The organism is Altererythrobacter sp. C41 (genome assembly GCF_016803135.1).
GTDB lineage: Bacteria > Pseudomonadota > Alphaproteobacteria > Sphingomonadales > Sphingomonadaceae > Pelagerythrobacter.
In genome coordinates, this window is record NZ_JAEVFE010000003.1 from 1 (window position 1) to 56888 (window position 56888).

At 65.8% G+C, this 56888-nt stretch carries 52 protein-coding genes (1 of these 52 running past the window's edge); 32 read left to right on the forward strand and 20 right to left on the reverse strand.

Annotation, left to right across the window (positions count from 1 at the left end; translation table 11 throughout):
- Window positions 1-2 precede the first annotated feature (2 nt).
- On the forward strand, window positions 3-4517 hold the full coding sequence (locus JNO53_RS06960) for a beta strand repeat-containing protein (protein ID WP_338015317.1): 4515 nt from the start codon (window positions 3-5) through the stop codon (window positions 4515-4517).
- 86 nt (window positions 4518-4603) lie between these two features.
- Entirely contained in the window at window positions 4604-4894 is a 291-nt protein-coding gene (locus tag JNO53_RS06965; protein ID WP_203109083.1) for a DUF6916 family protein, read from the forward strand.
- Here the strand turns inward: JNO53_RS06965 and JNO53_RS06970 are convergent.
- Window positions 4891-5394 (reverse strand): GNAT family N-acetyltransferase, encoded by a 504-nt coding sequence (locus tag JNO53_RS06970; RefSeq protein ID WP_203109085.1) that lies wholly within the window; start codon window positions 5392-5394, stop codon window positions 4891-4893. The two genes, JNO53_RS06965 and JNO53_RS06970, sit on opposite strands and share 4 nt — an antisense overlap.
- A gap of 4 nt (window positions 5395-5398) precedes the next feature.
- On the reverse strand, window positions 5399-5830 hold the full coding sequence (locus JNO53_RS06975; protein WP_203109087.1) for a DUF6916 family protein: 432 nt from the start codon (window positions 5828-5830) through the stop codon (window positions 5399-5401).
- A 206-nt stretch (window positions 5831-6036) separates the two neighbouring features.
- Between JNO53_RS06975 and JNO53_RS06980 the strand changes: the two genes are divergently transcribed.
- From JNO53_RS06980 to JNO53_RS06995, 4 genes are all read left to right on the forward strand, one after another.
- Window positions 6037-6534, forward strand: coding sequence for a phage tail protein (locus JNO53_RS06980; RefSeq protein ID WP_203109089.1), 498 nt, complete (start codon window positions 6037-6039; stop codon window positions 6532-6534).
- A gap of 10 nt (window positions 6535-6544) precedes the next feature.
- Window positions 6545-7060, forward strand: a complete 516-nt coding sequence (locus tag JNO53_RS06985; protein ID WP_203109091.1) for a phage tail protein — start codon at window positions 6545-6547, stop codon at window positions 7058-7060.
- A gap of 13 nt (window positions 7061-7073) precedes the next feature.
- A complete protein-coding gene (locus JNO53_RS06990; protein WP_203109092.1) occupies window positions 7074-7601 on the forward strand; it encodes a phage tail protein in 528 nt (175 codons plus the stop codon).
- A gap of 89 nt (window positions 7602-7690) precedes the next feature.
- Entirely contained in the window at window positions 7691-8053 is a 363-nt protein-coding gene (locus JNO53_RS06995) for a hypothetical protein (protein ID WP_203109094.1), read from the forward strand.
- An 18-nt stretch (window positions 8054-8071) separates the two neighbouring features.
- Here JNO53_RS06995 and JNO53_RS07000 read toward each other — a convergent pair whose 3' ends face one another.
- The 9 genes from JNO53_RS07000 to JNO53_RS07040 are packed head-to-tail and all read right to left on the reverse strand — an operon-like array spanning window position 8072 to window position 16999.
- Window positions 8072-9322: an FG-GAP repeat domain-containing protein gene (locus tag JNO53_RS07000; protein ID WP_203109096.1), complete on the reverse strand. Its 1251-nt coding sequence runs from the start codon at window positions 9320-9322 to the stop codon at window positions 8072-8074.
- A 13-nt stretch (window positions 9323-9335) separates the two neighbouring features.
- The gene (locus tag JNO53_RS07005) at window positions 9336-11018 is read right to left on the reverse strand and encodes a GMC family oxidoreductase (protein WP_203109098.1); all 1683 of its coding nucleotides are present in this window, start codon (window positions 11016-11018) and stop codon (window positions 9336-9338) included.
- A 25-nt stretch (window positions 11019-11043) separates the two neighbouring features.
- Entirely contained in the window at window positions 11044-11865 is an 822-nt protein-coding gene (locus JNO53_RS07010; protein WP_238401731.1) for a sugar phosphate isomerase/epimerase family protein, read from the reverse strand.
- Between the two features lie 17 nt (window positions 11866-11882).
- The gene (locus tag JNO53_RS07015; protein WP_203109102.1) at window positions 11883-12440 is read right to left on the reverse strand and encodes a gluconate 2-dehydrogenase subunit 3 family protein; all 558 of its coding nucleotides are present in this window, start codon (window positions 12438-12440) and stop codon (window positions 11883-11885) included.
- Window positions 12437-13264: a 3-keto-disaccharide hydrolase gene (locus JNO53_RS07020; RefSeq protein WP_338015318.1), complete on the reverse strand. Its 828-nt coding sequence runs from the start codon at window positions 13262-13264 to the stop codon at window positions 12437-12439. Before JNO53_RS07020 ends, JNO53_RS07015 begins: the two co-directional genes overlap by 4 nt.
- Before the next feature lie 11 nt (window positions 13265-13275).
- Window positions 13276-14190 carry a TIM barrel protein gene (locus JNO53_RS07025; RefSeq protein ID WP_203109106.1) on the reverse strand — a complete coding sequence of 305 codons (915 nt, stop codon included), beginning with the start codon at window positions 14188-14190 and terminating at the stop codon, window positions 13276-13278.
- Window positions 14187-15488: an MFS transporter gene (locus JNO53_RS07030; RefSeq protein WP_203109108.1), complete on the reverse strand. Its 1302-nt coding sequence runs from the start codon at window positions 15486-15488 to the stop codon at window positions 14187-14189. Before JNO53_RS07030 ends, JNO53_RS07025 begins: the two co-directional genes overlap by 4 nt.
- 54 nt (window positions 15489-15542) lie before the next feature.
- Window positions 15543-16586 carry a sugar phosphate isomerase/epimerase family protein gene (locus JNO53_RS07035; protein ID WP_203109110.1) on the reverse strand — a complete coding sequence of 348 codons (1044 nt, stop codon included), beginning with the start codon at window positions 16584-16586 and terminating at the stop codon, window positions 15543-15545.
- A gap of 20 nt (window positions 16587-16606) precedes the next feature.
- The gene (locus JNO53_RS07040) at window positions 16607-16999 is read right to left on the reverse strand and encodes a c-type cytochrome (protein WP_203109112.1); all 393 of its coding nucleotides are present in this window, start codon (window positions 16997-16999) and stop codon (window positions 16607-16609) included.
- Between the two features lie 97 nt (window positions 17000-17096).
- Between JNO53_RS07040 and JNO53_RS07045 the strand changes: the two genes are divergently transcribed.
- From JNO53_RS07045 to JNO53_RS07065, 5 genes are all read left to right on the forward strand, one after another.
- Window positions 17097-18269: a Gfo/Idh/MocA family protein gene (locus JNO53_RS07045; RefSeq protein WP_203109114.1), complete on the forward strand. Its 1173-nt coding sequence runs from the start codon at window positions 17097-17099 to the stop codon at window positions 18267-18269.
- 277 nt (window positions 18270-18546) lie between these two features.
- Window positions 18547-19539 (forward strand): TRAP transporter substrate-binding protein, encoded by a 993-nt coding sequence (locus JNO53_RS07050; RefSeq protein WP_238401732.1) that lies wholly within the window; start codon window positions 18547-18549, stop codon window positions 19537-19539.
- Entirely contained in the window at window positions 19532-20041 is a 510-nt protein-coding gene (locus JNO53_RS07055; protein ID WP_203109116.1) for a TRAP transporter small permease, read from the forward strand. The genes JNO53_RS07050 and JNO53_RS07055 overlap by 8 nt, the downstream gene beginning before the upstream one ends.
- A complete protein-coding gene (locus JNO53_RS07060) occupies window positions 20032-21312 on the forward strand; it encodes a TRAP transporter large permease subunit (protein WP_203109118.1) in 1281 nt (426 codons plus the stop codon). Before JNO53_RS07055 ends, JNO53_RS07060 begins: the two co-directional genes overlap by 10 nt.
- A 10-nt stretch (window positions 21313-21322) precedes the next feature.
- Window positions 21323-21850 (forward strand): hypothetical protein, encoded by a 528-nt coding sequence (locus JNO53_RS07065; RefSeq protein ID WP_203109120.1) that lies wholly within the window; start codon window positions 21323-21325, stop codon window positions 21848-21850.
- 42 nt (window positions 21851-21892) lie between these two features.
- Here JNO53_RS07065 and JNO53_RS07070 read toward each other — a convergent pair whose 3' ends face one another.
- A complete protein-coding gene (locus tag JNO53_RS07070) occupies window positions 21893-22708 on the reverse strand; it encodes a 2-keto-4-pentenoate hydratase (protein WP_203109706.1) in 816 nt (271 codons plus the stop codon).
- Window positions 22709-22802: 94 nt separating this feature from the next.
- The gene (locus tag JNO53_RS07075; RefSeq protein WP_203109122.1) at window positions 22803-24281 is read right to left on the reverse strand and encodes a UxaA family hydrolase; all 1479 of its coding nucleotides are present in this window, start codon (window positions 24279-24281) and stop codon (window positions 22803-22805) included.
- A gap of 132 nt (window positions 24282-24413) precedes the next feature.
- Between JNO53_RS07075 and JNO53_RS07080 the strand changes: the two genes are divergently transcribed.
- The 9 genes from JNO53_RS07080 to JNO53_RS07120 all read left to right on the forward strand — a co-directional run bounded on the left by JNO53_RS07080 (window position 24414) and on the right by JNO53_RS07120 (window position 35457).
- A complete protein-coding gene (locus tag JNO53_RS07080; RefSeq protein ID WP_203109708.1) occupies window positions 24414-25478 on the forward strand; it encodes a LacI family DNA-binding transcriptional regulator in 1065 nt (354 codons plus the stop codon).
- 101 nt (window positions 25479-25579) lie between these two features.
- Window positions 25580-27016: a glucuronate isomerase gene (gene uxaC / locus JNO53_RS07085; protein ID WP_203109124.1), complete on the forward strand. Its 1437-nt coding sequence runs from the start codon at window positions 25580-25582 to the stop codon at window positions 27014-27016.
- 13 nt (window positions 27017-27029) lie between these two features.
- Window positions 27030-27872 carry a 5-dehydro-4-deoxy-D-glucuronate isomerase gene (kduI, locus tag JNO53_RS07090; protein ID WP_203109126.1) on the forward strand — a complete coding sequence of 281 codons (843 nt, stop codon included), beginning with the start codon at window positions 27030-27032 and terminating at the stop codon, window positions 27870-27872.
- Entirely contained in the window at window positions 27869-28624 is a 756-nt protein-coding gene (kduD, locus tag JNO53_RS07095) for a 2-dehydro-3-deoxy-D-gluconate 5-dehydrogenase KduD (RefSeq protein ID WP_203109128.1), read from the forward strand. The genes kduI and kduD overlap by 4 nt, the downstream gene beginning before the upstream one ends.
- A gap of 5 nt (window positions 28625-28629) precedes the next feature.
- On the forward strand, window positions 28630-29637 hold the full coding sequence (locus JNO53_RS07100) for a sugar kinase (RefSeq protein WP_203109710.1): 1008 nt from the start codon (window positions 28630-28632) through the stop codon (window positions 29635-29637).
- Window positions 29638-29685: 48 nt separating this feature from the next.
- Window positions 29686-31110 (forward strand): D-xylose transporter XylE, encoded by a 1425-nt coding sequence (gene xylE, locus JNO53_RS07105; RefSeq protein WP_203109130.1) that lies wholly within the window; start codon window positions 29686-29688, stop codon window positions 31108-31110.
- Window positions 31110-32564: a xylulokinase gene (gene xylB, locus JNO53_RS07110; protein WP_203109132.1), complete on the forward strand. Its 1455-nt coding sequence runs from the start codon at window positions 31110-31112 to the stop codon at window positions 32562-32564. Before xylE ends, xylB begins: the two co-directional genes overlap by 1 nt.
- Window positions 32561-33877 carry a xylose isomerase gene (gene xylA / locus JNO53_RS07115; protein WP_203109134.1) on the forward strand — a complete coding sequence of 439 codons (1317 nt, stop codon included), beginning with the start codon at window positions 32561-32563 and terminating at the stop codon, window positions 33875-33877. The genes xylB and xylA overlap by 4 nt, the downstream gene beginning before the upstream one ends.
- Window positions 33877-35457 (forward strand): carboxylesterase/lipase family protein, encoded by a 1581-nt coding sequence (locus JNO53_RS07120; RefSeq protein ID WP_203109136.1) that lies wholly within the window; start codon window positions 33877-33879, stop codon window positions 35455-35457. The genes xylA and JNO53_RS07120 overlap by 1 nt, the downstream gene beginning before the upstream one ends.
- Here the strand turns inward: JNO53_RS07120 and JNO53_RS15350 are convergent.
- Together JNO53_RS15350 and JNO53_RS07130 are read right to left on the reverse strand one after the other, a co-directional pair.
- Window positions 35454-36578 carry a ThuA domain-containing protein gene (locus JNO53_RS15350; RefSeq protein ID WP_443111166.1) on the reverse strand — a complete coding sequence of 375 codons (1125 nt, stop codon included), beginning with the start codon at window positions 36576-36578 and terminating at the stop codon, window positions 35454-35456. The genes JNO53_RS07120 and JNO53_RS15350 overlap by 4 nt on opposite strands.
- A complete protein-coding gene (locus JNO53_RS07130; RefSeq protein ID WP_238401733.1) occupies window positions 36575-37927 on the reverse strand; it encodes a pectate lyase family protein in 1353 nt (450 codons plus the stop codon). Before JNO53_RS07130 ends, JNO53_RS15350 begins: the two co-directional genes overlap by 4 nt.
- 253 nt (window positions 37928-38180) lie before the next feature.
- On the opposite strand from JNO53_RS07130, the gene JNO53_RS07135 reads away from it, so the two are divergent.
- From JNO53_RS07135 to JNO53_RS07155, 5 genes are all read left to right on the forward strand, one after another.
- Window positions 38181-40982 (forward strand): TonB-dependent receptor, encoded by a 2802-nt coding sequence (locus JNO53_RS07135; protein WP_238401734.1) that lies wholly within the window; start codon window positions 38181-38183, stop codon window positions 40980-40982.
- 86 nt (window positions 40983-41068) lie between these two features.
- Window positions 41069-42709 carry a family 43 glycosylhydrolase gene (locus JNO53_RS07140; protein ID WP_203109140.1) on the forward strand — a complete coding sequence of 547 codons (1641 nt, stop codon included), beginning with the start codon at window positions 41069-41071 and terminating at the stop codon, window positions 42707-42709.
- Window positions 42706-43704: an alpha/beta hydrolase gene (locus tag JNO53_RS07145; protein WP_203109142.1), complete on the forward strand. Its 999-nt coding sequence runs from the start codon at window positions 42706-42708 to the stop codon at window positions 43702-43704. Before JNO53_RS07140 ends, JNO53_RS07145 begins: the two co-directional genes overlap by 4 nt.
- The gene (locus JNO53_RS07150) at window positions 43701-45260 is read left to right on the forward strand and encodes a pectate lyase (RefSeq protein WP_203109144.1); all 1560 of its coding nucleotides are present in this window, start codon (window positions 43701-43703) and stop codon (window positions 45258-45260) included. The genes JNO53_RS07145 and JNO53_RS07150 overlap by 4 nt, the downstream gene beginning before the upstream one ends.
- A gap of 7 nt (window positions 45261-45267) precedes the next feature.
- Complete coding sequence (locus tag JNO53_RS07155) at window positions 45268-46749, forward strand: mannitol dehydrogenase family protein (protein ID WP_203109146.1); 1482 nt, start codon at window positions 45268-45270, stop codon at window positions 46747-46749.
- Here JNO53_RS07155 and JNO53_RS07160 read toward each other — a convergent pair.
- Both JNO53_RS07160 and alr read right to left on the reverse strand, forming a co-directional pair.
- Window positions 46737-47996: a D-amino acid dehydrogenase gene (locus JNO53_RS07160; protein ID WP_203109148.1), complete on the reverse strand. Its 1260-nt coding sequence runs from the start codon at window positions 47994-47996 to the stop codon at window positions 46737-46739. The genes JNO53_RS07155 and JNO53_RS07160 overlap by 13 nt on opposite strands.
- Window positions 47993-49138 carry an alanine racemase gene (alr, locus tag JNO53_RS07165; RefSeq protein WP_203109150.1) on the reverse strand — a complete coding sequence of 382 codons (1146 nt, stop codon included), beginning with the start codon at window positions 49136-49138 and terminating at the stop codon, window positions 47993-47995. Before alr ends, JNO53_RS07160 begins: the two co-directional genes overlap by 4 nt.
- A 119-nt stretch (window positions 49139-49257) precedes the next feature.
- Between alr and JNO53_RS07170 the strand changes: the two genes are divergently transcribed.
- Window positions 49258-49704 (forward strand): Lrp/AsnC family transcriptional regulator, encoded by a 447-nt coding sequence (locus tag JNO53_RS07170; RefSeq protein WP_203109152.1) that lies wholly within the window; start codon window positions 49258-49260, stop codon window positions 49702-49704.
- A 20-nt stretch (window positions 49705-49724) separates the two neighbouring features.
- On the opposite strand, the gene JNO53_RS07175 is transcribed toward JNO53_RS07170, so the two are convergent.
- Window positions 49725-50207, reverse strand: coding sequence for a DUF2721 domain-containing protein (locus JNO53_RS07175; protein ID WP_203109154.1), 483 nt, complete (start codon window positions 50205-50207; stop codon window positions 49725-49727).
- A 68-nt stretch (window positions 50208-50275) separates the two neighbouring features.
- On the opposite strand from JNO53_RS07175, the gene JNO53_RS07180 reads away from it, so the two are divergent.
- From JNO53_RS07180 to JNO53_RS07190, 3 genes are read left to right on the forward strand one after another with little or no spacing between them, the layout of a single operon-like run.
- A complete protein-coding gene (locus JNO53_RS07180) occupies window positions 50276-50683 on the forward strand; it encodes a sensory rhodopsin transducer (protein WP_203109156.1) in 408 nt (135 codons plus the stop codon).
- Window positions 50676-51947: a D-arabinono-1,4-lactone oxidase gene (locus JNO53_RS07185; RefSeq protein ID WP_203109158.1), complete on the forward strand. Its 1272-nt coding sequence runs from the start codon at window positions 50676-50678 to the stop codon at window positions 51945-51947. Before JNO53_RS07180 ends, JNO53_RS07185 begins: the two co-directional genes overlap by 8 nt.
- Window positions 51944-52318: a sensory rhodopsin transducer gene (locus JNO53_RS07190; RefSeq protein ID WP_203109160.1), complete on the forward strand. Its 375-nt coding sequence runs from the start codon at window positions 51944-51946 to the stop codon at window positions 52316-52318. The genes JNO53_RS07185 and JNO53_RS07190 overlap by 4 nt, the downstream gene beginning before the upstream one ends.
- Before the next feature lie 6 nt (window positions 52319-52324).
- Here JNO53_RS07190 and JNO53_RS07195 read toward each other — a convergent pair whose 3' ends face one another.
- Together JNO53_RS07195 and JNO53_RS07200 are read right to left on the reverse strand one after the other, a co-directional pair.
- A complete protein-coding gene (locus JNO53_RS07195; protein ID WP_203109162.1) occupies window positions 52325-53482 on the reverse strand; it encodes a helix-turn-helix transcriptional regulator in 1158 nt (385 codons plus the stop codon).
- On the reverse strand, window positions 53479-54234 hold the full coding sequence (locus JNO53_RS07200; RefSeq protein ID WP_203109164.1) for an SDR family oxidoreductase: 756 nt from the start codon (window positions 54232-54234) through the stop codon (window positions 53479-53481). The genes JNO53_RS07195 and JNO53_RS07200 overlap by 4 nt, the downstream gene beginning before the upstream one ends.
- Before the next feature lie 137 nt (window positions 54235-54371).
- On the opposite strand from JNO53_RS07200, the gene JNO53_RS07205 reads away from it, so the two are divergent.
- The 3 genes in view from JNO53_RS07205 to JNO53_RS07215 are tightly spaced (each overlapping or abutting the next) and all read left to right on the forward strand, a layout consistent with a single transcriptional unit that may run on beyond the window.
- The gene (locus JNO53_RS07205) at window positions 54372-55256 is read left to right on the forward strand and encodes a CoA transferase subunit A (RefSeq protein ID WP_203109166.1); all 885 of its coding nucleotides are present in this window, start codon (window positions 54372-54374) and stop codon (window positions 55254-55256) included.
- Entirely contained in the window at window positions 55256-56047 is a 792-nt protein-coding gene (locus JNO53_RS07210; RefSeq protein WP_203109168.1) for a CoA-transferase subunit beta, read from the forward strand. Before JNO53_RS07205 ends, JNO53_RS07210 begins: the two co-directional genes overlap by 1 nt.
- Window positions 56044-56888, forward strand: the 5' portion of a protein-coding gene (locus tag JNO53_RS07215; RefSeq protein WP_203109170.1) for an enoyl-CoA hydratase. The gene runs 67 nt beyond the window's last position; 845 of the gene's 912 nt are visible here — the first part of the coding sequence; it begins with the start codon at window positions 56044-56046; its stop codon lies off the right edge, out of view. Before JNO53_RS07210 ends, JNO53_RS07215 begins: the two co-directional genes overlap by 4 nt.

A 56888-nucleotide genomic window follows, 5' to 3' on the forward strand; every position in this document is an offset into this window, starting at 1 on the left:
CCATCACGGTCACCGGCACGAACGATGCGCCCGCTGCTGTTGCCGATAGTTATACGGTGGATGAGGACAATACGCTGACCATTGCCGCCGCGGCGGGCGTTCTTGCCAATGACAGCGATCCCGATGGTGATGCGCTTAGCGCCCTGCTGGTCACCGGACCAGCGAACGGCACGCTGACGCTCAACCCCGACGGCAGCTTCGTCTATACGCCGGATGCGAACTATAGCGGAACGGACAGTTTCACCTACCGCGCCAACGACGGGACCGACTCCGGTACCCCGGTGACGGTAAACCTCACGGTCAATTCGGTGAACGACGCCCCAGTCGCGAACGACGACAGCGGCACCGCAAGCGAAGATTCAGCCTTGACGGTCAGTGCCGCAACCGGGCTGCTCGCCAATGACACCGATATCGACGGCGGTGCGCTGACCGTCGGTTCGGTCAATGGCTCCGCCGCAGACGTCGGATCACAAGTAACGCTCGCGTCGGGTGCACTGCTGACCGTCAATGCCGACGGATCGTACACCTACGATCCGAACGGACAGTTCGAGGCTTTGCGTCCCGGCCAAACCGGCACCGACAGCTTCTCCTATACGGTGTCGGACGGCGATTTGACCGACACGGCGACGGCTACGATCACGATCGAGGGTGCCAACGAGGCACCCATGGCCGGTGACGACGCATTCACGATGACCGGCAACACGCCGATCACGTTTACCGCCGCGCAGTTGCTCGGCAACGACAGCGATCCCGATGGATTGGCGTCCAGCCTCAGCATCACGGGTGTCAGCGCCGGAACGAATGGTTCGGTGGTCGACAACGGCGACGGGACTTACACGTTTACGCCGACGACCGGCTATCAAGGCGCTGCCTCCTTCTCCTATACCGTGATGGATGCGGACGGCAGTACGGATACCGGAACTGTAGATCTCACGGTCTCTGGCCAGGTCTGGTACGTGAACAGTGGCTACGATGGCTCTAATGGTGCCTCGGACGGCTCATACTTGCGCCCGTATACCCAGCTCACGCAACTGAACGGCGGAAATGGCGACGGCAGCACCAACGACGACGTTGACGGTGCCGGCGATACCATCTTCATCGCCGACGGCGGCGGGACTTATACCAGCGGCATCACGCTGGAGGAGGGCCAGACGCTTTACGGTGATGGACAGGCCTTCACCGTCAATGGAATCGACATCGGTCAGAGCGCGTCGAACAGCACGATCAACGCATCCAGCGGCGTCGTGGTGACACTCGCGAGCGATAACACGATCAGCGGCGTCAATCTTGTTGGCAGCGGCACCGCCACCGGATTGTCAGGCACCAATTTCGGCACGTTGACGATCGGCAACTCCAGCATCGACACGGTTGACCAGGCAATCAGCCTCACCACCGGCACGGTCGCCGGCACCGGCCTCACATCGACCAATTCAGACGGAGGTGGGAGCAATATTTCCCTCAGCGGTGTGGCCGGAAACCTGGACTTGGGTACCGGCACGCTCGCCAATGCGACCGTTGGGGCCAACCTCAATGTCAGCGGCGGCACCGTAAACGTCACCTACGACGGTGCGATCACCCAGGCTCAGGCGGGATCGACGGTACTTGTCATCGGAGGCCATTCCGGCACGCTTGATCTCAACGGCAATATCACGGCAACGAATGGAGCCGGGCTCCAGTTCAACAATGCCGATGGCACTTACAACATCAATGGCTCCGCCAATACGCTCAACGGCGGTAACGCCGGCGTTGATATTCTGAACGGTTCGAACGGCACCTTCAATTTTGCCAACATGACCCTCACGCACAATGCGGCAGGTGATGCGTTCGTGGTGAACGGAACGTCGGCAATCCCGACGAATGCCAACATCACCTTCAACGGCAGCATCACGGATAATGACGGCAACGCAGTCGTGATCAATGAACACGATGCAGGGACCATCACCTTCCAGAACGGATCGATAAGCTCGAGCGGCGTCAATGCATCCGGCATCGACGTGACCAACAGCAGCGGCGGTACGGTCAACTTCAATGGCGCGACGACGCTCAACACGGGCGCTAACGCCGCCGTCACGCTGACGAACAACACGGGCGCCACCGTCAACTTCGCGTCGACCGGCACCGGACTGGATATCACCACCACGACTGGGGCGGGCTTCACCGCGACTGGCGGCGGAACGGTGACTCTGACCGGCGCCGGCAATACGGTGCAAACGGCTTCCGGCCGCGCGGTCGAGATCGACAATGTCACAATAGGAGGCGCCGGCGTCACGTTCCAAAGCGTGGGTGTGACGGACGGCACCGCCAGCACGGGCATCGTCCTGCGCAACGCCGGGTCGGGTGGGTTCACGATCACCGGTACCGGATCTACAGCCGGCTCGGGCGGTACTATCAACAGCATCGATAGTGGCACCGACGGCTCTGCCACGCAGGGCTCGGGCATCTATCTCGACAATACGGGTAACGTTTCGCTGTCCAACATGGCCTTTACCGGCAACTTCGCCAATTTCGGCATCCGCGGCGTCAATGTGAACAATTTTACGCTGCGCGATTCGACCATGAATGGGGCGGACGCTGATGATGGCGGGTTCGGCAACAGCAATGCTGCCGATGAGGGCGCGATCAGCTTCGACAACCTGACCGGAACCGCCTTGTTCGAAGGCAACAACCTGTCCGATGGCCACGAAGACAACATCAGAGTGGTCAACAACAGCGGTACGCTGAACATGACCGTTCGCGACAGTGTCAACAACGTCGCGGTCATTGGACGCAATGGGACCACGAGCGGCAATGACGGCATCCTCGTCACCGGTTCGGGTTCGTCCGATATTACGCTCCTCATCGACGGCGTCGATTTTGCCGGCTCGCGGGGCGACATCGTTCAGGTGGATGCCAGCAATACCGCAACGCAGAACGTTACGATCCGCAACAGCACCATGCACAATCTCCACCAGGACATCGTGTCGGGTGGGGGCGGCATTTCGCTTGGCTTGTCTGCGGGGACGGGCGCTGGGCCGAGCGTTACCTACAATATCGAGAACAACAGCATCCGCGGCGCTGAAGGCAACGCCATTCTGGTGAGCGCGATCGGGCCCGCTGGCCATATGAGCGGCACGATCCTCGGCAACACGATCGGCAACAACGACGGGGTCCACAGCGCAAGCCAGGCGGACACGGGATCGAGCGCCGGCGGCAACGGGATCCTGGCACGGGTGGAAAAGGGACCTGGTGGAGGCACGTTGAGCCATTCCGTCAGGATCGAAAACAATAACATCGGAGATATCGCGTCCGGAGCTGGCGTGTATCTTGTCTCGAACGGCGCTGGCGACAGCAGCGGTACCGCACGCCTTGAAGCGGCTATTCGGGGCAATACCATCGACGAACTCGGCGAATTTGCCCTTGGCGGCATCTACGCGCAGACGGGAGGTACCGGCACCGACGATGGATTGCTCGGCGTCGATATCGAAGACAACACCATCAACCTGACCGGTGCGACTGGTGCGTTGGCGGGCATTGCCTTTGATGACATCTCGCCAGACGCGCAGTTCTACTTCCCCGGCTATGGCGGACCGTATGACGACCCCTCGCTCGAGGCCTTCCATACCGGGCCGGAAGGAAACATCATCGATGTGACTGGCACGTTCGCTGTGCCCGTGGCCACCTTGCAAACAGGCACTTTCGCCAATGGTTCTGCATTCGTGCTCCCGGCCCCGCTTATGGTCGCTGCCGGGCAGGTCCCGGCGGGGCTCGGCGTCACCGCAGCGCAGGCGGACATCGATGCAGTTCGCGAAGCGGCAATCCAGCGGTGGATCGCAGCTGGAGCCACCGAAGAACAGATTGCCGCCATGCAGGCCGTTGCGATCACCGTCGCGGATCTCCCGGGCGGTTACCTCGGCCAATGGACTGCAGAGGGTATTCGAATCGATAGCGATGGCGCGGGCTTTGGCTGGTATGTCGATCCAACGCCTGAAGGGGACGGCGAGTTTGCCATCGCCGAGGGGAGACTGGTCGCGACTGCAGATGGTGGTGCGGCAGGCAAGCTCGATCTCCTCACGGTCCTTACCCATGAACTCGGTCACGTTGCCGGCCTAGACGACGTCTACGATCCGGGTAGCGAGGGTGAACTCATGTTCGGCTTCCTTGCGCCAGGCTCGCGCTATCTGCCTGACGCCCAAGAGGCCTCCGATCCGCGGTTTGCGCCGTCCGGGCAAGATAATGCGCCCGTTGCCGACATCACGCCGCTTATCGCGCAGCTCTTTGACGAGGGCTTCTCCCATTTCCGGGAAATCGACGGCGTTTCATCGATCACGCCTGAAGGCGGTCTTCCGGATCGGCTGGATCGCCTGGGCCTGAACATGGATGATCTGCTTGCGAGCGTGGCTGGCAGCACGCCCCCCGCGAACGAGAACTCGCCCTCGGAAGAAAGTCTTCCTGCTGGCGCTTACGACTGGGCGAGCCCCAGCTACATGCCGGTGCAGGATTTGATGGAGAATTCCTTTGCGGATGCGAGGGTTCTGTAACGCTCCGCCTCAGCGCCAGGAAACCGAAGTCGCGCTCATCCGGCAGGTAACAGGCGCGACATTGAAAAAGGTATGAACTGATTTCGATGTCCAACACCGAATGCATCGGCTGGTCCGATTTTGCCGGCAGGGAAGGGAGGGCTTACACTCTCCAGGCGGGCGGGGATCTGCACGAAGTGACACTGGAACACGCCAAACACCTGGGCGGAGCAATTCGGGCCGGCGGTTCTTTCCGTCTCGCATTTCGGGGGCCCTGCGAACCGGTCCTCCCCCAGGCTGTCTATCGGCTCCAGGGAGAGGATTTCGACGGCGAAATCTTTCTGGTGCCGATCTCCCGCGATGACACCGGGACGCTCTACGAAGCGATCTTTAACTAAGTCGGACGCGGGGTGGCCCGCAAGAGATCATAAAGGCCACGGTCTTCGATGACCTCGAAGCCCAGCCGATCGTAAAGCGTTCGCGCCGGGTTGTTCTTCTCGACATGGATGGTGACCCCTTTGCCGCGCCGGTCGGCGTGCGCGAGAACGTCGGTCAGGATCGCTCCTCCCACCCCGCCACCCCGGAATTCCGGGAGGAGGGTGATGTCCACGATGTGGAGATCGGTCTCCCCTTCGTACCAGTAAAGGCGCCCGATCGCCTGACCGGCTCGCTCGACGATCGACCATTCGGCGTTCGCGAATGCTACCTTGTAGTGGGCGTGCTGCGCCTCGTGCTGCTGTTGCAGAAAGGCCTGCTGAAGCTCTGGCGGCCAGCCCGTTCGCGCAACCTCTTCCTGGCGCGTCGACGCATAAAGTCGGGCAAGAAAGGGCAGATCCTGATCGTCAACGAGCCTGAAGGTCAGCTCGAACCGCGCGGCGGACCGCAACGCGAAAGCCACTGCGCTAGTTCAGCACTGCAATCATTCTGCGCGGCCACTCGGGTGCGGAATGGGTCAGAAGCAGGTCGAAATCGCCGCCTTCGCGATGATTCATTCGGTAAATTCGGGCCGCTGCAAGCGGCTCGCCGCGCTTCACTTCAAAAGTGGTGACAAATGCCGATGGCCGCAAATTCTGCGGCCGCCCGGGATGTTCGGGAAATCGCCGCACATCGACAAGTTCAAGCACCTCGCCGGAATCGACCGTGAAGAAAGACCCTTTCTGCAGCGACCAGTCATCGGCCGTCGCCGATGCCAGCGGGACTCCCCGGCGCCCGTCCCCAGTCGGACGCAACTTCTGCTTGAGCTCATCGACGCTCATGAAAAGAGGTGCAGAGCCTGCGCCGGCGGTCGCCGTGCCGGCCAGCCCAAGGATCATCATCCGCCGCGAAAACGCCATTTCCCCATACCCCCGATTGCGGCCGGGCCCCAACCCCGGCGTGGTCGCATCTTGCCCAACTGCAAACCGCTTACCAGCATTTTCTGCAAATCCGGCTGCAGATGACCTTACAACCTTGCCAAGAACTCACGCGACCCAACATTTTTCTACTGGAAGATGCTGGTGGGCTGTCATATGCATCGACGATTAAAGGGGGGAATTCAGTAATGGCGGAGCCGTTTCTGGGTGAGATTAGGCTCACCAGCTTCAATTTCGCGCCAAAGGGCTGGGCCATGTGCAATGGCCAATTGCTCCCCATCAATCAGAACCAGGCGTTGTTCGCCCTCTTCGGAACGACGTATGGGGGCAATGGACAAACCAATTTTGCGCTGCCGGATCTGCGAGGGCGCGTGCCTATGCATCTCGGCAGTGGCTTTATACAGGGACAGCGGGGCGGCGAGATTGCCCATACCCTGACCAGCCCCGAACTGCCGACGCATACCCATCCCGCCCAGGCGTCGACGACGGACGGCGATGCTCCCATTGCCACGGGAGGGCGTCTGGCATCTTTCAACAACGGCTATGGCGCACCGGCCAATGTGGTTGCCTTGGCGCCGGCCACGATCTCCAGCGTCGGCGGGAGCCAGGCGCATCTCAACATGGCGCCCTACCTGGCCCTGAATTACGTCGTCGCCCTTCAAGGCATCTTCCCTTCGCAGAACTGACGAGGCGCACATGGCTCAACCTTATGTTGGCGAGATCAGGATGTTTGCCGGCAACTTCGCGCCGGCAGGCTGGCTGTTCTGCGAAGGCCAGCTGATCCCGATTTCCGAGAATGAAACACTATTTCAGGTAATCGGGACGACCTACGGAGGGGACGGTGAGTCCACCTTCGCGGTCCCGGACCTGCGCGGCAGGCTTGCGCTCCACTACGGCAGCGGTGGCGGCTCTTCATATATAATCGGCGAGACGGGCGGGGCCGAGCAAGTCACGCTCACGGTCAATCAGATTCCTACCCACACCCACCAGATGCTTGCTTCCACAAGCACCGGCACCCAAGGGTCAGCAGCGGGTGCAATTCCCGCGTCGGGCTCGGGCATTTCCCTGTATCGGCCCGCGCCGGCCAATCAGGCGATGGCAGCCGATGCAGTCCAGCCTATCGGCGGAAGTCAGCCTCACGACAACATGCACCCTTATCTTTGCGTAAGTTACATCATTTCGCTGTTCGGGATTTTCCCGTCGCCAACTTGAGAAGGTTTGCCCGATGGCTGATCCGTTCGTCGCCGAGATCCGTATCGTCGGCTTTAATTTCGCTCCCACGGGCTGGGCGTTCTGCAATGGCCAGCTGATGCCGATTTCCCAGAATACGGCGCTCTTTTCATTGCTCGGAACCATGTATGGCGGCGATGGAAAGAGCACGTTCGCGCTCCCCGACCTGCAAGGTCGGGCCGCAATGATGCACGGCCACGGACCTGGTCTCTCTATTCGTGATCAGGGAGAAATTGGCGGTGCCGAGACGGTAACGCTGCTCCAGTCCGAAATTCCCGCGCACAGCCATACGATGCAGGCAAGCGGCTTTCCCGCCAGCGCGAGTCTCGCAGCCACGGGCCACTCGCTCGCGCGCAGCACGGGCGGCTCTGCCTATGATGCCCCGCCTGCGGGCGCGGCAGTCGGGATGGCGGGACAGGCCTTGTCCACTGCAGGTGGCAGTATGCCGCACAACAACCTGATGCCCTATCTCACGATGAACTTCGTAATCGCGCTGCAAGGCGTGTTCCCACCGCGCTCTTGATCTCCCACCACTGACGCAAAACCCGAAGAGGTTGGCCCATCCGGAACCAGTGGCCGAGCGCACGTGTTCCTGGTGAAACGATGCGAAGGATGGTCGTGGCGCTCGAGGACGATATCTATACGACGGAAGAAGGGTTCTGGCTCGCGGGCGAGGATCACTTTCTCGCGCATGTCGATGAGCAGTGCCTTCTAGTCTTTCCGCAGGCAGGTGAGATGCATGGCGTTCACTCGCGCGAGGATGTGGCGGCGACGGCGACACCTTCGAACAGGTGGCGGGACCTCGAGATATCGCACCGCCAGTTCCTGCAACTGACGCAGGATGCGGTCATCATCAGCTACCGTGCCGATGCGACCCGTGCCGACGGCGAGCCCTACGCGGCTCTGATCGGCTCGACTTATGTACGCCGAGAGCGGGGGTGGAAGCTGGCGGCGCACCAGCACTCGCCTGTTTGATCACACGGCCGCGCGGCCCTATTCCCTCGCCGACGCGGTGCGTCCGAGCAGCAGGCGGGCCTGCGTGCCCCAGCCGCCGATGAAGAGGTCCTCGGCGCCGTCGCCGTTCAAGTCACCTGCGGCCATGCTCCAGCTTCGGCCGACGGTCGTGCTCGGGATGGTGGCGGCGGTGGCGTCGCGGAAGCGGCCCTCGCCGTCGTTGGCATAGGCGCGAACCTGGAGGGGTTCGAAGCCGGGGACGGCAATCGCACCGACGATGAGGTCGGGATGACCGTCGCCGTTGAAGTCCATGACGGCGCCGCCCCAGCTGGAGAAGCGATTGGCCGGCAGGCGGTCGGCAGTTTCGTCGATGAAGCGCCCGGACTCGTCTTGCACCAGCAACCGGGCCTGTGGGTCCTTATCCCATTCTCCGGCATTGCTGGTGAGATTGAGCAGCAGGAGATCCGGCCTTCCGTCCCCGTTGGCACCGAGCACATGGACCTCGCGCGTCTCCAGCGGCGTGGCTTGATCGAGCCGGTCCGACGCCTCGGTGAAGCGGCCCGTGCCGTCGTTGATCAGCAACCGTGTCGGCGGCGTCTCGGTCGCCACCGCCATGTCCAGATCGCCGTCGCCATCGAGGTCGGCGAGCGCGACACCCTGTGCCCGGTTGCCGATCGCCGGCAAGTGCGTGTCGGTGCGATCTTCGAACCAGCCCGGACGCGCCGGGTCGTTCAGCCACAGGAAGTTGCGGCCGCCTTCCTCCTCGCCCGAATTGCCGACGACGATGTCGGGCAGGCCGTCGCCGTTGACGTCGCCCACCGCGAGGCCGTTGCCCTCGCTCTTCGCCGGGAGCCGATCGCTCGCGTCCACGAAGCGCCCGTCGCCGCGGCCGAGGAACAACTGGTGGGTCCGGTCGTCCTCGGCGACGAAGACGACGTCGATATGGCCGTCGCGATCGAAATCGGCCGCGCGTACGTGTTCGGTGTCGTGCGCGCGCTGACCAAAAGCGCCTTCGGCCCAGGTGAAGCGGCCGTGTCCATCGTTGAGGTAGAGGCGGTTGACGTCGCCCTCGACCGCGAGCGCCGCATCGAGATCGCCGTCGCCGTCGAAGTCGGCGAGCGCGATGTCGAGTGCATGCAGGTCGGGCGCCTGCGGCAGATGGGTCGCGGTTACGTCGCGCAAAGCGGTGGGCGGGCGGTCCGCCGGCTCCTGCGCCTGGCACGCTCCGGCGGCCAGGAGCGGGGCGGCCCACAGAAGCGGACGATGGCGGCCGTTTGCCCGTGAGCCCATGACACGCCCGCCGCTAGATCGCGCCGGCCTTCAATTGTTTGACCGCGTAGTCGGCCGCACGCGCGGTCATCGCCATGAAGGTCAGCGAGGGGTTCACGCAAGAGATCGAGGCCATCTGGGCGCCGTCCGTCACGAAAAGGTTGGCCGCGTCGTGCGCCTGGCTCCACTTGTTGAGGACCGACTGACGGGGATCGGCGCCCATACGCGCGCCGCCCATTTCGTGGATCGCATCGCCCGGAACGTGCTCCCGCCGGTTGCTCGTCACATTGGTCAAGCCCGCGGCGCGCAGCATCCTCTCGCCCTCGGTCCGCGCGTCGCTCATCATCTTGAGCTCGTTGTCGCGGAAGGTCACGTTGAAGCGCATCAGGGGTATCCCGAAGCGGTCGACCTTGTCCGGGTGGAGCGCGACGTGGTTGTCCTCGTAGGGCAGGCATTCGCCGAACGCGCCCATGCCGAACCTCCACGGCCCATAACCGCGCATGCCGTGCTTCATCGAAGCACCGAACCCTTCGGGCGGCAGGGGGCTGCGATAGGCGCTGCCCTGGTAGCCATAGCCGCGCAGGAAGCCGATGCCCTCCTCGCCGCCGACGTTGCGGAAGCGGGGGATGTAGACCCCGCCCGGGCGCCGGCCGTATTCGATATATTCGGTCATGCCCGGGATATCGCCCGAGATGTCGACCCGGAAGATGTGGTCCATGACGTAGCGGCCGAGGGTGCCGCTGTTGTCGAAATGACTGCGGCCGGTCCCGGGGATCCGCGAGTTCATCAGGATCTGCGTCGAGGCCATCGCCGAGGCGCAGAGGAAGACCAGCCGCGCGGGGATGATCTCCGCCTGCTTCGTCTTCGCATCGACCACGCGCACGCCGGTGACGCGCTTGGTCGCGGGATCGTATTCGAGATTGCTGACCACCGCGTCGGACCGCAGCGTCAGCAGCCCGGTCGCGCGCGCCGCGGGGAGCGTCACCGCCTGGGTCGAGAAATAGGCCCCGAACGAGCAGCCGCGGCCGCACTGGGCCCGGAACTGGCACTTGCTGCGGCCCTGGTCCGGCTTGTCTTCGGTCATGTTGGAGAGGCGCGTGTGGATCAGCTTGCGGCCCGGCGAGGACGCCTCGAGCCGTTCCTTGACCCACTTTTCCGCGACGTTCATCGGGATCGGCGGCTGGAACTGACTGTCGGGCAGTTGCGGCAGGTTCTCGCGCGAGCCCGAGACGCCGACGTAATTCTCGACATAGTCGTACCAGGGCGCAATGTCGTCGTAGCCGATCGGCCACTCCCCGCCGACGTTCTCGCGCTTGTTCGCCGCGAAATCCTCGGGCGCCCAGCGGAACGACCAGCGACCCCAGATCAGCGACTTGCCGCCGACCGCGCCGGGGCGGATCCAGTAGAACTTCTCGCCCTCGTCATAGGCGTAGGGATTGAGACGGTCGTTGTTGTAGAACTTCTGATTGCTGGGCGAGACATAGCCGTGGGTAGCGATGAAGTAATCGCTCTTGACCAGCGGCCGCGGCATCATGTTGCGCGCCGGAATCTCGTAGGGCGGTGCGCCGTCGTAGGTGTAGTCCGCGCCGTGCTCGACCATCACGCCGCGGTCGAGCATCAGCACGCGCAGCCCCTTTTCGGTGAGCTCCTTCGCGGCCCAGCCCCCGCTGACGCCCGAGCCGATGACGATTGCGTCGAATTGGTCCGTCGCTGCCATGAGAAATGTTCCTTGCGTAATCGGTTCAGGCGCCGAGGCGGCTCAGCGTGGTGAAACTGGTGGTGATGTCTGGCAGGTACGGCGCCGGCGACTGGTCGTTCTCGACGTAGAGATGCCTGACGCCCGCCATATCGTTCAGGGTGAAGATGTCGGCGAAGTCGATCACGCCCTTGCCGACGCTGGTCATCGCGCCTTCGGCGGTCATGTCCTTCACGTGATAGGCGTAGACCCGGCCGGGCAGGCGGCGGATCAGCGCCTTGGCGTCCTGTCCGGCCTTGATCGCCCAGAACAGGTCGAGCTCGATGCCGAGGAGTTCGGGATCGCCCTCCGCAAGGAGAACGTCGAACAGAGTCCGATCGCCGTCCTTGTGCGTGAACTCGAAGTCGTGGTTGTGGTAGGCGAAACCCAGGCCCACCGCCTTGAGCCGCTCGGCAAAGCGGTTGAAGTCGGCGACTGCGCCGCGCCAGGCGGCGGCTTCGAGGAACTTCTCCTCCATCCACGGCACGATGATCGTGTCGGCGCCCAGTGTGCGCGCCATGGCCACCGTTTCATCGAACTTGCCCGCGAGCGCATCGTAGCCGACGTGGATCGAGGGGGCAGTGAGGCCGAGCCGGTCCATCGCCTTGCGCAGCGCCGCGTGGTCCATCGCCTCGTACCCGCCGCCGCCATATTCGACCTCGCGGTAGCCGATCGCGGCCACCTTCTCGAGCGTGCCGATCGGATCGGGCGCGAACAACTCGCGCACGGTGTAGAGCTGGAGGCCGATCTTCCGCGCTGCCGGGGCGGCGCGGGCCGAGAGCGGTCCGGCCGCGAAGGCGGCTGCGAGGGCCACGCCGCCGGCTAGCATCTGCCGTCTGCTCGCCCTCACGACGAAAAGACCTTGGTGACGCTGGCGTAGGGATAAGCGCCGTCGTACTTGCCCGGAACGGGGAGGTATTCGCGTTCCTGCGTGATGCCGATTTCGGAGGTGTAGTAGCCGGTGATGACGAGCTGGCGGAACTTGTCGAAGAAGTCCGCGCCGCCGGGAAGCTGATCGTTCATCGCCAGCGTCAGCAGAGCGTCCTGCTGCTCGGGCGTCGCGTCGGCAGCGGCGACCTTGTAGTCGCGCCGGCTGCGCGCCTCGATCGCGTCGAGCCCGGCGAGGATCGGCTCCTTGTCCTCAGGCCGGGCCCAGTCGGCGAGCAGCTTCTCGATGAACTGCGGCACTTCCGCCGCGATCGCGCCCGGTGTGTCGGTGGTGGGGATCACCCGTTCGCTCAGCGCACTCACCAGCGCACGCTGGCCGGCGGTGAATACCTCGCTGCTCGGCGGGCCGGTGTCGATCACCGCGACCTGGACCGAGGCCGCGCGCGCGATCGGCGCGAACAGCGTGGCTCCGAACATGGCGACGATGCCCGCGAGGGCGTCTCTGCGATCGATCACTGGTGGTCTCCCATCGCGTCGTGGCTCAATGCCGCCTCGGGCAGCGGCCGCACCCAGATATTGCGGAACGATACCGGCGAATCGTGATCCTGAAGCTGGATCGGCGCGGCATCGGCGTGCGCTTCGTACTTCCCGACGTCGCGCCATATGGTCGAGCCGAGGAACGGCTGGCGGTTCTGCACCAGCACGCCGTTCAGGAACACGGTGACGTAGGCGGGCCGCTCGACCGATCCGTCGGCGGCGAAACGCGGCCGTTCGAAGACGATGTCGTAGCTCTGCCATTCGCCCGGCTTGCGCGACGCGTTCACCAGCGGCGGTTTCCATCCGTAGATCGCGCCCACCGTGCCGTCGGCATAAGTCGGGTTGTCATAGCCGTCGAGGATCTGAACCTCGTAGCGCTCCATGAACCACACGCCGCTGTTGCCGCGATCCTGCGAGCTCTTCTGCGGCGGGCTGGGGGAGCGGAACTCGAGGTGGAGCTGCACGTCGCCGAAGCTCTGCTTGCTGACGAGGGTGCTCGCCTCCTCTCCCTCCTCGCGGGCCGGGACGGTCAACACGCCGTTCTCGAGCTGCCAGGGCTGGCCGGTCGGCTCCCACGCATCGAGCGAGGTGCCGTCGAACAGCACCACCGCGTCGGACGGCGGCGCGCCGGGGGTGGCCCCGGGGGTCACGACTTCGGGGTGCGGGCGGTCGGCGTCATGCACTTTCCACTCGCCGCCGGGTAGCGTCGGCGTGTCGCGGAAGCCCGGTTTGTCCTGCGCCATGGCAGCGCCTCCAGCCAAGGTCGCGACCGCAATCACGGCCGCCAGATTGATACGCCTCACTCGTTTTCTCCTCATGCCGCGTCGATCGCGCGATAGGCGGCGACCAGCCGCTCCTCGCCCGCGCGGCCTTCGATTGAATTGCCGTGTTCCATGCCGATTACGCCGGCGAAGTTCTTCGCGCGCAGCCAGCGGACCACGTTGCGATAGTTGATCTCGCCGGTGCCGGGCTCGTTGCGCCCCGGATTGTCGCCGAACTGGATATAGCCGATCTCGTCCCAGCAGGCCGCCATGGTGTTGATCAGGTTCCCCGCCTGAATCTGCTCGTGGTAGAGATCGGCGAGGACCTTCACCGCCGGGCTGTCCGCACCCCTGGCGACCGCGAAGCCCTGCGGGATGGTCCGCAGGAAAACGCCTGGATGGTTCACCAGCGTGTTGAGCGGCTCCATCACCATGACCAGCCCGTGCGGTTCGACGATCTCCGCTGCGCGGCGCATGGTGTCGACGATCCGGCCGGTCTGGATTTCCACGGGCAGCTTGCGGTCGAGGAAACCGGGGACGACCGTCATCCACTTGGCATTGAGCCGCTTCGCAACATCGACCGACGCGCGAATATCGGCGAGGAAGGCTTGTCGGTCGCTATCGTCGTCCGCGCCGAGGACCGGGCGGAACTCGCTCCACCGCGGCATGCTCGCGACGAACACACCCATGGTCATGCCGCGCCGCTGCAGCGCGCGTGCCATCGCCGTCTGTTCGGCGACCGAGCGGCCCGCCGCCTCGTTATCCTCCCAGGCGGTGAAGCCCATGTCGGCGGCATAGGCGATCTGCTCGAGCCGGTTGCCGCGACTCTTGAAGCTGCCCTCGTGCGGCGCGTAGCCGAGCGAGAAGCGGGCGGCGTTCTGCGCCGATGCGCCGCTGCCCGTAGTCGCTGCGGCGGCGGCAGTGACAGCCGCGCCGCCGACCAGCACCGTGCGGCGCGACAGGTTCACGCTGCTCTACCTGCGAGCGCCGCTCGCGACTTGCCGCGCTCGCGCAGCCAGATGAAGCCGAACACCGCCAGCAGGATCACCGGCAGGATCGCCAGGCGCTGGAACGAGACCGATGCGGCCGCGTCCTCGACCGCCAGCTTCGCCGCACCGGTCAGCCGGGCGAATGCTTCGGGGCCGCCGGCGAATTCGATCTTGGCCTCGTCGAACATCGCGCCCAGCCGGGGCAGGACGAAGAAGCTGGCGAGGGCGCCGGCCGACCCGACCAGGCCCAGGGCCCACGATCCGCCGCGCGGATAACGTTCGGCGACCGAGGCGAGCATCGTCGGCCACATCACGCACACGCCGAGCCCCCAGACGGTCGAGGCGAGGATCGCCGCCGCCGGCGATTGCGCCTGGCTCAACATGAACAGCCCGATCGCGGCGAGCAGGCTGGAGACCCAGAGCAGCCCCGGATTGGAGATCTTGTTGGCCAGCCGACCCGCGAAATGGCGGAACACGAACATCAGCGCGTTGACGTAGACCAGCAGCAGGATGCCGCGCATACCGACCCGGTTCGACAGCGCGACGTCGATCCACTGGCCGGGGGCGAGTTCGGACGCGGCGGTCAGGAACATGGCGCCGAACCAGATGAAGAAGCTGGGGCGGCGGAACACCTCGCTCACCATCTCGCCGAACGTCACGCCGCTTTCGCTGCGCAGGGGCGGCGGGAAGGTCGTGGTCGCCGCGATCACGACCGTCGCCAGGGCGGGGATCATCACCAGCGCCATGATGCCTTGCCACGGCAAGGTGGCGGAGAGGAAGAAGCCGGCCAGTCCGCCGACGATGATCCCGCCGGGAAACCAGGCATGCAGCACGTTGAGCCGGTGGGTCGTATCTTCGGGGTAGAGCTGCGCCGTCAGCGGGTTGATCGCCGCCTCTGTCAGCCCCCAGCCGATGCCGCTGAGAAGCATGCCGAGCCAGACCAGCGTATAGACGGTCATACCGGTCGCGATATCGCCCGCAGTGATGATCAGCAGCGGACCGACGAGGAAGCAAAGCCCGGCACCAAGCAGGCACCCCTTCATGCCGATCTGGTCCAGCAGGGCGCTGGCAACGAACAGGGTGATCGCGAAGCTGAGGAACGCCGCGCCCAGCGCGGCGGCAAGCAGTTCGCCGGCCTGCAGGGGGGCGATCGGATCGATCCACTCGGCCTTGAGCCCGCTGGCGATCGCACCGCGGATCGCGAGGCTGGAGGCCGCCGTAAACAGGGCGAGGACGCCCAGCCAGAACAGCCTTCCCTTATTCAACGTCGCGGCCATCTGGCGCGCCCTCCCTTCCCAGTTCTTATCGTTCCGGCCTGTTCGGCCGGATCCTCAATCCAGTCCCAGCAGCGCACGATTGAGCGCGGGGTCGCTGCCCGCGGCGAAATCGTCGAACGCGCGTTCGGGCTGGCGGATCATGTGTGCGGCGATGAACGGCGCGCCTTCGCGGGCCCCGTCCTCGGGGTGCTTCAGGCAGCACTCCCATTCCAGCACCGCCCAGCCGTCGTAGCCATACTGCGTGAGCTTCGAGAAGATGCCCGAGAAATCCACCTGCCCGTCGCCGAGCGAGCGGAAGCGACCCGGCCGGTTCACCCAGTCCTGATATCCGCCGTAGACGCCCGAGCGTCCGTTCGGGTTGAGCTCCGCATCCTTGACGTGAAACATCCGAATGCGCTCGTGATAGATGTCGATGAACTCGAGATAGTCGAGCGCCTGCAGGACGTAGTGGCTGGGATCGTAGAGAATGCTGGCGCGCGGGTGATCGTCGACGGCTGCGAGGAAGCGTTCGAACGTCACGCCGTCGTGCAGATCTTCGCCCGGATGGATCTCGTAGGCGAGATCGACGCCTTCTTCCTCGAACGCATCGAGGATCGGTCGCCACCGCTTGGCGAGCTCGGCAAACGCTTCTTCGACCAGCCCGGCGGGACGCTGCGGCCAGGGATACAGGTAAGGCCAGGCCAGCGCGCCCGAGAACGTGGCATGCGCCTCGAGGCCCAGCCGGCGGCTCGCCTTGGCGGCGAGATGGAGCTGCTCCACGGCCCATGCCTGTCGCTCGGCCGGCTTGCCCCGCACCGCCTCGGGCGCGAAGCCGTCGAATGCCACATCGTAGGCCGGGTGAACCGCGACCAGCTGGCCCTGCAAATGGGTCGACAGCTCGGTGATCTCGACCCCCGCCTCGCGGCAGGTGCCGGCGAGTTCGTCGCAGTAGTCCTGGCTTTCGGCCGCCAGGCGCAAGTCGATGCAGCGGCTGTCGGTGGTGGGAACCTGAATGCCGACATAGCCGGCCTCGGCCATCCAGCGGGCGGCAGAAGGCAGCGTGTCGAACGGCGCGGAGTCGCTCATGAACTGCGCGAGAAAAACTGCCGGGCCCTTCATGCCGCCGCCCCCCTTCCGAATCACTTGGCCGTTTCGGCCTTGAGATAGGCGATCAGTGCAGCACGGCGGGCCGGATCGGCAACCTTGACGAACATCCGCGTGCCGGGGACCTTCTTGGTCGGCGCGGCCAGATACTCGTTGAGGGTCTTCTCGTCCCAGCGGATCTTCGACGCCTTGAGCGCGGGGCTATAGTTGAACCCCGGCACGGAGCCCGCCTGCCGGCCGAACAGGCCGTGCAGATTGGGACCCATGGCGCTCTTTCCGCCCGCGTTCAGAGTATGACAGGCGCGGCAGGCGGCAAAGGCCTGGGCGCCGGCATTGGGGGCAGGGTCCGCCCGCACTTGAGTCGAAGGCGTCAGCGCCAGGGCGATCAAAATCGCGGCCACCGGAGGGAGGCCCATAAGAAACTTCATTTATCCTCTCCCGTCTGGAAACAGCCGGTAGAGGCATGTAACCGTTCACAAACGAATTATGCAATCATTTTTCGGAATTAAGAAAGTGGAGAATGGGATGAGCGCGCAGCCGAAAATTCGCTATGGCATGGCCGGGGGCGGAGAGGGCGCTTTCATCGGCGCGGTTCACCGGATGGCAGCGGCGCTCGACGGCGACTTTGCGTTGGTCTGCGGCGCATTCAGCAGCGACCCGGAACGCAATCGGCGGAGCGCGGACGCGCTCGGCCTCGATCCGGCGCGGGCCTATGCCACCCTCGACGCACTGCTGGCGGCGGAAGCAGCGCTGCCGGAGGACCAGCGGATGGAAGCGCTGGCGATCGTAACGCCGAATCACCTCCACGCCCCGATGGCGATCGCCGCGCTCGACGCCGGTTTTCACGTCATGTCCGAAAAGCCGATGGCGCTGAACCTTGCCGAGGCGCGGGCGATCGCGGAGGCCGTCGCGCGCAGCGGCAAGCTCTACGGTCTCGCCTTTACCTATAGCGGCTATCCTCTGATCGAGGAGGCGCGCGTGCGCGTGGCGCGGGGCGATTTCGGTGCGATCCGCCTGGTGCAGGTGGAATACTCGCAAGGCTGGCTGAGCGAGCCGATCGACCGCGACGGCAACAAGCAGGCGGAATGGCGCACCGATCCCGCGCGGGCAGGCCTGGGCGGCTGCCTGGGCGACATCGGCACGCACGCGTTTCAGCTTGCCGAACACGTTTCAGGACTGAAGGTCGAGCAACTGAGCGCGGACCTGACCGCCCATGTGCCGGGCCGTCGCCTCGACGACGACGTCGCCGCGTTGCTGCGCTTCGGAGGCGGTGCGCGCGGCGTGCTCAAGGCCAGCCAGGTCGCTGCAGGCGACGAGAACGGGCTCCGCCTGCGTATCCATGGCGAAAAGGGCGGCCTCGACTGGTCGCAGATGGAGCCGAACACGCTGACGCTGCGCTGGCTCGACCGGCCGGCAGAGATTGTCCGCGCGGGCGGCGCCGGTCTCGACTCATCGACGATGACGCGCCTTCGCGTCCCTGCCGGCCACCCCGAGGGCTATATCGAAGCCTTCGCCAACCTCTACCGCAGCTTCGGCCGTACATTGCGCGCAGACGCCGCGAGTCCGCCATCGCCCGGCGCGGCCACCTGGTTTCCAGGTATCCATGACGGCCTGCGGACGATGGCTTTCGTCGAAGCCATGATCGAGAACAGCGCGGGGGAGGCCAAGTGGACCTCGCTCGCCGAAAATCCCGGCTGATCCGGGTGATCCGAGCCCAGCGATGGTGACCGGCTGACCGCGGCCGTTTCTTCACGCCCGCCTTCACGTTCTTCATGCCCCGCAATACTTGCGGCCTAACCAGTCGCTCGAGGGTCGGCCTTTTCACGATCGGATTCGGTATACGAAAATTCGTTCTGGTAACCGGTGTCATAATGTGTAAAACCTTGCCCAAGTGGCCGCCACAAGATGCGGCAAAGCTGGGAGAGGTGAGGGTCGTGAGCGCAAGCGCGTGCAAGGTTTCCAGCCGCGAGGCCGAATGTTGAGAGTCAGCCGGCGCATGTTTGTCGGCGGGGCGCTCGCCGCAGGACTCGCGGGGTGCGATAGGGGCGGGCGATCGACGCTGTTCGGTACTGATACCCATCCCGCCGATTATCCGACAGTACGGGCCTTTCGGTACTTCGGCGATCTCGTAGAGCAGCGCAGCGGGGGCCGGCTCCAGATCAAGCTCTTTCCGAGCGGTCAGCTTGGCGCAGAACGCGATACGTTGGAGATTACCAGCTTCGGCGGTCTCGATTTCAACCGCGTCAACCTCGCGCCGCTCAACTCGATCGAACCTCTGACCACGATCTTTTCGCTGCCCTTCCTGTTCGATAGCGAGGCCCATCTGCGACGGGTGCTGGATGCGACGCCGGGGGAGCGCGTGCTCGCCTCGCTCGTGCCGCACGACATGATCGGTCTCTGCTTCTACGATTCCGGTGCACGGTCGTTCTACAACACGCGAGGACCGATCGAACGCCCTGCCGATATGCAAGGCCTGAAGATCCGGGTCCAGAATTCCGATCTCTACGTGGCGATGATCCGCAACCTTGGGGCCGACCCGACCCCGATGGACATCGGTGAGGTTTACCAGGGCCTCGTCCAAGGCGTGATCGACGGGGCGGAGAACAACTGGCCTTCCTACGAGAGCGGGCGGCACTATGAAGTCGCGCCCTACTACAGCCTGACGCGCCACGTCATGGCGCCCGAAGTTCTGCTGATGTCGAAGGTCAGCTGGGACAACCTCGCTGCCGCGGATCGGGAGATCGTGATGGAGAGTGCGCGCGAGTCGGTACCCTACATGCGCGGCCTATGGGATGCACGGGTTGCGGCTGCCGAGGAAATGCTGGTCGCGGACGGCGTCCGGGTGAACGAAGTCGATCCCCGACCCTTCCGGCAGAAGATGCACGCGGTTTGGGAAAGTTTCGTCACGAGCGACGGGCAGAAGGAAATCATGCGCGCGGTGCTGGCGATGGGGGATGGCAATGCTTGATGGATTGAAACGGGTGAACAGGGCGGCCAGCACTGCCCTGCTCCATGCCGGTGCGGTGGGGTTGATCGTAATGACGGCGATCATCGGTTGGCAGGTGTTTGGACGTTTCGTGCTGAACGACAGTCCCTCGTGGGCGGAGCAGTTAGCGCTGGTCCTCATGATCTGGTACGTGTTCTTCGCCGCCGCCGCGGGCGTGCGCGAGGGTTTTCACATCCGCATCCTTGCCGTCCAGTCGGCGCTGAAGCCGTCGGGTCGCCGCATGCTGAGCCTGATCGCGCACATGATCGTGGGGGTGAGTGGGATCGCCCTGTTCATTTGGGGCGGAGAACTCGTCGCGCGGACCTGGAGCCACGTGATCCCTACCCTGGGACTGCCGCGCGGCGTTGCCTACCTGCCGCTCCCCCTGTCGGGCGTGCTGATGGCCCTGTTCGCGGTGGAACTGATCATTGAGGATGGCCGAGGCGAGGAGAGCGCGGATGTGGAGGACGGCCAGTGGAGCTAGCAATCCTCTTCCTCACGCTATTGGCGCTGCTGCTAATTGGCGTGCCGGTTGCTTTCGCTCTCCTCGGCGCGACGATCGCGGCTTTTCTCGCGATCGATCTGCCGCTGGTGGTCGTATTTCAACGGATGGCAGCGGGCATCAGCGTCTTCAGTCTGATGGCCATTCCTTTCTTCATCTTCGCCGGGGACCTCATGTACCGTGCCGGGATAGCGACCCGGCTAGTGCAAGTAGCCGAGGCGACGTTCGGCCGCACGCGAGGCGGGCTGGGGCAGGTGAACGTTGGTGCATCGATGCTGTTCGGTGCGGTGTCCGGCTCGGCCATCGCTTGCGCCTCCGCCATGGGTTCCACGCTCGTCCCGCTGATGAAGGAGAAGGGGTACGACACCGACTATGCGGTGAACGTGACGGCGACGGGCGCGATCGTCGGTCTATTGATCCCGCCCTCGCACAACATGATCATCTATGCCGCGGCCTCTGGTACCGGCGTCTCCATCGGCGATCTGTTCCTTGCCGGCGTCTTTCCGGGCATCCTTACCGGGCTTCTGCTCATGATTGTCACCTATCTGGTGGCGCGACGGAGGGGCTATCCGCGTGGCATCTTCCCCGGTTGGCGACCGTTCCTGCACGCAGCCGTCTACGCTCTGCCAGGCCTGCTCACGGCGATCATCATCATGGGCGGGATCCTGAGCGGCATCTTCACCGCGACGGAAAGTTCTGCGATCGCGGTCATCTACACTATTCTGGTCGGAGCGTTGGTCTATCGGACGCTCGGGCTGGCGGAGTTCATGGCGGCTGCCATCCAGTCGGTGAAGACGACCGCGATGGTGCTCCTCATTATCGCCTCCGCCACGGGCTTCGGGTTCGCACTGGCGATCCTCGAGGTGCCTGCCGAACTGGCGAATCTGATCGGGTTCATAACCGACAATCCGATCCTGATCCTGCTGATCGTCAATGTTATCCTGCTCCTGCTGGGCACGTTCATGGACATGGCGCCACTGATCGTGATCACGACGCCGATCTTCCTCCCCATGCTGATGCCCCTGGGAATCGATCCCGTGCATTTCGGCATCATCCTGATGCTCAACCTCGGTATCGGGTTGGTGACTCCGCCCGTGGGCTCCGTCCTGTTCGTGAGCTCCGCGATCGGCAAAATTCCGGTTGAACGGACGGTGAAGACGATTTGGCCGTTCTACGGCGCACTCGTCCTCGCGCTGATGCTGATCACATACATTCCGGAAATCTCTCTGGCGCTACCCGCCTATTTCGAATGAGGAGAAGGCGATGTCCCGCGCATATTCGATCCTGCTGCTGTCGGCCGCTACGGCCTGTTCCGGCCCGTCGGACACGCCTGCGGATCCGGTCACGGTAGCGACTTCGGGCAAGCGCGACGTGCCCGTGGCAGATGTTCCTGCCGAGGTTCTCGCCGCGGCGAATGCTGCCCGCGACGGGTTCACCATCCGCGAGGCGGAAGCCGAAACGCGGGACGGGCGCTCCTACTACGATATTGGCGGTACACTGTCCGACGGAACCGAAATCGAATTCGATATCATGCAGGAGGGAGAGCGGTGGCGTGTGGTCGAGACCCAGCGCGACATCGCCTTGGCGGAGACGCCGCTGCCGGTCCGCGAGGCACTGGTAGCCTATGACGCCGCATTTGTGTCCACTCGCATCATCGAAAGCGTGCAGACGGACGGCCTGGTGATCTACGAGTTGTATGGGCCGGATGGCAATGATCCGCAGGGACGCAAGATCGAAGTAAAATGGAACGGCGAGAGTGCCGATCTGCTGACCCGCGAATGGAAGCATTAGACGAGCCGCCGACTGGCGCCTCGGTGACTCCTTGCCGGGAAATTACTCTGGCTGTGCTTCGACCAGTCGGCATTCAACGGAATAGTCATTGAATCGCGCTGCGACCGTCTGGCCCGGACGGGCATCGTGAACGCCGGTCACGGCGCCGCTCGAGATCCACTGGCCCGGCATGAGAGCAATCCCACGCTCGGCCATCAGCTCGAACAGGAAGCGAGCGGAGCCTATCGCTCCGTCGGGGAAAGAGGAGGCTTGGCCGGTCCCGACTTCTTCGCCATCGATAAGCGTCCGGACGTCCCATTCCTCGAACCCGCTGTCGCGCCAGTTCGGAATGGCGGCCCCGATCACCAAGCCGTTGTTGTTGCCGAAATCCGATATGACCGCCATTGGCCCGATGTCGTTGATCGCCCCCAGCGGAGAGCTCGCGATCTCGATGCCCACATGTACGACGTCGATGAGATCCGCCGCTTCCTCCAGTGTGAAACTGGTCTTCCCCGCTGGCGGCGTGGTCCCGACGCGCAGCAGGAACTCGGCCTCACCCGCTGCAAACCCCTTGGCGAAGATGGGCATGTCCTGACCATCATCCCGTCTGATGAAGATCGGACCGGTGAGGCGGTCGGCTTGAAAGCGTTCGCTTAGCGGGGGCATGATCCGGCCCACTTTCCAGCCGATGATCGGGTGAGACCACTCGGCAATGGCCTGGTCCTGGATCGCATAGGCCGCGGCCAGCGTATCGGGAAGTGCGCCCGGATAATCACTCAGCCCGTCCGCTGTCCGCCGCGCCGCGAGAAAGCGGCTGGCAATGGCCGCGGCATCGTCATTCACCAACGTCACGTCAAACCCCTGAAGAACTTCTTCCATTTGATATTGGAAACCGGTGTCATAAGCAACCACGCTCTATGTTTTTCTATGCTGACCAAAGTCCGCTCCTTTATGCTTTAGGACGAGCCGGCCGTCAGAGCGTCACGCCGCGCTTCCAGATCGCGATTTCGCGCTCGTCGTTGCGCTCGGACGCGGTCGGTTCGCCCGAAGCGAGCGCGAGGATTCGGTCGAGCAGCGCGGTTGCGGCCAGGTCGAGGCCGTTCGCCAACACACCTCCGGCGTCGAAGTCGATCCACCCTGGCTTGCGGGCCGCCAGGTCCGAGTTCGATGCGATCTTCACCGTCGGTGCCGGAAATCCGAGCGGGGTGCCGCGGCCGGTCGTGAACAGGATCAGGGTCGCACCTGCGGCGGCAAGTGCGGTGGAAGAGACCGCGTCGTTACCGGGCGCTTCCAGTAGGGTCAGCCCTTGGCGCCGCACGCGTTCGCCGTAACGGAGCACGTCGTCGATCAGGGACTGACCGGCCTTCTGCACCGCGCCGAGCGATTTTTCCTCAAGCGTCGTGATCCCGCCGGCGAGATTGCCCGGGGATGGGTTCTCCGAGACCGGCTGCCCGCTTTCAAGGAAGTAGCGCTTGAAGTCGTTCACGAGCGCGGCGATGCGGTCGAACACCTCGGCATCGCGGGCGCGGGCCATCAGCAGGTGTTCGGCCCCGAAGATCTCCGGGATTTCGGTCAGGATCGCCGATCCGCCGGACCCCACGACCATGTCCGCCATGCGACCGACGAGCGGGTTTGCGGTCAGGCCGCTGAACCCGTCGGAACCGCCGCACTTAAGACCGAGAACGAGTTCGCCGATCGGTGTCGGGCGTCGCTCGGCGCGCGAAGCTTCGGCAACGAGTTCGCCGACCAGCGCGAGACCTTCCTCGACTTCGTCCTTCACCCCCTGCGCCCGGAGCGTACGCACGCGGTCACGCAGCGGCTCCGGTATCGCGGCGACGAGATCGTCTAATTGATTCGACTCGCATCCGAGCCCGACCAGCAGCACGCCGCCTGCGTTGGGGTGACAGGCAAGGGCGGCGACGAGCGCGCGGGTGCCCTCGAGATCGCTGCCTAGCTGCGAGCAGCCGTGCGGATGGGAGAAGGCGTGGATGCCGTCGACCGTTCTGTCGTGGCGCGCCGCGGCGATGCTTGCGATCCGCTCCGACGTGCGGCCGACACAGCCGACCGTGGGCAGGATCCAGATCTCGTTGCGGGTGCCCACCCGTCCGTCGGTCCGGCGATAACCGAGGAACTCCGCGCCGGTGGAGGGCAGCGGCTCATGCCGCACCGGATCGTACGTGTAGCCTTCGACGCCCGCGAGCCGGGTTTCGACATTGTGCGTGTGGACGTGCGCGCCGGGCGCGATATCCGCCGTCGTGCGCCCGATCGGCCAGCCGAACTTGTACACGTCCGTGCCCGCCGCGATGCTGGTCAGTGCGATTTTGTGACCAGGCGGCACCGCTTCTGCCGCGACGACGCTCCGCCCGCCCGCAGATAACGCCGTCCCCGCCGCAATCGGCCGCAGAGCCACCGCGACGTCGTCGCGCGGATGGAGATGCAGCAGCGGTGGCATGTCTGCGGAAGGTGAGAATGGAGCTTGCATACCTGGAAACCGGTGTCAGTGTATGCGCACCCCCGATCCCCCGCAAGAGCCATGCCTTGGCGGGAAAGAGCGGAGTGGTTATGCGGGTCGCGAAGAGAGGGAATGGCGTTGGCGGAACAGGGTAAAGCATCGTCGACGGCGAAACGGGCCGCCAAACCGACGATCAACGACGTGGCGCGCCTCGCCGGCGTATCGAAGAAGACGGTGAGCCGCGTCATCAACCGCTCCACTCTTCTCAATAGCGAGACGCGCGAACGGGTGGAGCGGGTGATCGCGGAACTCGGCTACGTGCCCAACCCGCAGGCCCGGGCCCTGGCGCTCCGCCGCAACTTCCTGATCGGCCTCATCCACGACAACCCCAACGCGCAGACGGTTCTGAACGTCCAGCAGGGTATACTGGAAGCCTTGCAAGGGACCGAGTTCGAACTGGTCGTGCGCCCGGTTGACCGCCGCTCGCCGCTAATGCTCGAAGACGTCCGCGCCTTTCTCAGCCGTCAGCGCCTGTTCGGCGTCCTGCTGCTGCCGCCGATCTCGGAGAACGACGTGCTCGCGGACCTGTGCGACGAGCTTGGCTGCCGCTACGTGCGCATGGGTTCGGCGGAGCTGGACGATCCCGAGCATCTCGTCGCCTCGAACGACCGCGAGGCGGTTCGCGAAGCGACCACCTATCTCGTCGATCAAGGGCATCGCCTCATCGCCCTCATCGAGGGGCCGCGCGGCTTCCGCTCGGCCGCCGAGCGCCGCGCGGGCTTTGAACAGGCGATCGAGGCGGCGGGCATCGAACTGCCGAGAAACTTCATCGCCGAAGGCAATTATACGTTCGAATCGGGCATCGAAGCCGCCAACCGGCTGCTGGACCTCGGGCCGCCGCCGACCGCCATCTTCGCCTCGAACGACGAGATGGCCGCCGGCGTCGTGCACGCCGCCAATCAGCGAGGGTTGTCGGTGCCGGAGAACCTCTCGGTCATCGGCTTCGACGACACGGCCATTGCCGCGCACATCTGGCCGCCACTCACCACGGTCCGCTGGCCGATCATTCCGATGGCTCGCTCGGCCGCGCTGAAGCTCGTCGGCAACGCCAGCGATCGCGCCAGGGCCGCGGCCGAGCCTTCGTTCTTTCTTTCCAGCCTCGTCCGCCGCGCCTCGGTGGCGCCGCCACGCCCATAACGGTCCTTGTTCAGACGCGCGTAAAGGCACCTTGCATCGTGATTTGACACCGGTTACCAAAGGGGCAAGGCGACTTCGATCGCCGTCCCAGAAGGATAGGAATGAAGCGCCCCCTCAACCTCGATCCCGACCGCCTGCTCCCGGCCGAACCGGGCGCGCGTTCCATCGCGCGGGCGCTCTATGAGGAGGTGCGCACGCTCCCCATCGTCAGCCCGCACGGCCATACCGATCCTGCGTGGTTCGCCACCGATGCTGCCTGGACCAACCCGGCCGAATTGCTTCTGGCGCCGGATCACTATCTCTACCGGATGCTCTACAGCCAGGGCGTGTCGCTGGAGGCGCTCGGCGTTTCGAGCAAGGCGGGTCCGTGTGTGGCCGATCCGCGCGCCGCGTGGCGGCTCTTTGCGGCGCACTATCATCTCTTCCGCGGCACCCCCTCGCGCCTGTGGCTCGACCATGTATTCGCGGAGGTGTTCGGTATCGATGTGCGACTCGAAGCCGCCACGGCCGATCGCTACTACGACCGCATCACCGACGCGCTTGCGACGCCAGCGTTCCGTCCGCGCGCCCTGTTCGACCGCTTCGGCATCGAGTGGCTGGCGACGACCGAGGGGCCGCAGGACGATCTCGATCACCACGCCGCGATCCGCGCGTCGGGCTGGGGCGGACAGGTGATAACGACCTATCGTCCCGATGCGGTGATCGATCCGGAGCACGAGGATTTTGCGCTTGCCCTCGCGCGCTTCGGCGAGCTGACCGGCGAGGACGTGCATAGCTGGGCCGGCTATCTCGCCGCCCACCGCAAGCGGCGGGCGGATTTCCGCGCGGCCGGTGCGACAGCGACCGATCACGGCCATCCGACGGCGCTGACCGCCGATTTGCCGCAGGCGGACAAGGAAGCGCTGTTCGCTCGCATCGTCCGCGGCGGATGGACCACGGATGACGCCGAGCTGTTCCGCGCCCAGATGCTGACCGAAATGGCCGCGATGAGCGTCGAGGACGGCATGGTCATGCAGATCCACCCCGGCGCTGTCCGCAACCACAACCGCTGGCTCCACGAGGCGTACGGCCGCGACAAGGGCGCCGATATTCCGGCCCGGACCGACTATGTTCATGCGCTCAGGCCGCTGCTCGACCGGTTCGGCAACGAACCCGGCCTCTCGATAATCCTCTTCACGCTGGACGAGAGCAGTTATGCGCGCGAGCTTGCCCCGCTGGCCGGTCATTATCCGTGTCTCAAGCTCGGGCCGGCGTGGTGGTTCCACGACAGCCCGGAAGGCATGCGCCGCTTCCGCGAGATGACGACCGAGACGGCCGGCTTCTACAACACGGTCGGCTTCAATGACGACACGCGGGCGTTTCTCTCGATCCCTGCGCGTCATGACGTCGCGCGCCGGGTCGACTGCGCCTTCCTCGCCCGCCTCGTCACCGAGCGTCGGATCGAGGACTGGGAAGCGGCGGAGCTCGCCCACGAACTTAGCTATGGTTTTGCCAAGCGCGCCTACCGGCTCGACGAGCCGCGCGCGCAAGCCACCTGAACAGGAGAAGGATATGTTTGAACGAACTTACTACGCGACGCACCCGGACATGATGGAGTGCGTCTCCAACGACGAGTTGCGCGAGCGCTACCTGATCCAGAACCTGTTTACCGAGGGCGAGTGCGTCCTCAACTACACCCATGCGGACCGTTTCGTGATCGGCGGCGTACTGGTGGGGTCGGGCACGGTGAAGCTGCCCGACCAGACCGAACCACCGTCCGCAGCCGGGCATCCGTTCCTCGAACGGCGCGAGCTCGCTGTCGTCAACGTCGGCAAGGTCGAAGGCACTGTCACCGTGGACGGCGAGAGCTTCACCCTCGGCAACAAGGACTGCCTTTACGTTACCATGGGCGCGAAGGACGTGACGTTCGCCGGCCCGGGCGCGAAGTTCTACCTCGCCTCCTGCCCCGCGCACAAGGCGTTCCAGACCCGCAAGCTCTCGATCGCGGAGGCCAACGCGCTGGACCGCGGGAGCCTCGAGGAATCGAATGAGCGCACGATCTACCAGCTCGTGATCCCGGGGGTGTGCGAAAGCGCCCAGCTCGTCATGGGCCTGACGGTGCTGAAGCCCGGCAGCGTGTGGAATACGATGCCGCCGCACATCCACGAGCGGCGTTCGGAGATCTATTTCTACTTCGAGCTCGACGACATCGAAGCCGACCGCGTCATGCATTTCATGGGCGAGGGCGAGGCGACCCGGCACATCGTGATGCAGAACGACGAGGCGGTGATCTCGCCGCCGTGGTCGATCCACATGGGCGCGGGCACCAAGGCCTATGCCTTCATCTGGGCCATGGCCGGTGAGAACCAGGATTACACCGACATGAACGTCCTCGACATCTGTCAGCTCCAGTGACCGCGATGTTCGACCTCAGCGGAAAAGTCGCGGTCGTAACCGGCGCCAACACCGGTATCGGCCAGGGAATCGCCATCGCCCTGGCCGGGGCCGGCGCCGACGTGGCGCTGGTCGGCCGCTCCAGCGCCGACGAGACGGCTGAGAAGGTCCGCGCGTTAGGGCGCAAGGCCGCGTTGATCGGTGCCGATCTCTCGACCATCGAACCGGTGCAGGAGGTGGTGGACCATACCCTGTCCGAGCTCGGCGGGCTCGACATCCTCGTCAACAACGCCGGTATTATCCGGCGTGCCGACGCGGTCGAATTCACCGAGGAGGATTGGGACGCGGTCGTCGATACCAATCTCAAGTCGGTGTTCTTTCTTTGTCAGGCAGCCGGTCGGCACATGATCGGGCAGGGCGGGGGCAAGATCATCAACATCGCCTCGATGCTGAGCTTCCAGGGCGGCATTCGCGTACCGAGCTACACCGCTTCGAAGAGCGGTGTCGCCGGGCTCACGAAGCTCCTCGCCAACGAGTGGGCGGGCAAGGGCGTCAACGTGAACGCCATCGCGCCCGGCTATATCGCGACCAACAACACCGCGGCCCTGCAGGCGGACGAGAGCCGCAATCGGCAGATCCTCGAGCGCATCCCGTCGGGACGTTGGGGCGATCCGTCCGATCTCGGCGGCGCGGCTGTGTTCCTCGCTTCCTCCGCCTCGGACTACGTGCAAGGGCACGTGCTCGCCGTGGACGGCGGTTGGCTAGCGCGCTGAGAGCGATGGGCCGCTTCGTCGCCTTCGGCGAGATCATGCTGCGCCTCTCGCCGCCGGGGCGGGAACTGCTGCTCCAGACGCCGAAGTTCGACGTCTGGACGGCGGGCGCGGAAGCCAATGTCGCCACCGCGCTCGCCTGCCTCGGCCACAACAGCGCCATGGTGAGCGCCGTGCCGCCGACCCCGCTCGGCGACGCACCGGTCCGCGCACTTCGCGGCTTCGGGGTCGACACCCGAGGTATCCAGCGGCGCGAGGGGCGCATGGGCCTCTATTTCGTGATGACGGGCGCGGGTTTGCGCGCGACCGACGTCATCTACGACCGCGCGGGCTCTGCCTTTGCCGAAGCCCCGCCGGATGCCTGGGACTGGGATGGTCTGCTCGCCGGCGCGGATCGCCTGCACCTGTCGGGTATCACGCCCGCTCTGGGGCAGAAAGGTACCGAGGCGGCACTGAGCGCGGCCGAGGCTGCCCAGGCGCGGGGCGTGCCGATCTCGTTCGACGGCAATTACCGCTCGCGGCTGTGGGAGGCATGGGACAGCGATCCCAGGACCACGCTGACCCGGCTGATTTCGAAGGCCGACATCCTGTTCGGCAATCACCGCGACATCTCGCTGCTGCTCGGCGAGAGGTTCGACGGCGACGGCCCCGACCGGCGGCGCGAGGCGGCGGAGGCGGCGTTCGAGGCCTTTCCGCAACTCCAGCTCATCGCGTCGACCGCGCGGCATCTCGACAATGTCGATCACCATCGCCTCTCGGCGCGCATCGACGCGCGGGACGGCGCGGCGCAGACGGACGAGGTGAGCGTTGCCGGGATCGTCGACCGGATCGGCGCGGGCGATGCCTTCACGGCCGGCGTGCTCCATGGTTTGCGGACGGGGCAGGACATCGACGCCGCCGCCCGCACGGGGCTCGCGCTCACTTGCCTGAAACATAGCCTGCCAGGCGACGCGAGCGTGTTCGGCCAGAAGGATATCGACGCGTTCCTGGCGGGAGGGTTCGACGTCCGCCGATAGCCGCCGACAACATCAGGAGCCGCAAAAGCGGCCCTCGGGAGGAAATGGATGCATCAGAAGGTGGCAGGGAAAAGCGGCTCCATCACGTTCGCGGTGCTGACCGCAACATTGGGCGGGCTGCTGTTCGGGTATGACACGGCGGTCATTTCCGGCGCGATCGAGGCGATCGACGTCAACTTCATCGACCCGCGTGGCCTCTCGCCCAACGCCGGCGACAGTCTCGCCGGCTTCACCGTCGCGAGCGCGCTGATCGGTACGATTATCGGCGCCGCCTTGGCAGGAATGCTGGCGACGCGGTTCGGCCGCCGCCGGTCGCTGATCCTCGCGGCGGTGCTGTTCTTCCTCTCGGCGGTGGGATCGGCATGGCCGGAGATCGGTTTCGGCGCGCCGGGATCGATGGGGGCGGACGCGCTCACCCTGTTCAACGTCTATCGCATTCTGGGCGGGATCGGGGTCGGGCTCGCCTCGATGATTTCGCCCATGTATATCGCCGAGATCGCGCCGCCCGAACGGCGTGGACAACTCGTCACCTGGCAGCAGCTCGCCATCATCGGCGGCATGCTGGTCGTCTATTTCGTCAACTGGGGCATTGCCCGGCAAGGCGACGAGCAATGGGTGCTGACGACCGGCTGGCGGTTGATGTTCGCCTCCGAATGCATTCCGGCCGTGCTGTTCTTCGGCATGCTCTTCCTCATTCCGGAAAGCCCGCGCTGGCTGGTGCAGAAGGGGGACGAGGAAGGCGCGGTGAGAGTGCTTCACTCACTGGGGCTCCGCCGCCCGGGTCTTCTCGATGAGATCCGCCAGTCGCTGGTGGTGCCGCGCCGGCCGCTGTTCTCCTACGGCGCGGCGCTGATCGCGGTCGGCCTGCTGCTGTCGATCTTCCAGCAGTTCGTCGGGATCAACGTGGTGCTCTACTACGCGCCCTTCATCTTCAAGAGCATGGGCGCGTCGACCGATACCGCCCTGCTCCAGACGGTCGCAGTTGGCGCGGTCAATCTCGGCTTTACCGTGATCGCCATGCTCACCGTCGACCGCTGGGGCCGCAAGCCGCTGATGATCACCGGGGCGATAGTCATGGCGCTTTCGATGGCGACGCTCGGCACGCTGTTCTACGTCGACAGCCTCGGGCTGGGCGCGCTTCTCGCCATGCTCGTCTACATCGCCGGCTTCGCGCTGAGCTGGGGACCGGTGGTCTGGGTGCTGCTGGCGGAGATCTTCCCGAACCCGGTGAAGGACCAGGCGATGGGGCTTGCCGTTACCGCGCAGTGGATTTCCAACTTCCTCGTCTCATGGTCGTTCAAGATTCTCGACGGTGACCCGACGCTGGTGGCGATGTTCAACCACGGTTTCGCCTACTGGCTCTATGGCGCCATGTCGGTGCTCGCGGCGCTCTTCGTGTGGAAGATGCTGCCCGAGACGAAAGGCCGGACACTCGAGGAGATGGGCCTGCTGTGGAAGGCGGAGCGCGCCTGATGTATCTCGGGATCGATATCGGCACTTCCGCCGTGAAGGCCGTCCTGATCGATGGGGAAGGGCGGCTGCGCGGCGAAGGATCGGCGCCGTTGTCGGTATCCCGCCCCGGACCGCTGATGTCCGAGCAGGACCCCGACGACTGGTGGCGAGCGACCGAAACCGCCGTCCTGTCGCTGCCGGAAGCGGATCGCCGGGCGGTCCGCGCGATCGGCCTCGCGGGCCAGATGCACGGCGCGACCTTGCTCGACGATGCCGACCGGCCGCTCCGCCCTGCCATCCTCTGGAACGACGGCCGCTCGGGCGCGGAATGCCGCTTGCTGGAGGAGGTGGAGCCCCGGACGCGCCGCATCACGGGCAACGCCGCGATGGCAGGCTTCACGGCGCCGAAGCTCCTCTGGGTGCGGGAGCACGAGTCCGACCTGTTCGCGCGAACCCGCACCGTGCTGCTGCCCAAGGACTACGTCCGCCTGCAAATGACGTGCGAGAAGGCAACCGATGTGTCGGATGCCAGCGGAACGCTGTGGCTCGATGTCGAGGTGCGGGCATGGTCGCAGTCCATGTTGGCCGCCACCGATCTCGGCGTGGACGCGATGCCCCGCCTGCACGAAGGGCCGGAGGCGACCGGAACGCTCCGGCCAGCCCTCGCCGCTCGCTGGGGAATGGGCGAAGTGCCCGTCGCGGCGGGCGGGGGCGACAATGCCGCGGCGGCGGTCGGGCTCGGCGTCGTCGATCCAGGCGACTGCTTCCTCTCGCTCGGCACCTCGGGTGTGTGCTTCGTCGCGACCGATCGGTTCCGCGCCGCGCCAGACAATGGCCTGCACGCCTTCTGCCATGCCCTGCCTGGGCGCTGGCACCAGATGTCGGTCATGCTGAGCGCTGCCGCATGTCTGGATTGGGCGGCTGCGCTGCTCGGTCTGGACGACGCGCCGGCATTGCTTGCGGCTGCGGAACAGGCGCGCCTGGACCGCTCGCGGCCGATCTTTCTCCCCTACCTCAGCGGCGAGCGGACGCCGCACGCGGATCCCCAGGCACAAGGCGTCTTCTTCGGCATGACCGCAACCACCGGCGCGCCGGAGCTTGCCCTTTCCGTGCTGGAAGGCGTGGCCATGGGGCTGCGCGACGGGCTGGACACGATCGTCGCGGCCGGTTCGTCGCCGGAGACGATCACAATGGCGGGCGGCGGCTCGCGCTCCTCGTTCTGGGGCGCGATCATCGCGGCCGCGCTCGACCGGCCGCTCGTGTTCAGGGAAGCGGGCGCGGTCGGGCCGGCGTTCGGCGCCGCGCGCCTCGCCCGGCTCTGCGTGGAAGGGCATGCGGACGCCGCGATCCAGCCGCCCGCCGTCACCGGCGTCGAAGAGCCCGACCCCGGCCGCGCCGCCCACTTCGCCGAACGCCAGCAGCGCTTCCGCGCTCTCTACTCCGCCCTCCAACCCCACTTTCGAGGCGAACAATGACCGACAGGATTTTTGCCGACATCGCGCCGATCGCCTACGAAGGCGCAGACAGCGACAACATGCTCGCTTTCCGCCACTACGACCCCGACAGGCTGGTGCTGGGCAAAACGATGGCCGAGCACCTTCGGCTGGCGGTCTGCTATTGGCACAGCTTCGCCTGGCCGGGTGCCGACATCTTCGGGGCCGGCACGTTCGACCGGCCGTGGATGCCGGGCGAGATCTGCACGCCCGAGCGCGCCGCGCTGAAGCTTGAGAACGCGTTCGATTTCTTCGAGCGGCTGGGCGCGCCGTTCTTCTGCTTCCACGATGTCGACGCCATGGCGACCGCCGCGACGCCGGAAGAGCATCACCGCAACCTTGCCGACATCGTCGATCAGATGGCGCGCCGGATGGAAACGGGCGGGGTGAAGCTGTTGTGGGGCACGGCCAACCTCTTCTCGCATCCGCGCTATGCCGCGGGCGGGGCGACCAGTCCCGATCCCGAAATCTTCGCCTGGGCCGCCTTTCAGGTGCGTGAGATGCTGGAGGCGACACACCGGCTCGGCGGCGCGAACTACGTGCTGTGGGGCGGCCGTGAGGGCTACGACACGATCCTCAACACCGATCTGCGGCAAGAGATGGATCAACTCGGCCGGTTCCTGAACCTCGTGGTCGAGCACAAGCACAAGATCGGCTTCTCGGGCACGATCCTGATCGAGCCCAAGCCGCATGAACCGACCAAGCATCAATACGATCGCGACACGGCGACCGTGTACGGCTTCCTCGAACGCTACGGGCTGGTCGACGAGGTCCGGGTCAATATCGAGGCCAACCACGCGACGCTCGCCGGCAACAGCTTCGAGCACGAGATCGCCACCGCGATGGCGCTCGGCATTTTCGGATCGATCGACATCAATCGCGGCGATCCGCAGAACGGCTGGGATACCGACCAGTTTCCCAACGACGTGCCGGGGCTCACACTGGCCCTGCTCGAGATCCTGAAAGGCGGCGGCTTCACCACCGGCGGCTTCAACTTCGACGCGAAAGTGCGCCGGCAGTCGATCGACCCGGTGGACCTGTTCCACGGCCATATCGGCGGCATCGACGTTCTCGCGCGGGCACTGCTCAACGCGGCGGCGATCATCGAGGACGGGCAGCTCGGGCAGTTCGTCGAGGACCGCTATGCCGGCTGGGGGGACGAGTTCGGGCGCAAGGCGCTGAACGAACTCAGCCTCGCGGACCTCGCCGACCATGCGCTGCAGTCGAACGGCGACAGACGGCCTCCCTCCGGCCGGCAGGAATACCTCGAAAACCTGGTGAACAGGTTCGCGTGATGGAGGGGATCGACCGCCGCCGTTTCCTCGGCAACTCGGCCCTGGCCGCCGCCGCCCTTTCGCTGCCGGCCGCGGCCTATGCCGCGCCGGAGCGGAGCAGCGTCGTCTCCACGACCAAGGGCCGCGTGCGCGGCACGGTCGAGGATGGCCTCCACGTGTTCCGCGGCCTTCGCTACGGACAGAACACGCGGCCGCATCGCTTTCAGGCGCCGCGCGCGCCGGAGCCGTGGAGCGGCATCGCCGATGCGACGGCCTTCGCGCCGTCCTGCCCGCAGCGGAGCGACCGCTACGCCTCGACCAGTGAGGATTGCCTGTTCCTCAACGTCTGGACGCCGGGGCCCGACCCGCGCGCGAAGCGGCCGGTGATGGTCTACATCCACGGCGGGGCCTATTCGTCGGGCAGCGTGGTCGATCCGCTGAACTACGGCCATCATCTTGCGTCGCGCGGGGACGTGGTCGTCGTCACGCTGAACCACCGCCTCAACGCCTTCGGCTATCTCTACCTCTCGCGCCTGGACTCGCGCTTCCCGGACAGCGGCAATGCCGGCCAGCTCGACCAGATTCTCGCACTACAGTGGATACGCGCGAATATCGCGAACTTCGGCGGCGATCCCGGCCGGGTCATGGTGTTCGGCCAGTCGGGCGGCGGCGCGAAGATCGCGACGATGATGGGCATGCCTGCGGCCAAGGGCCTGTTCCACAGCGCCGCGACGATGAGCGGACAGCAAGTCACCGCCTCCGGCCCGCTCAACGCCACAGCCCGCACCCACGCCTTCCTCGCCGACCTCGGCGTTCCGGAGAGCGATCTTGGCCGTCTGCTCACTATGCCGACCGAGGCGTTGGTGGAGGGGCTCGATGCCACCGATCCCGTGCTCGGCGGCCGGGTCTATTTCGGCCCGGTGCTCGATATGAAATGGCTCACCCGGCACCCGTTCTGGCCGGACGCCAATCCGCAGTCGAACCATATCCCGATGATCCTCGGCAACACGCTCGACGAGACACGCGCCTTCGTCGATCCGGACGGGCCGAAGATCACCGGCCTCGACTGGTCGAACATCGCCGAGCGCATGGCGCCCGAGCTGCGGATCGACATTCATCCCGAATGGGTCGTGGCACAGTTCCGCGAGCGCTATCCGGCCTACACGCCGGAGCAGGTCTTCTACGCCGCCACGACCGCTGGGCGGAGCTGGCGCGGGCAGGTGATCGAGGCGGACGAGCGCGCGCGGGCCGGCACCCCGACCTGGGTCTATCGGGTCGATTATCAGTCGCCGGTCGAGCCGCGTCGCGGCGCACCGCACACGATCGATATTCCGCTCGTCTTCGGCACGCTCGACGCGGAAGGATCGATCACCGGTACCGGGCTGAAGGCGCGAGAGTTGAGCAGGAGGATGATGGATTCCTTCATCGCGCTCGCGCGCGTTGGTGATCCAAACCATGGCGGCATACCGGAATGGCCGGTCCATACTTTGCCGGACCGACAGACGATGCTGTTCGGCACAGAGGTCCGCCTGACCAACGACCCACGCCAGTGGGAGCGCGAACTGTTCGGCCGGGTCCCCTATATCCAGCCGGGGAGCTAGTCGGCCGTTCGCGCGGGCAGAGGGTAGGAGATGATGAGTTCCAGCGGCTCGGGTCCGACTTGCCTGATGCCGACTTCCGCATCGGCATAGAGATAGGCCGCCGTGCCGGGTCCCAACCGTTGCTTCCGCCCGTCACTCTCGAGTTCGCCTTCGCCCGATAGGACATAATAGACTTCGTCATGGTTGATCGGATGGATGCCGATCGCGGCACCCGGATGGAGCACACGCTTGCGGAACTCCATCGTCCGCTGCGGTGCGGCGTCGCTGATCCTGTAGGCGGTGCTCATGCCGATAGCGCCGTGCGGCGGCGGCTCCTGCCGGACGACCTGCTTCTCGTCGATCACGATGCCCTTTGCGGCTGGCTGTGGCAGGCCGGCTGCCCAGCGCAGACCGGCGGCGAGATGTGCGAGGAACAGCGGCTCGGAATAGCTTTCAGGTGTGTGCCCCATCGCCGTGTAGAAGACGCGTCCGCCCTCGAAACGGTGCGTCCAGGCGACGGGTTTCGGATTGACCGCCGCTTCGCGGATGGAAGCGGGATCGAACGTGGCGAGAAGGGTGACCGTCGGGTCGAAGTCTTCGAACAGGTAATACTCGTCCGTGCGCCGGAAGCTTTCGGGCAGCACACGGGCGGCGGGGTGATCGGCGTCGGCGCGTTGGAGGTCGGCCGTCGGCGTTCCTTCCGGGTGACGGGCGAACTGCGCGCCGATCATCCGCCGGTACCAGGGCCAGTGCGCGTGCGAATCGGCTGCCGCGTGGATGCCGACCACGCCGCCGCCGCCGCGTACGAACGCCTGCAATCCCGCCCGGCGCGGGCCGACGAGCCATTCGGAGGCGGGGTTCTTCCGATCCGTCGTGGTGTTGAGCAGGATGATTGCGGCGAAGCCGTCCAGTCCGCCGCTCTCGAAAACCGCTGGGTCGTCCGAGGCGACCAGCGTGAACCCCTCCCGCTCGGCGAGAGTGCGGATCGCGGCAATGCCGGGTTCGATCGAGGCATGGCGGTAACCGGTGGTGTGGCTGAACAGCAGGACCTTCGGCGCGGCCCAGGCCGCCGCGGGACTGAACGCAAGGGTGAGGATCAGCGCGAGCGCGCCGATGATTCGCATCGCTACTGCGGCCATCATTGTGCCTCCTGCTGCCGCATCAGCCGGTCGCGCGTGCTGGTCGGCTGCTGGACGAAATCGTCCGTCTGGCCGGGGTAGCGCCCGGATTTCGGCTCCATCGTATCGAGGTTCCACTCCTCCGCGACGAAGGGCGCCCGGGTGGGTTCGACCACCGGATAGCCGCTGACTTCCTCCTCGCTGTCGATGATCTCTCCGCGGCCCTCGGCGACATCGAACACGACGCGGATGTCATGCGCGTCGCGGTCCCACGGGCGGGCGCCGGCATATCGCAGGACATGCGTCTCCACCTGATTCGCCGGGAGCACGTCGAGGTTCTCAGGCCAGACGGGCGGCTCGTCGGTTTCGAGGATCTTCGCAGGGCTGGTGGTGTAACGGCCGAACATCGGCAGCGGCTCGCCCAGTCGGCCGACCGCGATGTTGTCGCGACCGTAGTAGCGCAGGTCTCCGACGCCGCCAATCGACAGGAAGGCGATGTCGTCGCGGGTGGAGAAGCCCCCGCGCAGGACATTGCCGACCGCCGAGAGTTCGCCGGCCTGGTGCGGATGGTCGCCCCATTCCAGATCCATCAGGTTGTAATGGATCGCCTGTGCGCCCGGATTGAAGATGAAGTTGTTCACCACCGCGGCCTGGGCACCGCCCTTCAGCATCGGGTTGCGCTCGTAATTGTGGGCATAGAGGTTGCGGTAGATGAGGATGCCGGTCGCGTTGTCGTGGATAAGCGAGCCCTTGCTATGCTCTCCCTTCGGATGGCTGGCGTGGGCGAGGCCTTCGGCGAGGATGTTGTAGGAGAACGTGATGTTCCGCGAAGTTCCCGCGCGCCATTCCTCCACCGTCTCGCCGGTGAAGCGCGGGCCGGAGGCGGACAGGTTCTCGTCTACGGCCCAGGTGATCGAGCAATGGTCGACGATCACGTTGCGGGCGGCGACGGTGGAGATGCCGTCGGCTTCCCAGTCGCTCCGTCTGGGCTTTCCGGATACACCCGAGCGGATGCGGATGTGGCGAACGATGACGTCGTGCGTACGGATGTCGAATCCGCCGCGGATGACGGTGATGCCGGGTGACGGTGCCGTCTGCCCGGCGATGGTGAGGTAGGGCTCGTCGATATTCACCGTGGTGAGGCCGAGATCGATCACACCGCCGACCTCGAACACCACGATTCGCGGGCCGGGCGCCTCGAGCGCCGCCTTGAGCGAGCCGGGCCCGTCGGCATCCAGATTGGTGACCCGTATGATCGCACCGCCGCGTCCGCCTTCGGTCACCGCGGCCCACCCTGCAGCATCCGGAAAGGCTTCCGCGCGTAGCGGCGAGGCCACGATCAGCAGCAGAAGGGGTAGCAGAACACGTATCATCATCTCTCTCCCATCACCGGTCTTGACAGCGTCTCGCGCCGGGCGCAGTCTTATGACACCGGTTACTTACATCTTACAACCGGGATGATGACTGAGCGGGACAAGCGCAGCATCGGCGGGAGAGAGTGAAGGGGCGCCGTCATTGCCTCAACTCCAGAGTTCGTTCTCCCCGGCCATGTCGTCGTCTGGCTTAGACACCGGTGTCATACGGTTTTATTCGCTTCCATGGGCGAAAAGGACAAGGGAGAGAGGAATGCGCAAGGATCGGAACATCGAGCCGCGGAAGCTTACGCTGCCGCGGCTCATGGGAGCTACTTCATTTTTCGTGCTGGCGGCCACCGTACTGCCGACCGTGGTAAGCGCGCAGGTGACCGACACGTCCCCCAGCCCCACCAGCGGTGCCGCCGATGAAGCGGTCGCCGAAGAGGCGATCGGGGAAGAGGGCAACGTAATCGTCGTCAGCGGCTTCCGTGCCTCGCTCGACGCGGCGCTCGACATGAAGCGCGAATCTGTGTCCGCGATCGACGTCATCGTCGCCGAGGACATCGCCAAGTTCCCCGACCAGAACCTCGCCGAATCGCTCCAGCGCATTCCCGGCGTCGCCATCGAGCGCGACGCGGGCGAAGGGCGTGCGATCACCGTGCGTGGTCTCGGCGCGCAGTTCACCCGCGTACGGGTCAACGGCATGGAGACGATCGCAACCTCGACCGACGGCGCGTCCGCCAATCGCGACCGTGCGTTCGATTTCAACGTCTTCGCGTCCGAGCTGTTCAATTCGATCGTTGTGCACAAGACCGCGTCGGCCTCGCTCGACGAAGGCTCGCTGGGTGCCGTCGTGGATCTCAACACTGGCAATCCGATCAGCTACGGCGCCGGTCTGACGCTGACCGCGTCGGCGCAGGCCCGCTACAACGATCTCAACGACAATGTCGGCCCGCGCCTTGCCGGGCTGATCGGCTGGACCAACGATGCCGAGACGTTCGGCGTGTCCGCCTCGGTGGCCTATTCGAAGTACAAGACGGCCGAACTCGGCAACAACTCGGTGCGCTGGGCCCAGGACCCGTTCCGTTCGGTCAACGGCGTGGCGTGCGATCTCGACAATCCGACCGGCGAGTGCGCGGAGGTCGCCAATGCCTTCCATCCGCGCATCCCGCGCTATGGCCTCGTGGGCCACGACCGCGAGCGCCTGGGTGCGACCGCTTCGATCCAGTTCAAGCCAACGGATCGCACCAATATCTCGATCGACGGTCTCTATTCGAACTTCAAGGAGGATCGCGACGAGTTCTGGGGCGAGGTGCTGCTGCGCAGCGAAGAAGACACCATCGACATCTCGAATTACGTGCTTGATGGCGACAACAACATCATCTCGGCCGAGCTGGACAACGCCTACGTCCGCACCGAGCGTTACCACCGCGAGAGCGAGACCGAGTTCTATCAGATCTCGGCCAACATCGATCACGAGTTCAGCGACGTATTCAGGGGAACGCTGCGGGGCGGCCTCTCGCGGTCGGACGCGGATATCCCGATCGAAACCTCGCTCATGTTCGACGACCGGGCGGATGGTTACACCTACGACTACACCGACATGAAGTCACCGCTCCTGGTCTTCGGTCCGGGGATCGACGACCCCGCAGCGTTCGAATTCGCCGAGTTCCGCGACCGGCCGTCGTTCCTCACCAACAAGTTCCGCACGGTCGCGCTCGATCTGGAATGGGACGTGGCCGACGGCTTCCAACTGGCGAGCGGCGCCTTCTATCGCCGGTTCGATTTCGACACGATCGGATATCGGCGCGATGGCGTCTATTGCCAGGAGTTCGACTGCGCACCGGGAGCCACTGGTGCGCCGGTGACCGACGATCTCGCGGAAATCTTCGATCTCGGCGATGCAGGCCAGCCGGCGGGGAACACCAATAGCTGGGTAGTTCCCAACCTCGACGCCGCGACCGACTTCATCGACCTGTACGGCCGCGAACGCGTGCTGCAGCAGGGCGAGCAACGCGATGTCACGGAAGAAGTCAAAGGCGGTTGGCTGCAGGCGAACTACGAAACGTCGCTGTTCGGTATGCGTGTGACGGGTAACGCCGGCATCCGCTATGCCAAGACCGACCAGACATCCGGGGGCTTCCTCAGCGGCACCTACCTGACCGTCGAGCGCAGTTACGACGACTGGCTGCCGGCGATGAACGTCAATATCTTCCCCGCCGACAACCTGATCCTGCGCGGTGCCATCGCCAAGGTGATGACACGGCCGGGCCTGGGCTCGCTCACGCCGGGCGGCTCGGTCGACCAGTTCAATTTCCGCATTTCTTCGGGCAATCCCTACATCGACCCATACCGTGCCACGAACTACGACGTAGCGCTCGAATGGTACTTCGCCCCCGGCGCGCTGGCGTCCATCGCGCTGTTCGCGAAAGACATCGTGAGCTTCCCGCTGGGCACTTCGACCGAAGGCACTTGGGCCGACAGCGGCCTTCCGACATCTCTGCTGACGCCCGGAACGCCGGTTTACGACGCGATCGTCAACGGCACGGACCCGGATCGCGAATTCGAGTTCAGGACGACCGGAAACGGGCCGGGGGCAAGCCTGAAGGGCGTCGAGTTCGGCCTCAACCTGCCCTTCTCGGTATTTTCGGACTTGAGCATGCTGCGCCACTTCGGTGTGCTCGGCAACGTCACCCTGATCGACAGCGAGGTCGATTATACGGTCAGCGGCGACGTTTACACTCGCCCCCTTCTCGGGCTGTCGAAGAAGTCGGCGAACGGCACGGTCTATTACGACGACGGCAAGCTATCGATCCGCGTGTCGGCCGCCTATCGCGGCGGCTATCTCACGGGCACTAGTGGCAACAGCAACATCTTCGAAGGGTTCGGCAGCTCGCTCAACCTCGATGCCGCGATTCGGTATCAGCTTACCGACCAGATCGAAGTGTCGCTCGACGGCACCAATCTGACCGACGACTATCGCTATCGCTGGACCGACGATTTCGCGCGCCGGAATTACGAGAACAATCACTTCGGCCGCGTGATCATGGCAGGCGTGCGCTTCAAGCTGTGATGCGCTTCGCCGGATAGCTCCCGCTGGGCCGGTTCGCGCGATGAGTGCGGCCGGCCATTTCTTTCTTGCAAGGAGGCTTCTCCAGCATGTTCGATCGAAGGACCGGCCTGAAGGCGGTCACAGCCGTCGGTATCCTCCAGCTCCTCCCGGCGCGCGCGCTGGCGCAGGGCTCGCGTGCGACGTCCTCGCTCGATCCTTACGCCCACATGGTGTGGGGCAAGGGCTTCGAAGGGCAGCGCAAGGCCGACCTCGGCGACGGACGGTTCCTCAATCCGGTATTCGCCGGCGACCATCCGGATCCGACCATCCTGCGGGATGGCGAGGACTACTACCTCACCTTCTCCAGCTTCGATGCTTATCCCGGCCTGGTCATCTGGCACAGCCGCGATCTGGTGAACTGGCAGCCGGTGACGGCCGCGCTTACCAAGCCGATCGGCTCCGTCTGGGCGCCAGAGCTGGTCAAGCACGACGGCCGCTACTTCCTCTACATTCCGGCGCGTTTTCCCGACTACAAATCGATCTACGTCATCCATGCGGACCGGATCGAGGGGCCGTGGTCCGATCCAATCGACCTCAAGCTCCCCGACCATATCGACCCGGGCCATGCCGTGGGCGAGGACGGGAGCCGCTGGCTGTTCCTCTCGGGCGGCGACCGCGTGCCGTTATCCGCCGATGGTCTGTCCATCATCGGCGAGGTCGAGCATGTCTACGATCCCTGGCACTACCCCGAGCACTGGGTGGTCGAGACTTTCGCGCCGGAGGGTCCCAAGATCACCCGGCGCGGCGATTACTTCTACATGACCACTGCCGTCGGCGGCACCGCGGGTCCGCCGACCGGCCACATGGTCATCATGGCCCGCGCGCCGTCGATTCACGGCCCCTGGGAGCATGCTCCGAACAACCCCCAGATCCGCACCGAGAGCGCGCGCGAGAAATGGTGGTCGCGCGGCCATGCGACGCTGTTCGAAGGGCCGGGCGGCCAGTGGTGGATGATCTACCATGGTTACGAGAACGGCTACTGGACGCTCGGCCGGCAGGCCTTGCTGGAGCCGGTCGAATGGACCGAGGACGGCTGGATAAAGCCGTTGGGCGGCGATCTGTCCGAACCCCTCGACAAGCCTCTCGACCTCCCCGACCAGCAGCACGGAATGCCGCTCAGCGACGATTTCACAGCCGACAAGTTCGGCGTCCAGTGGAGCTTCTACGATCCCGAGCCGAACGAAGTGCAGCGCCTGCGCCGGGCGAACGGCGTGCTCCATATGCGCGGCAAGGGGCGCACGCCGACCGACTGCTCGCCCCTGTCGTTCGTCAACGGCGACCAGCGCTATCGCATCGAAGCGGATGTGGAGGTCGATCCGGGCGCCGAGGCGGGGCTGCTCCTATTCTACAACCGGCGGCTTTATGCCGGGCTCGGTTTCGGGGAGAAGGGGCTGATGATGCACCGCTACGGCCTGCAACGCGCGCGGGGCGCGATACCGGGGCAGCGCGCCAAAGGCGGCAGACCGGTGAACAGGATGCGCATTCGCCTGACCAACGACCGCAACATTCTCACTATCCACACCAGCCAGGATGGCGGAGGGAGTTGGCAGAAGTTCGACGTGCAGATGGAGGTGTCGGGCTATCATCACAACGTCGCCTACGACTTCCTCAGCCTCCGCCCCGCGCTCTACGTTGCCGGAAAGGGCGAGGGGCGCTTTTCCAACTTCACGTATGAGGCCCTGACATGAAGTTCGACCGCCGAACCGCGCTGATGGGCGGCGTGGCGCTGGGGCTCGCCTCGCGTGCGATGGGCCAGACGGCCGCGCCCGCGACCTCCGCGTCTCCCCATCTGACGTTTGCCGATCCGACGGAGACGATCGATCTATGGCCCGGTGGCGCTCCCGGCGCACCGGAGACGCTGCCGGTCGAGACGGTCAAGGAGCGGAGCACGAACCCCGCCTTCAACGACCGCTACGTCTTCGGCATTGCCCGCCCGCGCCTCGCGGTATTCCGGCCGGAGCGCCCGAACGGCGCGGCGGTGATGATCACCCCCGGCGGTGGCTACAGTTGGGTGGTGATCGACAAGGAGGGCTACGAGATGGCCCGCTGGCTGAACGAACGAGGCATCACGGCTTTCGTCCTCTTTTACAGGCTGCCGCACGAAGGCTGGGCCGCCGGGCCGAACGTCGCACTGTCGGACGCGCAGCGCGCCATGCGCCTTATCCGACATCGCGCTGAAGCATACGATGTCGATCCGAAGCGCGTGGCGGCGATTGGCTTCTCGGCCGGCGGGCACTTGTGCGCGGACTTGATGACTCGCTTCGACGCCAGGGTCTACGACCCCATCGACGCTGCCGACCGCCTCTCGGCCCGCCCGGATGCCGCCGCGCCGATCTATCCGGTCATCTCCATGACCGCGCCCACGGCCCACGCCGGTTCGCGCAAAAACCTGATCGGCGAGGGCGCTTCCCCGGCGCTCGAACGGGCGCATACGCCGAGCTTCAACGTGCCGGCCGATGCGCCGCCTGCCTTCCTCCTCCATGCGGAGAACGACGAATCGGTGGTCGTCGAGAACACGCTGATGCTCCGCGCCGCGCTTCGCGAGCGGGGTATCGCGACGGAGACGCACCTCTACGCCGACGGCGGCCATGGCTTTGGCCTCCGCCTCGCACGAGGCAAGACGGTCGAGGGCTGGGAACATCTTTTCCATCATTGGGGCACGGGGCAGGGGTTGTGGGCATGATCTATCGTCTGATCTGCGCGGCTGCGCTGATCCTGATCGCCGCGCCGCAGGCGCAGGCGCAAAGCCGCGAGGAGATCGAGCAGACCATGAAGCGCGCGACGCGGTTCATGGTCGAGGAAGTCTCGACCAACGGCGGCTACGTCTGGTCCTATCTGCCGGATAGGTCCCGCCGTTGGGGCGAGCTCGAGGCGAAGCCGAGCATGGTCTGGGTGCAGCCGCCTGGCACCGCGACCATGGGGCACCTGTTTCTCGACGCCTATCATGCAACCGGTGACGAATACTATTACCAGGCGGCCGAGAAGGCTGCCGCGGCGTTGATCTGGGGTCAGCATCGGAGCGGCGGCTGGAACTACTTCATCGATTTCGCCGGCCCTCCTTCGACCCGCCACTGGTACGAGACGGTCGGCCGGAATGCCTGGCGGATGGAGGAATTCCAGCACTACGCCGACAACGCGACGTTCGACGATGCCGGCACCTCCGAGGCGATGCAGTTCCTCCTTCGCCTTTATCTCGAGAAGTTGGACCCAAAGTACCGCCCGGCGCTCGACAAGGCGATCGGGTTCGTTTTGGAGAGCCAATACCCTATCGGCGGCTGGCCCCAACGCTGGCCATACGACTCCGAGTATCCCGAGTACGCCCGCTTCATCACGTTCAACGACGACGTGGCGGCGGAGAACATCAAGTTCCTTCTCATGGTTCACCAGACGCTCGGCGACCCGCGCGTGCGAGAGCCAATTATCCGGGCGATGAGCACCTTCGTGGTGACGCAGCTCGGGGCGCCGCAGCCGGGCTGGGCTCTCCAATATACGCTCGATCTGAAGCCGGCGGCTGCACGGACCTACGAACCCAACGCGCTCCACACAGGCACGACTGCGGCGAACGTGCGGCAGCTCATGAACTTCTATCGCATGACCGGCGAGACCAAGTTCCTCGCGCGCATTCCCGAAGCGCTGGACTGGCTGGACTCGGTGCGCTTGCCGGAAGGGCAGGGAAGTGGCGACCGCCATTTTCCGACGTTCATCGAACTCGGCACCAACCGGCCGATCTATGTCCACCGCCGTGGCTCGAACGTCGTGAATGGCGAATACTACTGGGATTACAGCCCCGAAGCGCCGCTCGGCCACTATTCAGCCTACCGTGCTATCGATGTCGCGGCGCTGCGGCGGGAGCACGAGGCGTTGAAGACGGTGCCGCCAGAAGAGGTTGTCGCCAGTTCCCCGCTCCACGCGACAGGGACGACGCCGCTTCCGCGCTATTTCGTGGTCGACCTCGAGACCGGTTCCGATCTCAACGCGCAGAACGCGGCCGAGCCCGAGGATATCGTCCGCACGCTGAACCAGGATGGCTGGTGGCCGACGCCGCTCCGGGCAACGAGCAACCCCTACCGGGGTGACGGCCCCGCTGAATCTGCGCCCGGCGACTTCCGGTCGACCCATGTGGGCGATGCGACCGACACTTCGCCCTACACGACCGACACGCCAGTCATCGGCATCTCGACCGCGACGTATATCGCCAACATGAGCCGTCTTATCCAGGCGCTGGTTTCCGACTGGTGATGCTACCATGACTTTGCGGCTGGCCGGTTCCACGGTCGAGCAAATGCCAGGCGATATCGAACGGCCTGCCTACGATCGCTCGGCGATGCAGACGGGCGTCGTTCACCTCGGCATCGGCGCCTTTCATCGTGCGCATCAGGCGGTTGTCTTCGACGATCTTCTGGGGCGCGGTGACATGCGATGGGGCGTCCGCGCCGCCTCGCTTCGCTCGTCCGCGACGCGTGATGCGATGGCGCCGCAGGACGGGCTCTACAGCCTCGTCGTGCGCGATGGAACCGAGGAGCGGGTGCGCGTCGTCGGCGCAGTCGCCGACGTGCTCGTGGCGCCCGAGGGTCCTGCCGCACTCGTCGAGGCGCTGGCGGCACCAGAAACGCATATCGTGACCCTGACGGTGACCGAGAAGGGCTACAAGCTCGAACCCGCAACCGGGGCGCTGATCGAGACAGATTCCGACGTGGTTTCCGACCTCGCAGACCTTCGCGCTCCCAAGACGGCGCCAGGCTTCCTCGTCGCCGCTCTCGCGCTGCGGCGGGAGCGGGGGCTGGCCCCATTCACGGCGATCTCCTGCGACAATCTTCCGGAGAACGGGCGGAGCCTCCAGGCGGGGGTGCTCGCCATGGCCGGGCGCCACGATCCGGCGCTTCGCGACTGGATCGCCGAGAAAGGTGCCTTTCCGCAAACGATGATCGACCGCATCGTGCCGGCGACCGACGAGGAGGATATCGAGCGGCTGGCTGCCACGATCGGCCTCCTCGACCGCGCAATGGTCAAGACCGAGCCATTTACCCAGTGGGTGATCGAAGACCGTTTCGCGGGCGAGCGGCCCGACCTTGAAGCGGCGGGCGTTCAGGTGACGGCCGACGTTGCGCCCTGGGAAACCGCCAAGCTGCGCCTGCTCAACGGCGCGCATTCGGGCATCGCCTATCTCGGCGCGCTGGCGGGGATCGAGTTCGTTGACCGGTTCGTGGCGATCGGGGCGGGTTCCGCCTTCATCGAGGCGCTGTGGGACGAGGCGGAGGCCGCTCTGACGCCGCCGGCGGAGCTCGATATCGCCGCTTACCGCCGGGCGCTGATGGCGCGTTTCGCTAACGGCACGCTTGGCCATCGAACGCGCCAGATCGCGATGGATGGATCGCAGAAGCTGCCGCAACGGCTGGTTGCGTCGCTCGTGGCGCGGCAGGAGAGGGGGCTTGCCTCGCCGATGACCAGCCTTGCGATCGCCGCTTGGATGCGCTGGCAGGCGGGACGCTGTGACGACGGCACCCACTACGTGGTCGACGATCCACTGGCCGATCGCACTGCGGCGGCCTGGATCGACGCGGCCGATCCGGCGGACGCGGCGCGCCGCCTGCTGGCGATCGACGCAATCTTTCCGCCGGCGCTGGCCGGAAGTCCCGCAGCGGATGAGATCGCGGGCTGGCTAGGAAAGCTGGTTCGGAATGGCGCTGCCCCAAGTGTCGCGGGGGCAGTCGGCGATCAGCCGTCGTAACGGGAGAGGCCGAGCCCGTCGGGGTCGATCGGCGGGGTTTCGCCGCCAACGAGGGCCGAGATCAGGCGGCCGGAGCCGCAGGCCATCGTCCAGCCCAGCGTGCCGTGGCCGGTGTTGAGGAACAGGTTCGGCACCCGGGTCGCGCCTACCACCGGCGTGCTGTCGGGCGTCATCGGGCGCAGTCCGCTCCAGAAGTTCGACGGGGCCTCGTTGGCGGCGGCACCTGGGAACAGGTCGTTGAGCGAGTGGCGCAAGGTCGCCTCGCGCCGCGGATGGAGCGTGCGGTCGAAGCCCGCGAGTTCGGCCATTCCGCCGACCCGGATGCGGTCGCCGAGCCGGGTGATCGCGATCTTGTAGCTCTCGTCGAGCAGGGTGGAGACCGGCGCGCGGGCCGCCTCGGCCACGGGCAGGGTGATCGAATAACCCTTTACCGGATAGACCGGCAGGCGAGGCCCGAGCGGACGCAGAAGTGCAGGCGAATGGCTGGCGAGCGCGACCACGTAGGCATCGCCGCGCACGATCCCGCGGTCGGTGCGGACGCCGGTCACACGGTCGCCGTCCTGCTCCAGCGCCTCGATATTCGTGCCGTACTGCAGGTCCACGCCCATGCCCGGCAGCCGCTCGGCAAGCAGGCGGGTGAACACGTGGCAATCGCCCGTTTCGTCCCCAGGCAGTCGCAGGCCGCCCATGAAGCGGTCGCGCGAGGCGGAGAGGCCCGGTTCGGCGCGGATGCAGCCGTCGCGGTCGAGCAGCTCGTAGGCGACGCCGTACTGCTCCAGCACGGCGATGTCGCTCGCACTCGCGTCGAGCTGCTTCTGCGTGCGGAAGAGCTGGAGGGTGCCGAGCGAACGCTGATCGTACTCCAGGCCGAGCCTGCCGCGCAGCGCGACCAGCTCGTCCCGGCTGAACTCCGCGAGACGGACCATGCGGCTCTTGTTGAGCGCATAGCGCTCGGCCGTGCAGTTGCGCAGCATCGCCGCGACCCACCACAGCATCGCCATGTCGCACCGCGGCTGCAGGATCAGCGGAGCGTGCTTCATCAGCAGCCAGCGCAGCGCCTTCACCGGGATGCCGGGCGCGGCCCAGGGCGAGGCATAGCCGGGCGAGATCTCGCCCGCGTTGGCGAAGCTGGTTTCCAGCGCCGGCCCCGGTTGGCGGTCGAGCAGCACGACCTCGTGCCCCGCCTCGGCCAGGTAATAAGCCGAGGTCACGCCGACCACGCCGGCGCCCAGAACGATCACTCTCATCGATGGTCCCCTGGCGCCCGCACCTGCGTTGCGCCGTTTTCGAGATAGATGCGTGCATGCCGCGCGCCCAACTGGGTCAGAAGCTCGTAGGCGATCGTCCCTGCATCGCGCGCGACTTGATCGAGCGATTGCGACGGGCCGATCAGCTCGACGAAGTCCCCCTCGTGCAATGCTTCCTCGGATAGCGCGCTGATGTCGATGGTCGTGCTGTCCATCGATACGCGCCCCACGATCGGGAGCCGTGTGCCGCCATGCCAGGCGGCGCCGATGCCGCCGAGACAACGGGGCCAGCCGTCCGCATACCCGATGGCGACCGTCGCCAGCCGCTGCCGTGTCGCCGCCACGTGTTCGAGACCGTAGCCGACCCCGGTTCCGGCTTCGATCGTGCGAATCTGGAGTACGCGCGCATCGAGGCGGACGGTGGGCCGCAGTCCCTCGGCGAGGGGGCCCGGGTCGACTCCGAACAAGGCGACGCCGGGCCGCGCGAGATCGCCGTGAAACTCAGCCCCGAGAAACGTGCCGCCGCTATTCGCGACCGATGCCGGAACGCCGGGAAAATGCGCGTGGACCGCGCGAAACCGCGCAAGCTGCTCCGCGTTGGCGGGACGCGCCGGTTCGTCGGCACAGGCGAGATGGGTCATCAGTAGGCGAAGGTCGACTTCGCGGGCGAATGCCGGATCGCTCGCCAGATCGATTGCCGCCGCCGGCGGCAGGCCAAGGCGCGACATGCCGCTGTCGACTTGCAACGCCGCCGGAAGAGGCCGGTCCGTCGCGCGGGCAAGCGTGCGCCAGCGTTCGACCTGCGTCGTCGAATTCAGAACCGGAAGGAAACCACGTTCGACGCAAAGCGCCTCGCTTCCCGGATCGATGCCGTTGAGAATGAAGATCTCGCTATCGCCGCCTACCACTCGGGCGAGCGGCTCTCCCTCGCAGAGCTGGGCGACGAAGAAGGTGCGGCAGCCCTCTCGACAAAGGGCCGGACCGACCATCGCCACGCCCAGACCGTAAGCATTGGCCTTGACGACCGCGCCGCAGCGCGCCGGTGCGATGCGCTGGGCGATCGCGCGATAGTTGGCGCGGATGGCATCAAGATCGATGCCGAGCCGGCTAGAGAATGCGTCGATGGGGATTTGTGATGGCATTCCCGGCTCCTTCAGCGGGAGTACTGCATATCCTGCTCAACGTCTCGCCAATTTCGTATACTAAACGCCATCTAATGCCGTATGGCCGGCATGATCTGCGAAATGATGGAACATTCTGCATGAAAGCTCTCGACGACGCCGATCGGCGGATCCTCAACCGCCTGCGACTCGATGCGCGGATCACCAACAGCGCGCTGGCTGCGGAGGTCGGTCTCTCGCCGTCGGCGTGCTTGCGACGCGTGAAGCTGCTTGAGGCGTCCGGCGTAATCCGGGGCTACACCGCGATCGTCTCGGGCACGGGACCGGACGAAGGGACGGTCGCCATCGTCGAAATCGAACTGGAGCGGCAGACCGAGGAGTATCTCGCCCGCTTCGAATTCGCCCTGCGCCGCCATCCGGAGATTCAGGAGTGGTATCTGATGACCGGCAACGGCGATTATATCCTGCGCATCCAGATCGCCGGTATCGACGACTATGGCGAGTTCCACCGCGACGTCCTCTCCCGCCTGCCGGGTGTCTCGCGCATCACCTCGAGCTTCGCCATGCGCAGCCATCGCCGGCGGTAAACCCGGGCTGCCGTGCGGCTCTAGAAGAGGCGTTCGGGGGAGCGGATCTCACCGTGCTGCGCTGTCTCGCTGCGCAGCAGGAGGAAAGCGAGGTGGCTCTCGCGCACCAGAAGCGCGGCAGCCACGGTCAGCGCGGCGAAGCCCAGCACGCCTGTGCCGATGGTCACCGCCACAGTCGCCTCGTAAGCCAGAGTTGCGCGCGGGATCAGTGCGCTGAGGAATGCAGCGAGCGTGCTGCCGGCAAAGGCTCCGACGGCGAGGTAGAGCGTCGAGATCGCCCGGATCGTGAGCAGGACGCGGCGGTTGGCGATCCGCACCTGTCCGCGAAGCTCGATCGAGTTATCTGCCTGCGGCTCCTCGATCAGCGACTTGCCCAGCACGCGCGCGCGATCGACCGATCGGCCGAGCCGGTTGGCGGTGCTCAGCAACAGCACGGAGGTCGCGTTGGTCAGAAGGGCCGGTGCGCCGATCAGCGTCAGGGCGGAGTAGGTGTCGCCTATCATCTCTCCTGAACGCGTTCGTCCCCCAGCCGATCCGGTGGCAATCCCGTGCGGGGAACGCGAGAGCGGGAATGCCGGTTGATCTGTCGCTGAAGGAGACGGACATGCCGGAAATCGGGCGCAGGCGCTGGGCGATCGCAGAAGGTTACATCCCAGGCGAGAGCAGCTTCGACGATCCCGCGCTCGTCTCGCACGAAACCGCCTGCATCCTGAACGCCGGAGATCGCGATGCGCAGGTGGAGATCACACTCTACTTTGCCGACCGCGAGCCGGTGGGGCCTTACCGCGCGTCGGTCCCCGCGCGGCGCACGCTGCACCTGCGATTCAACGATCTCGACGATCCGGAGCCCGTTCCCCGCGATACGGACTACGCCTCCGTCATCGAAGCGGACGTGCCGATCGTCGTCCAGCATTCGCGTCTCGATTCGCGCAGGAGCGAAGTCGCGCTGCTGACGACCATCGCCTACTCCGATGGGTGAGGCGCCTGCCGCGTCTCGAGGCAGCACCTCCGCCTCGACCGTATGGCAGGCGACCGATCACGGCCTCGACGAGGACTGGCGCAATTGGTCCGGCAGCCTGCGCTTCCGGCCCTCGCAGGTCGAGGCGCCTGCGGGCGAGGGAGATCTTGCCGCTCTGGTGCGCCGATGTGCATCCGAAGGCCGCACGATCCGGCCGATCGGCGCGGCGCATTCCTCGACCCCGATCATCGCGACGGACGACCTGCTCGTCTCGCTCGAGAAGCTCAGCGGGCTTTGCACGCACGATAAGGCGCGGGCGCGGGCAACGCTGGGCGCTGGGACCGAGCTCAAGAAGGCCGGCGACATGCTGCTCGAAGTCGGGTTGTCGATGCCCAATTTCGGCGACGTCGCGACGCAGCGGGTAGGCGGTGCGATGGGCACCGGGACGCACGGATCGGGTCGCACGCTGAACAACCTGTCGATGCCGCTGGTCGGCGGCCGGCTCGTCACTGCAACGGGTGACGTGCGCAGCTTCACCTGCGAGCAGGATCCCGACTTCGTGCGTGCGCTGCGCGTTTCCTTCGGCACGCTCGGCATTCTCACCGACGCGCAGTTGCAACTCGAACCGGCCGCGGAATTGCACCGACAGGAATGGTGCACGACGCTGGACGAGTGCCTGCCGCGCCTCGATCACCTGGCCGACGAGAATCGCAACTTCGACTTCTACTGGTATCCGCGCAGCGACGAGGTGAAGCTGCGCTGCCTCAACCGGCCCGGAAAGAGCGCGGACTACAGTCATTTCGCGCGCCTGACGGAGGATCGGACCGGTTATCCGCACCAAGTGATCCCCAAGCACGGCGGTCTCGCATACATGTTCGAGGAGATGGAATACGCCGTTCCCGCCGAAATGGGCGTGGAGTGCTTCCGCAAGGTCCGCCAGCGGATCATAGAAAAGTGGCGCCGGACGGTCGGCTGGCGCGTGCTCTATCGCTTCACCAAGGCGGACGACAGCTGGCTGAGCACCGCCCATGGCCGCGAGACCGTCACGATTTCGCTGCACCAGAACGCCACACTTCCGTGGGAAGACTATTTCGCCGATATCGAGCCGATCTTCCGCGACTGCGACGGCCGCCCGCACTGGGCGAAGAAGCACAGCCTTACGGCTGCCGAACTGCGGCCACTCTATCCTAAGTGGGATGCGTTCATCGACCTGCGCCGCCGGATGGACCCGGACGGGGTGTTCCTGACGCCCTGGCTGCGGCGGTTGCTTGGCGTGAGCGCGTGACAGCGGGGTTCGGATCGACGCTCTGGGCGATAGGCGGAGGGCACATTCCGCTGCGCAGCACAGGGGCCGAGCCGGAGTTCACCAGCCGCGACCAGCTTTCGCTGCTCAATACCGGTGACGAGGAAGCGCGGATCGCGATCACCATCCACCATGCGCACCGGGAGCCGGTCGGTCCGTACGAGCTGAAACTGGGCGGTCGCCGCGTCCGCCGTGTGCGCTTCAACGATCTCATCTTCCCCGAGGCCATTCCGCTGGGCGTGCCCTTTGGCGCGATCGTCCGCGCGAGCGTGCCGATCGTTGTGCAGGTGACGCGGCTCGACAGCGGGCATGCCGAAGCGAGCTGGATGGGCACCATGGCCCATCCGGCCTAGGCCGTGTCAGCCGAGAATCGCCACGCTGCGCAGAATCAGGCGGACGAGCTCCGTCTGGCGGCTGACCCCGACTTTGGCGAAGATCCGCTTGGAGTAGGAGCGCACGGTGCTTTCCGTCAGGCCCAGCTCCTCGGCCGCCTCGGTCAGCGAGAACCCTTGCGTGAGCAGGGCGGCAAGGCCCGCTTCGGAGGGGGAGAGATCGAACAGGGCGGCGATCAACTGCTCGAACGTGGCGCCGGGCGCGGGGTCGGTCGCATAGACGATCGCCCCGGGGCTGGCGTCGATCGGCGCCGCACGCTCCCGCTCGATGGCGCGCACGAGAATGCCAAGACCCTCGTTGGCTGGGTCGGCGCAGCGGAAGGCACGGACGAGGCCGGCGCCCGAGTTCTCGATCCGGCTCAGCAACGCTTCCTTCACGATCCGCTCGAACTTGCGCGAGTCGGTCCTCCCCCCGACCGCCAGGTGCCGGTCGGCGAGGCGGAAGGTCTCGCCGCGATCGATCTTTGCCTCGGCCGCCTTGTTCATGCGCAGCACGCGGCCGCGCCCGTCGAGGATGAAGGTCGCAATGGTGAGGCGGTCGAGCGTGGAGGTGAGCACGCCGATCTGGCTCTCGTCGCGCTGGATGCGCGAGAACAGCTCCAGCGCGATCTGCACATGCGGTCGCAGCGCGGCCATCAGCGCCTTGTGCCGTGCGGTGAAGCGGAAGCTTTCGGAATGCGCGACCAGCCCGAGGTTGCACTCGATCCCGCCGGGCTCCGCCACATACATGCCGAGCGCCTGCGCGATGCCGTAAGGCTTCATGATCTCCAGGTAGAACTCGTCGCGTTCCAGGCCTTCGCGCGGGGCGACTTCCTCCAGCAGCAGGATCTCGCCGGTGCGCTTCAGCGCATTGCTCATCGGGTCGAGGTCGCCGAGCGCCGCCTGGCGCGAGTGGATCGTGCGCGCCACTTCCGGATCGACCGCCGGCGGCTCCGCCCATAGCGTGACCGAGGCGAGCCCCTTGCGGCTGAGCTGGAGCGAGATCGCCGCGTTGTCGCACCCCGCCGTCTCCGCCAGCGCACGCAGGAAGGCGCGCCAGGGTTCGAGCTCGATCGGGCCGCGATAGAGCGTCGCCAGCAGCTCGGGATCGAGTGCCATTGTTTCGGTCTTCGCCCGCGCCGTCATCCGCCGCCATCCTGTGCGAGAGCGAGAAACGCCGGGATCTCGCCTCCGCCGTGCAACTCGATTGCAGCGCCGGAGACGTAGGCGGCCTCGGGTGAGGCCAGCCAAGTCACGCAGGCTGCCACGTCGTGCCCGCGCGCCATGCGCTTCATCGGCAGCGTGGCGCCGAGCCGCGCGACGCCTTCCGCACCGCCGTAATGCTCGATCTGATCGGGATTCTCGACCAGGCCGATCACGATCGCGTTGACCCGAACGTCCGGGCCCCATTCCATCGCCAGGCCCTTCGTCGCGCTGATCAGCCCGGCCTTCGCCGCGCCGTAAGCGACCGTACCGGGCGCCGCCCGCAGACCTGAGATGCTGGCGATGTTGACCACCGAACCGCTCGCCTCGCGCAAGGCGCCGTAGGCCGCGCGCGCGAGGACGAGCGGCGCGGTCAGGTTGAGCGCGATCACTTTCTCGAGCAGTTCGGGCGAAGCGTCGGCGACCGCCACCGCCGGCGTTCCACCGGCATTGTTGACCAGCAGGTCGAGGCGCCCCAATCGCTGCGTTGTCGCCGCCACCAGCGCTTCGACCGCGGCGGGATCGCGCACGTCGGTCGGCAGGAACAGCGCTTCTCTCCCTGCGGCCGCTACCAGCTCCCCGGGTGCACGGCGCGCGCAGACGGCGACCTGCCATCCGTCGGTGAGCAGCCGTTCGGCAATCGCGCGTCCGATGCCGCGCGTTCCCCCGCTGATCAATGCGACGCGTTCGCTCATGTCCGTACCGTGTCCTCTCTCGCCTCGTCTGGAGCCTATCCCCGGACACCGCAAGTCGCCGTCACCAAATGGGGGTATCGGCCGATCGCCCCCAGTCGCATTTCTCGGATCGGGAAGAGAGGATTGAACGACCGGCCATGCCGACGATTGACAAGACAATGGACGCCGCCGCGGTGGTCTCGCGGCTACGGAACGGTATGACGCTGGGGATCGGCGGATGGGGTCCGCGCCGCAAGCCGATGGCGCTGGTGCGCGAGATCCTGCGGTCGGACCTCACCGATCTGACTCTGGTTTCGTACGGCGGCCCCGAAGTCGGCATGCTGTGCGCGGCGGGCAAGGTCAGGAAGCTCGTCTTCGCGTTCGTCTCGCTCGACGAGATCCCGCTCGAACCCTGGTTCCGCAAGAGCCGCGAAGCCGGCGCGATCGAGGTGCTGGAGCTTGACGAGGGCATGTTCCAGTGGGGCCTCAAGGCCGCGGCGTTCTCCGTGCCGTTCCTGCCGACGCGGGTCGGGCTCGGGACCGATCTCATCGAACTGGGCGGGCTCAAGACCGTCACCTCGCCCTATGAGGACGGCGAGGTTCTGGCCGCCATGCCTGCGCTGAAGCTCGACGCGGCACTGATCCACGTCCACCGCGCCGATCGCCGGGGCAACGTCCAGGCGCTTGGTCCCGACACTTATTACGACGAGTGGTTCGCCAAGGCGGCGGCCGAATGCTTCGTCTCCTGTGAGGAGCTGGTCGATGCGATGGAGGTCTCCTACCCGGAGGACGTCAGGGCCAACCTGTTCGAACGGTGCTTCGTGACCGGCGTCGCCGAGACGCCCGGCGGGGCCCATCCGACGACGATGCCGCCCGCCTACGGCTGGGACATGGGCTGGTTGAAGAAATATGCAGCCGCGGCCAAGGATCCGGGCGACTGGAGCGCAGTGGCCGAATGGACGGTGGGTGCGAGCGAGGCGGACTATCTCGCCTCGGTCGGCGGGCATAAGGAAGTGGCGGCGCTGCCGCTGCCGGTGTTCTGATGGGCGCTTCGCTGGCAGAACTGTGCATCGTCGCCTGTGCGGAAGCGTTCCGCACGAGCCGCGAGATCATCGCAACCGGGATCGGGCCGATCCCCCGCCTCGGCGCGGGGCTGGCCAAGCTCACCCATTCGCCCGGCTTGATGATGACCGACGGCGAGGCGTTCCTAGTGGAGCAGCCGGTGCCGCTCGGTGCGACGGGCGATGAACGCCCCGCGCCCGCCGGATACCTCCCGTTCTCGCGCTTCTTCGACAGCGCGGTGTGGACCGGCCGCCGCCACGCGATGGTCACGCCGACGCAGATCGACCGCTTCGGACAGACCAACCTTTCGGCGCTCGGCGGCACGCATGCGCAGCCCAAGGTGCAGATGCTCGGCGCGCGGGGTTTCCCGGGCAACGGCATCTATCACCCGAACTCGATGTTCATCCCCGCCCACTCGACGCGCGTGTTCGTCGCGGGCGAAGTCGACCGGGTCTCCAGCCCCGGGTACAATCCGGCGCGGCGCGTGCAGGGCGGAAACTACAGCGGCATCGAGCTGCGCCGGATCGTCACCGACCTCTGCGTCATGGATTTCGGCGGCCCTGATCATGCGATCCGCGTAATCTCGCTCCACTCCGGCGCGACCTTCGCGCACGTGCAGGATGCGACCGGCTTCGAGCTGATCGACGCAGTGGAAGGCGAAACGCCGCTACCGGGCGAGGAGCAACTGGCGCTGATCGCCCGGCTGGACCCGCACGGCATCCGCGCGCGGGTGTTCAAGGACGACCCTCCGGCAGAAAGGAGCGCGTCATGACCGAGCCCGGCAACGACGGCCTCGAGCCGCCGACCCCCAGCGAGCACGTCTACGAGACCGACGAGCCGGTTCTCTACGAAGCCGCAGGCGGGATCGCGCGCGTCACGCTCAACCGACCGCGCTATCACAACGTCCAGAATAGCCAGATGACTTACGCGCTGGACGATGCGTTCCGGCGCGCGGTGGATGACGATGCGGTCAAGGTGATCGTGCTCAAGTCCGACGCCAAGCACTTCAGCGCGGGGCACGACATCGGCTCGCCCGGGCGGGACTTCCACGCGAGCGTCGACCGGCGGCTCATGTGGTACGACCACGCCAACAAGGCCGGCGCCGAGAAAGCCTATATTCGCGAGCAGGAACAGTATCTCGGCATGTGCAAGCGCTGGCGGGACATTCCCAAGCCGACGATCGCGCAGGTCCACGGCGGATGCATCGCCGGCGGGCTGATGCTGGCCTGGGTCTGCGATCTGATCGTCGCTTCGGACGACGCGTTCTTTCAGGACCCGGTGCTGCAGATGGGCTTCCCGGGCCTCGAATACTTCGCCCATTGCCACGAGCTCAACGTGCGGATCGCCAAGGAATTCCTGTTCCTCGGCGAGCGGATGAGCGCGCAGCGCGCTTACGAGATGGGCATGGTCAATCGCGTCGTGGCGCGGGCCGATCTCGAGGCCGAGGTTGCTCGCATCGCCGGCCGCATCGCCGAGCAGCCGCGGCTGGCGCTCCAGCTTGCCAAGCAGGCCTGCAACCACATGGAGACGCTCGCGGGCAAGAACGCCGGGATCGATGCGGCCTTCGGCTACCACCACTTCGCCCACGCCAACAACACGTTGGTCAAGGGCGA

Bases quoted from the DNA above. Each gene is read 5' to 3' on its own strand.
- JNO53_RS07045 (WP_203109114.1), top strand. From the start codon at position 17,097: ATGAGCGCGCAGCCGAAAATTCGCTATGGCATGGCCGGGGGCGGAGAG.
- JNO53_RS07065 (WP_203109120.1), top strand. From the start codon at position 21,323: ATGTCCCGCGCATATTCGATCCTGCTGCTGTCGGCCGCTACGGCCTGT.
- JNO53_RS07040 (WP_203109112.1), bottom strand. From the start codon at position 16,999: ATGAAGTTTCTTATGGGCCTCCCTCCGGTGGCCGCGATTTTGATCGCC.
- JNO53_RS07210 (WP_203109168.1), top strand. From the start codon at position 55,256: ATGGGCGCTTCGCTGGCAGAACTGTGCATCGTCGCCTGTGCGGAAGCG.
- JNO53_RS06990 (WP_203109092.1), top strand. From the start codon at position 7,074: ATGGCTGATCCGTTCGTCGCCGAGATCCGTATCGTCGGCTTTAATTTC.
- JNO53_RS07160 (WP_203109148.1), bottom strand. From the start codon at position 47,996: ATGAGAGTGATCGTTCTGGGCGCCGGCGTGGTCGGCGTGACCTCGGCT.
- kduI (WP_203109126.1), top strand. From the start codon at position 27,030: ATGTTTGAACGAACTTACTACGCGACGCACCCGGACATGATGGAGTGC.
- uxaC (WP_203109124.1), top strand. From the start codon at position 25,580: ATGAAGCGCCCCCTCAACCTCGATCCCGACCGCCTGCTCCCGGCCGAA.
- JNO53_RS07150 (WP_203109144.1), top strand. From the start codon at position 43,701: ATGATCTATCGTCTGATCTGCGCGGCTGCGCTGATCCTGATCGCCGCG.
- JNO53_RS07000 (WP_203109096.1), bottom strand. From the start codon at position 9,322: ATGGGCTCACGGGCAAACGGCCGCCATCGTCCGCTTCTGTGGGCCGCC.
- JNO53_RS06985 (WP_203109091.1), top strand. From the start codon at position 6,545: ATGGCTCAACCTTATGTTGGCGAGATCAGGATGTTTGCCGGCAACTTC.
- JNO53_RS07055 (WP_203109116.1), top strand. From the start codon at position 19,532: ATGCTTGATGGATTGAAACGGGTGAACAGGGCGGCCAGCACTGCCCTG.
- xylB (WP_203109132.1), top strand. From the start codon at position 31,110: ATGTATCTCGGGATCGATATCGGCACTTCCGCCGTGAAGGCCGTCCTG.
- JNO53_RS07080 (WP_203109708.1), top strand. From the start codon at position 24,414: ATGGCGTTGGCGGAACAGGGTAAAGCATCGTCGACGGCGAAACGGGCC.
- JNO53_RS07010 (WP_238401731.1), bottom strand. From the start codon at position 11,865: ATGCTAGCCGGCGGCGTGGCCCTCGCAGCCGCCTTCGCGGCCGGACCG.
- xylA (WP_203109134.1), top strand. From the start codon at position 32,561: ATGACCGACAGGATTTTTGCCGACATCGCGCCGATCGCCTACGAAGGC.
- JNO53_RS07185 (WP_203109158.1), top strand. From the start codon at position 50,676: ATGGGTGAGGCGCCTGCCGCGTCTCGAGGCAGCACCTCCGCCTCGACC.
- JNO53_RS07200 (WP_203109164.1), bottom strand. From the start codon at position 54,234: ATGAGCGAACGCGTCGCATTGATCAGCGGGGGAACGCGCGGCATCGGA.
- JNO53_RS07145 (WP_203109142.1), top strand. From the start codon at position 42,706: ATGAAGTTCGACCGCCGAACCGCGCTGATGGGCGGCGTGGCGCTGGGG.
- JNO53_RS07135 (WP_238401734.1), top strand. From the start codon at position 38,181: ATGCGCAAGGATCGGAACATCGAGCCGCGGAAGCTTACGCTGCCGCGG.
- JNO53_RS07075 (WP_203109122.1), bottom strand. From the start codon at position 24,281: ATGCCACCGCTGCTGCATCTCCATCCGCGCGACGACGTCGCGGTGGCT.
- JNO53_RS06965 (WP_203109083.1), top strand. From the start codon at position 4,604: ATGTCCAACACCGAATGCATCGGCTGGTCCGATTTTGCCGGCAGGGAA.
- JNO53_RS07175 (WP_203109154.1), bottom strand. From the start codon at position 50,207: ATGATAGGCGACACCTACTCCGCCCTGACGCTGATCGGCGCACCGGCC.
- JNO53_RS07050 (WP_238401732.1), top strand. From the start codon at position 18,547: ATGTTGAGAGTCAGCCGGCGCATGTTTGTCGGCGGGGCGCTCGCCGCA.
- JNO53_RS07170 (WP_203109152.1), top strand. From the start codon at position 49,258: ATGAAAGCTCTCGACGACGCCGATCGGCGGATCCTCAACCGCCTGCGA.
- JNO53_RS06995 (WP_203109094.1), top strand. From the start codon at position 7,691: ATGGTCGTGGCGCTCGAGGACGATATCTATACGACGGAAGAAGGGTTC.
- JNO53_RS06980 (WP_203109089.1), top strand. From the start codon at position 6,037: ATGGCGGAGCCGTTTCTGGGTGAGATTAGGCTCACCAGCTTCAATTTC.
- JNO53_RS07035 (WP_203109110.1), bottom strand. From the start codon at position 16,586: ATGAAGGGCCCGGCAGTTTTTCTCGCGCAGTTCATGAGCGACTCCGCG.
- JNO53_RS07120 (WP_203109136.1), top strand. From the start codon at position 33,877: ATGGAGGGGATCGACCGCCGCCGTTTCCTCGGCAACTCGGCCCTGGCC.
- JNO53_RS07180 (WP_203109156.1), top strand. From the start codon at position 50,276: ATGCCGGTTGATCTGTCGCTGAAGGAGACGGACATGCCGGAAATCGGG.
- JNO53_RS07030 (WP_203109108.1), bottom strand. From the start codon at position 15,488: ATGGCCGCGACGTTGAATAAGGGAAGGCTGTTCTGGCTGGGCGTCCTC.
- alr (WP_203109150.1), bottom strand. From the start codon at position 49,138: ATGCCATCACAAATCCCCATCGACGCATTCTCTAGCCGGCTCGGCATC.
- JNO53_RS07195 (WP_203109162.1), bottom strand. From the start codon at position 53,482: ATGACGGCGCGGGCGAAGACCGAAACAATGGCACTCGATCCCGAGCTG.
- JNO53_RS07155 (WP_203109146.1), top strand. From the start codon at position 45,268: ATGACTTTGCGGCTGGCCGGTTCCACGGTCGAGCAAATGCCAGGCGAT.
- JNO53_RS07205 (WP_203109166.1), top strand. From the start codon at position 54,372: ATGCCGACGATTGACAAGACAATGGACGCCGCCGCGGTGGTCTCGCGG.
- JNO53_RS07140 (WP_203109140.1), top strand. From the start codon at position 41,069: ATGTTCGATCGAAGGACCGGCCTGAAGGCGGTCACAGCCGTCGGTATC.
- JNO53_RS06975 (WP_203109087.1), bottom strand. From the start codon at position 5,830: ATGGCGTTTTCGCGGCGGATGATGATCCTTGGGCTGGCCGGCACGGCG.
- JNO53_RS07070 (WP_203109706.1), bottom strand. From the start codon at position 22,708: ATGGAAGAAGTTCTTCAGGGGTTTGACGTGACGTTGGTGAATGACGAT.
- JNO53_RS07005 (WP_203109098.1), bottom strand. From the start codon at position 11,018: ATGGCAGCGACGGACCAATTCGACGCAATCGTCATCGGCTCGGGCGTC.
- JNO53_RS07130 (WP_238401733.1), bottom strand. From the start codon at position 37,927: ATGATACGTGTTCTGCTACCCCTTCTGCTGCTGATCGTGGCCTCGCCG.
- JNO53_RS07100 (WP_203109710.1), top strand. From the start codon at position 28,630: ATGGGCCGCTTCGTCGCCTTCGGCGAGATCATGCTGCGCCTCTCGCCG.
- xylE (WP_203109130.1), top strand. From the start codon at position 29,686: ATGCATCAGAAGGTGGCAGGGAAAAGCGGCTCCATCACGTTCGCGGTG.
- JNO53_RS15350 (WP_443111166.1), bottom strand. From the start codon at position 36,578: ATGATGGCCGCAGTAGCGATGCGAATCATCGGCGCGCTCGCGCTGATC.